The 57,671-nt window shown below is 71.8% G+C and carries 42 protein-coding genes (1 of these 42 running past the window's edge); 22 read left to right on the top strand and 20 right to left on the bottom strand.

The window, feature by feature from the left end:
- The 4 genes from GCN81_RS00785 to fxsA form a co-directional block, all read left to right on the top strand.
- Positions 1-403, top strand: partial view of an Lrp/AsnC family transcriptional regulator gene (locus GCN81_RS00785; protein ID WP_156721432.1) — the 3' portion only. Its footprint begins 38 nt before the window's first position; the window shows 403 of its 441 coding nt (coding positions 39-441); its start codon lies beyond the left edge, outside the window; its stop codon occupies positions 401-403.
- 544 nt (positions 404-947) lie between these two features.
- Positions 948-2,576, top strand: coding sequence for an amidohydrolase (locus GCN81_RS00780; protein WP_156721431.1), 1,629 nt, complete (start codon positions 948-950; stop codon positions 2,574-2,576).
- Between the two features lie 562 nt (positions 2,577-3,138).
- The gene (locus tag GCN81_RS00775) at positions 3,139-3,909 is read left to right on the top strand and encodes a polyprenol monophosphomannose synthase (protein ID WP_156721430.1); all 771 of its coding nucleotides are present in this window, start codon (positions 3,139-3,141) and stop codon (positions 3,907-3,909) included.
- Between the two features lie 44 nt (positions 3,910-3,953).
- Positions 3,954-4,544 carry an FxsA family membrane protein gene (fxsA, locus tag GCN81_RS00770; RefSeq protein ID WP_156721429.1) on the top strand — a complete coding sequence of 197 codons (591 nt, stop codon included), beginning with the start codon at positions 3,954-3,956 and terminating at the stop codon, positions 4,542-4,544.
- 98 nt (positions 4,545-4,642) lie between these two features.
- Here the strand turns inward: fxsA and GCN81_RS00765 are convergent, their stop codons facing one another.
- The 3 genes from GCN81_RS00765 to yczE all read right to left on the bottom strand — a co-directional run bounded on the left by GCN81_RS00765 (position 4,643) and on the right by yczE (position 6,762).
- Positions 4,643-5,020 (bottom strand): RNA polymerase-binding protein RbpA, encoded by a 378-nt coding sequence (locus GCN81_RS00765; RefSeq protein ID WP_156721428.1) that lies wholly within the window; start codon positions 5,018-5,020, stop codon positions 4,643-4,645.
- A 303-nt stretch (positions 5,021-5,323) separates the two neighbouring features.
- The gene (locus tag GCN81_RS00760; RefSeq protein WP_231626289.1) at positions 5,324-6,091 is read right to left on the bottom strand and encodes a glycerophosphodiester phosphodiesterase family protein; all 768 of its coding nucleotides are present in this window, start codon (positions 6,089-6,091) and stop codon (positions 5,324-5,326) included.
- Positions 6,088-6,762 (bottom strand): membrane protein YczE, encoded by a 675-nt coding sequence (gene yczE, locus GCN81_RS00755; RefSeq protein WP_156721427.1) that lies wholly within the window; start codon positions 6,760-6,762, stop codon positions 6,088-6,090. The genes GCN81_RS00760 and yczE overlap by 4 nt, the downstream gene beginning before the upstream one ends.
- A 99-nt stretch (positions 6,763-6,861) precedes the next feature.
- Between yczE and GCN81_RS00750 the strand changes: the two genes are divergently transcribed.
- Entirely contained in the window at positions 6,862-8,358 is a 1,497-nt protein-coding gene (locus GCN81_RS00750) for an SCO1417 family PLP biosynthesis transcription factor (protein ID WP_156721426.1), read from the top strand.
- A gap of 90 nt (positions 8,359-8,448) precedes the next feature.
- Here the strand turns inward: GCN81_RS00750 and GCN81_RS00745 are convergent, their stop codons facing one another.
- Positions 8,449-10,086 carry a type IV secretory system conjugative DNA transfer family protein gene (locus GCN81_RS00745; protein WP_231626288.1) on the bottom strand — a complete coding sequence of 546 codons (1,638 nt, stop codon included), beginning with the start codon at positions 10,084-10,086 and terminating at the stop codon, positions 8,449-8,451.
- A gap of 28 nt (positions 10,087-10,114) precedes the next feature.
- A complete protein-coding gene (locus GCN81_RS00740) occupies positions 10,115-10,309 on the bottom strand; it encodes a hypothetical protein (RefSeq protein WP_156721425.1) in 195 nt (64 codons plus the stop codon).
- A 280-nt stretch (positions 10,310-10,589) separates the two neighbouring features.
- Between GCN81_RS00740 and GCN81_RS00735 the strand changes: the two genes are divergently transcribed.
- The 5 genes from GCN81_RS00735 (at position 10,590) to GCN81_RS00715 (ending at position 20,628) form a co-directional block, all read left to right on the top strand.
- Positions 10,590-10,982, top strand: a complete 393-nt coding sequence (locus GCN81_RS00735) for an ankyrin repeat domain-containing protein (RefSeq protein WP_156721424.1) — start codon at positions 10,590-10,592, stop codon at positions 10,980-10,982.
- Positions 10,983-11,286: 304 nt separating this feature from the next.
- Positions 11,287-12,705 carry a HEAT repeat domain-containing protein gene (locus GCN81_RS00730; RefSeq protein WP_156721423.1) on the top strand — a complete coding sequence of 473 codons (1,419 nt, stop codon included), beginning with the start codon at positions 11,287-11,289 and terminating at the stop codon, positions 12,703-12,705.
- A 453-nt stretch (positions 12,706-13,158) separates the two neighbouring features.
- Complete coding sequence (locus GCN81_RS00725) at positions 13,159-14,682, top strand: hypothetical protein (protein ID WP_231626287.1); 1,524 nt, start codon at positions 13,159-13,161, stop codon at positions 14,680-14,682.
- Between the two features lie 106 nt (positions 14,683-14,788).
- Complete coding sequence (locus GCN81_RS00720; RefSeq protein WP_156721421.1) at positions 14,789-15,691, top strand: hypothetical protein; 903 nt, start codon at positions 14,789-14,791, stop codon at positions 15,689-15,691.
- 101 nt (positions 15,692-15,792) lie between these two features.
- Positions 15,793-20,628: a hypothetical protein gene (locus GCN81_RS00715; protein ID WP_156721420.1), complete on the top strand. Its 4,836-nt coding sequence runs from the start codon at positions 15,793-15,795 to the stop codon at positions 20,626-20,628.
- On the opposite strand, the gene GCN81_RS00710 is transcribed toward GCN81_RS00715, so the two are convergent.
- The 5 genes from GCN81_RS00710 to GCN81_RS00690 form a co-directional block, all read right to left on the bottom strand.
- Positions 20,534-21,811, bottom strand: coding sequence for an aromatic ring-hydroxylating oxygenase subunit alpha (locus GCN81_RS00710; protein WP_156721419.1), 1,278 nt, complete (start codon positions 21,809-21,811; stop codon positions 20,534-20,536). The two genes, GCN81_RS00715 and GCN81_RS00710, sit on opposite strands and share 95 nt — an antisense overlap.
- A gap of 22 nt (positions 21,812-21,833) precedes the next feature.
- Complete coding sequence (solA, locus tag GCN81_RS00705) at positions 21,834-22,988, bottom strand: N-methyl-L-tryptophan oxidase (protein ID WP_156721418.1); 1,155 nt, start codon at positions 22,986-22,988, stop codon at positions 21,834-21,836.
- Between the two features lie 44 nt (positions 22,989-23,032).
- Entirely contained in the window at positions 23,033-25,519 is a 2,487-nt protein-coding gene (locus GCN81_RS00700) for a GcvT family protein (protein ID WP_156721417.1), read from the bottom strand.
- Positions 25,519-26,604, bottom strand: coding sequence for an S-(hydroxymethyl)mycothiol dehydrogenase (locus GCN81_RS00695; protein WP_156721416.1), 1,086 nt, complete (start codon positions 26,602-26,604; stop codon positions 25,519-25,521). The genes GCN81_RS00700 and GCN81_RS00695 overlap by 1 nt, the downstream gene beginning before the upstream one ends.
- A 228-nt stretch (positions 26,605-26,832) precedes the next feature.
- Positions 26,833-27,636: an IclR family transcriptional regulator gene (locus GCN81_RS00690; RefSeq protein ID WP_231626308.1), complete on the bottom strand. Its 804-nt coding sequence runs from the start codon at positions 27,634-27,636 to the stop codon at positions 26,833-26,835.
- Positions 27,637-27,870: 234 nt separating this feature from the next.
- Here GCN81_RS00690 and GCN81_RS00685 point away from each other — a divergent pair, with 234 nt between their 5' ends.
- Both GCN81_RS00685 and GCN81_RS00680 read left to right on the top strand, forming a co-directional pair.
- Positions 27,871-28,209, top strand: a complete 339-nt coding sequence (locus GCN81_RS00685; protein WP_156721415.1) for a bifunctional 3-phenylpropionate/cinnamic acid dioxygenase ferredoxin subunit — start codon at positions 27,871-27,873, stop codon at positions 28,207-28,209.
- The gene (locus tag GCN81_RS00680) at positions 28,206-29,483 is read left to right on the top strand and encodes an NAD(P)/FAD-dependent oxidoreductase (RefSeq protein ID WP_156721414.1); all 1,278 of its coding nucleotides are present in this window, start codon (positions 28,206-28,208) and stop codon (positions 29,481-29,483) included. The genes GCN81_RS00685 and GCN81_RS00680 overlap by 4 nt, the downstream gene beginning before the upstream one ends.
- Here GCN81_RS00680 and GCN81_RS00675 read toward each other — a convergent pair.
- Entirely contained in the window at positions 29,465-29,959 is a 495-nt protein-coding gene (locus tag GCN81_RS00675) for a hypothetical protein (protein ID WP_325065084.1), read from the bottom strand. The two genes, GCN81_RS00680 and GCN81_RS00675, sit on opposite strands and share 19 nt — an antisense overlap.
- Before the next feature lie 350 nt (positions 29,960-30,309).
- Here GCN81_RS00675 and GCN81_RS00665 point away from each other — a divergent pair, with 350 nt between their 5' ends.
- From GCN81_RS00665 to GCN81_RS00645, 5 genes are all read left to right on the top strand, one after another.
- Positions 30,310-33,060 (top strand): sensor histidine kinase, encoded by a 2,751-nt coding sequence (locus GCN81_RS00665; protein WP_156721412.1) that lies wholly within the window; start codon positions 30,310-30,312, stop codon positions 33,058-33,060.
- A complete protein-coding gene (locus tag GCN81_RS00660; protein WP_156721411.1) occupies positions 33,057-33,497 on the top strand; it encodes a roadblock/LC7 domain-containing protein in 441 nt (146 codons plus the stop codon). Before GCN81_RS00665 ends, GCN81_RS00660 begins: the two co-directional genes overlap by 4 nt.
- 9 nt (positions 33,498-33,506) lie before the next feature.
- The gene (locus GCN81_RS00655) at positions 33,507-33,902 is read left to right on the top strand and encodes a DUF742 domain-containing protein (protein WP_156721410.1); all 396 of its coding nucleotides are present in this window, start codon (positions 33,507-33,509) and stop codon (positions 33,900-33,902) included.
- Between the two features lie 46 nt (positions 33,903-33,948).
- Positions 33,949-37,533 (top strand): hydantoinase B/oxoprolinase family protein, encoded by a 3,585-nt coding sequence (locus tag GCN81_RS00650; RefSeq protein ID WP_156721409.1) that lies wholly within the window; start codon positions 33,949-33,951, stop codon positions 37,531-37,533.
- A gap of 122 nt (positions 37,534-37,655) precedes the next feature.
- The gene (locus GCN81_RS00645) at positions 37,656-38,264 is read left to right on the top strand and encodes a GTP-binding protein (protein ID WP_156721408.1); all 609 of its coding nucleotides are present in this window, start codon (positions 37,656-37,658) and stop codon (positions 38,262-38,264) included.
- A gap of 72 nt (positions 38,265-38,336) precedes the next feature.
- Here the strand turns inward: GCN81_RS00645 and glpK are convergent, their stop codons facing one another.
- The 4 genes from glpK to GCN81_RS00625 all read right to left on the bottom strand — a co-directional run bounded on the left by glpK (position 38,337) and on the right by GCN81_RS00625 (position 42,576).
- Positions 38,337-39,848: a glycerol kinase GlpK gene (glpK, locus tag GCN81_RS00640; protein WP_156721407.1), complete on the bottom strand. Its 1,512-nt coding sequence runs from the start codon at positions 39,846-39,848 to the stop codon at positions 38,337-38,339.
- A 32-nt stretch (positions 39,849-39,880) separates the two neighbouring features.
- Positions 39,881-40,621 carry an MIP/aquaporin family protein gene (locus GCN81_RS00635; protein ID WP_156721406.1) on the bottom strand — a complete coding sequence of 247 codons (741 nt, stop codon included), beginning with the start codon at positions 40,619-40,621 and terminating at the stop codon, positions 39,881-39,883.
- A 306-nt stretch (positions 40,622-40,927) separates the two neighbouring features.
- Positions 40,928-42,127, bottom strand: coding sequence for a lipid-transfer protein (locus GCN81_RS00630; protein WP_156721405.1), 1,200 nt, complete (start codon positions 42,125-42,127; stop codon positions 40,928-40,930).
- Entirely contained in the window at positions 42,124-42,576 is a 453-nt protein-coding gene (locus GCN81_RS00625; protein ID WP_197287429.1) for a Zn-ribbon domain-containing OB-fold protein, read from the bottom strand. Before GCN81_RS00625 ends, GCN81_RS00630 begins: the two co-directional genes overlap by 4 nt.
- A gap of 134 nt (positions 42,577-42,710) precedes the next feature.
- Between GCN81_RS00625 and GCN81_RS00620 the strand changes: the two genes are divergently transcribed.
- Positions 42,711-43,556 carry a M15 family metallopeptidase gene (locus GCN81_RS00620; RefSeq protein ID WP_197287428.1) on the top strand — a complete coding sequence of 282 codons (846 nt, stop codon included), beginning with the start codon at positions 42,711-42,713 and terminating at the stop codon, positions 43,554-43,556.
- Between the two features lie 42 nt (positions 43,557-43,598).
- On the opposite strand, the gene GCN81_RS00615 is transcribed toward GCN81_RS00620, so the two are convergent.
- Positions 43,599-45,956 (bottom strand): glycoside hydrolase family 31 protein, encoded by a 2,358-nt coding sequence (locus GCN81_RS00615; RefSeq protein WP_156721404.1) that lies wholly within the window; start codon positions 45,954-45,956, stop codon positions 43,599-43,601.
- A gap of 369 nt (positions 45,957-46,325) precedes the next feature.
- Here GCN81_RS00615 and GCN81_RS00610 point away from each other — a divergent pair, with 369 nt between their 5' ends.
- Both GCN81_RS00610 and GCN81_RS00605 read left to right on the top strand, forming a co-directional pair.
- Positions 46,326-48,308, top strand: a complete 1,983-nt coding sequence (locus GCN81_RS00610) for an acetoacetate--CoA ligase (protein ID WP_156721403.1) — start codon at positions 46,326-46,328, stop codon at positions 48,306-48,308.
- A 74-nt stretch (positions 48,309-48,382) separates the two neighbouring features.
- Positions 48,383-49,306 carry a hypothetical protein gene (locus GCN81_RS00605; protein ID WP_156721402.1) on the top strand — a complete coding sequence of 308 codons (924 nt, stop codon included), beginning with the start codon at positions 48,383-48,385 and terminating at the stop codon, positions 49,304-49,306.
- A 270-nt stretch (positions 49,307-49,576) separates the two neighbouring features.
- Here the strand turns inward: GCN81_RS00605 and GCN81_RS00600 are convergent, their stop codons facing one another.
- Both GCN81_RS00600 and GCN81_RS00595 read right to left on the bottom strand, forming a co-directional pair.
- The gene (locus GCN81_RS00600; protein WP_156721401.1) at positions 49,577-50,452 is read right to left on the bottom strand and encodes a DMT family transporter; all 876 of its coding nucleotides are present in this window, start codon (positions 50,450-50,452) and stop codon (positions 49,577-49,579) included.
- A gap of 4 nt (positions 50,453-50,456) precedes the next feature.
- A complete protein-coding gene (locus tag GCN81_RS00595; RefSeq protein ID WP_231626286.1) occupies positions 50,457-51,782 on the bottom strand; it encodes a glycosyltransferase in 1,326 nt (441 codons plus the stop codon).
- A 211-nt stretch (positions 51,783-51,993) separates the two neighbouring features.
- Here GCN81_RS00595 and GCN81_RS00590 point away from each other — a divergent pair, with 211 nt between their 5' ends.
- Together GCN81_RS00590 and hpnR are read left to right on the top strand one after the other, a co-directional pair.
- On the top strand, positions 51,994-52,809 hold the full coding sequence (locus tag GCN81_RS00590) for an SDR family NAD(P)-dependent oxidoreductase (protein ID WP_156721399.1): 816 nt from the start codon (positions 51,994-51,996) through the stop codon (positions 52,807-52,809).
- A 302-nt stretch (positions 52,810-53,111) separates the two neighbouring features.
- Complete coding sequence (gene hpnR, locus GCN81_RS00585; RefSeq protein ID WP_156721398.1) at positions 53,112-54,626, top strand: hopanoid C-3 methylase HpnR; 1,515 nt, start codon at positions 53,112-53,114, stop codon at positions 54,624-54,626.
- A 261-nt stretch (positions 54,627-54,887) separates the two neighbouring features.
- Here the strand turns inward: hpnR and ptsP are convergent, their stop codons facing one another.
- The gene (gene ptsP, locus GCN81_RS00580) at positions 54,888-56,558 is read right to left on the bottom strand and encodes a phosphoenolpyruvate--protein phosphotransferase (protein ID WP_156721397.1); all 1,671 of its coding nucleotides are present in this window, start codon (positions 56,556-56,558) and stop codon (positions 54,888-54,890) included.
- 83 nt (positions 56,559-56,641) lie between these two features.
- Positions 56,642-57,091 carry a PTS sugar transporter subunit IIA gene (locus GCN81_RS00575; RefSeq protein ID WP_156721396.1) on the bottom strand — a complete coding sequence of 150 codons (450 nt, stop codon included), beginning with the start codon at positions 57,089-57,091 and terminating at the stop codon, positions 56,642-56,644.
- Positions 57,092-57,671 lie beyond the last annotated feature (580 nt).

Raw genomic sequence — 57,671 nt, 5'->3', positions numbered from 1 at the left:
CAAGGACGGGCGGATGAGCTACACCGACCTGGGCAAGGCCACGGGCCTGTCCACGTCAGCGGTGCACCAGCGGGTGCGCCGTCTTGAGCAGCGCGGCGTCATCCGCGGCTATGCGGCGGAGGTCGACCCCGAAGCGGTGGGGCTGCCGTTGACCGCCTTTATCTCGGTGAAACCCTTCGACCCCAGCGCCCCCGACGACATCGCGGAACGCCTGGCGGGCGTCCCCGAGATCGAGGCCTGCCACAGCGTGGCGGGCGAGGAGAACTACATCCTCAAGGTCCGGGTCGGCACCCCGCTGGAACTGGAAGAGCTGCTGGCGCGGCTGCGCGCCCTGGCCGGTGTCTCCACCCGTACGACGGTGGTCCTCTCCACGCCGTACGAGGCCCGGCCGCCACGGGTCTGACCGTGGAGTCGCGGTCGTTCCTGCTGGTGCACAGCCCGGTGGTCGGCCCGGCCACCTGGCAGCCGGTCGCCACGGAGCTGACCGCGGCGGGGCACATCGCGCAAGTGCCGTCGCTGCCCGGCCCCGCGACGCTCGTCGTCCACAGCAACGCCGCGTTGTTCGTACCGGCGCTCGTGGATGAGCCGGAGAAGCCGGAGACCGGAGGGGCTGGGGGAGTGGGTGCTTCGCGTGGTCTTCGCCGACGCCCCGCTGCCGGGCGGGGGCGTCCCGCCCGGGCAGCTTCGGTGGCTGCGGGAACGGGCCGACGACGACGGGATGTTGCCCCCGTGGACCACCTGGTTCGACGAGCGTGAGGTGGCCGCGGAGGCACGCGCGCGTGACTGGCCGGTGACACTGCTGCCCGGTGGCCACCTGTACCAGGTGGTGGCGCCCGACGCCGTGGCCGCGTACCTGACGACCGGTGGGGCGGCGGGTGGGGCGGCCGGGGGGATGAACACCGACCCCCTGGTCGGACCGACCAGGCGCAGGCGCGAGACTGGTGCCCATGACCGAGAGCGCCAACCGCACCGTGCTGCTGCGCGGCGGAGACATCCACAGCCCCGCCGACCCCTTCGCCACCGCGATGGTGGTCGAACGCGGGCATATCGCCTGGGTCGGCTCCGAAGGCGCGGCCGACGCCTTCGCTGAGGGTGTCGAGGAGGTGGTCGACCTGGAGGGGGCGCTGGTCACCCCGGCGTTCACCGACGCCCATGTGCACACCACGGCGACCGGCCTGGCTCTCACCGGCCTCGACCTCTCCGGCGCGCGCACCCTTGAGGAGGCGCTCGGTCTCGTACGGGCGCACGCCGCGGCCAGGCCCGGAGAGCGGGTGCTCATCGGGCACGGCTGGGACGCCGCCCGCTGGCCGGGGCGGCGGCCCCCGTCCCGCGCCGAGCTGGACGAGGCGACTGGCGGCCGGCCGCTGTACCTGACCCGTATCGACGCGCACTCGGCGGTGGTCACGACGGCCCTGCTCGAGCTGGTGCCGGGCATCACCGGGCGCCCCGGATACGAGGCCGAAGGACCGCTCACCAAGGGCGCCCACCACGCGGTGCGGGCCGCCGCTCTCGGCGCCATCACCGGTGCGCAGCGCGCCGAGGCCCAGCGCGCCGCGCGGCGCAGCGCGGCGTCGCTCGGCATCGGCGCGCTGCACGAGTGCGCGGGCCCGGACATCTCCAGCGAGGACGACCTCACCGGGCTGCTGGAACTCGCGGCGAACGAGCCGGGACCGCGAGTCTTCGGCTACTGGGCCGAACAGGTCACCGGTCCCGCTGACGCCGACCGCATCCGCGCCCTCGGCGCGGTCGGCGCCGCCGGTGACCTCTTCGTCGACGGCGCCCTCGGCTCCCACACCGCCTGCCTGCACGAGCCGTACGCCGACGCGGGCCACACCGGTACCGCCTACCTGGACGCCGACGCCGTGGCCGCCCATGTGGCGGCCTGCACCGAGGCGGGACTACAGGCGGGCTTCCACGCCATCGGCGACGCGGCCGTGACCGCCGTCGTCGACGGAGTGCGCGCCGCCGCCGAGAAGGTCGGTCTGGACCGGGTCCGCGCGGCCCGGCACCGCGTGGAGCACGCCGAGATGCTCACCCCGGCGACCCTCGCGGGCTTCGCCGAGCTCGGCCTCACCGCGTCCGTACAGCCCGCCTTCGACGCGCTGTGGGGCGGCCCGGACGGGATGTACGCCGAGCGGCTCGGTGCCGCGCGCGCACTGACCCTCAATCCGTACGCCGCGCTGCTGCGTTCCGGTGTGCCGCTGGCGTTCGGGTCGGACGCTCCGGTCACCCCGCTCGACCCGTGGGGCACGGTGCGGGCCGCCGCCTTCCATCGCACCCCGGAGCACCGGATCTCGGTACGGGCCGCGTTCACGGCGCACACCCGGGGCGGCTGGCGGGCCATCGGCCGGGACGACGCCGGGGTGCTGGTGCCGGGCGCGCCCGCGGACTACGCGGTGTGGCGCACCAGCGACCTCGTGGTGCAGGCGCCGGACGACCGGGTCGCCCGCTGGTCGACCGACCCGCGCTCCGGAACCCCGGGGCTGCCCGATCTCTCACCGGACGCCGAGCTGCCTGTCTGCCTGCGGACCGTGGTGCTCGGCGAGACGGTCTTCGCGGCGCCTGATGCTTCGTAGGGCCTAACGAGTGATCCTCGCCCGGCGAGGTACGGCTGATGGATGTTTCCGGCCTGTCGTGCGACCTGCGCATCCTCGGCGCTGACCTGGCTGTTCATGGAAGCGCCGCAGGTCAAAAGGCTATTGACAGACGGCAGACCAGGCCGGGTAGGTTCTGCCGGGTCCACCACAGGACGTCCGACCGGGAGACCTCCACACAGTCGTCGAACGCCGCTGGGCCAATGGGGGGCGTGCCGCACCGGCTCACCCTCACTGGCAGCCAGGTCCAGCGCCCGCGCCTCGGGGGCATGGGAGGTCCTGCCTGGTAGGAGGGCCCCTGGGAAGGGGCCCTCCCTGCTCGAGCGCAGTCGAGAGCTTGGGGGCGGGTGTGACCCGGGTGGGGCCCGGACGCTCAGTAGACAACGGCACTCGGTCGACCCGCAGCCAGCGGGCCCCAGGTCGGCCCGAAGGGCGCCGGGCCCCGATCCGCAGGCTCGACCGGATCTTGAGTGGCGGGTAGCCGTGGGTCGCCTGGGTCCGCAGACTAAGGTGGGGCTTCTGCGGACGGACTTAAGGGGCAGCAGTGAAGGACGGCGAAGAGCGGCAGTACGGCCCGCTCGGCACAGCCTTGGTGATCATCCCGACCTACAACGAGGCCGAGAACATCAAGTCGATCGTCGAGCGCGTACGGGCCTCGGTGCCCGAGGCGCACGTCCTTGTCGCCGACGACAACAGCCCGGACGGCACCGGCAAACTGGCCGACGAGCTCGCGGCCGACGACGACCACGTCCAGGTGCTGCACCGCAAGGGCAAGGAAGGCCTGGGCGCCGCCTACCTCGCGGGCTTCGCCTGGGGCATCGAGCACGGCTACGGCGTCCTGGTGGAGATGGACGCCGACGGCTCCCACCGCCCCGAGGAACTGCCCCGGCTGCTGACCGCGCTCAGGGGCGCCGACCTGGTGCTCGGCTCGCGCTGGGTGCCCGGCGGGCGGGTCGTCAACTGGCCCGCGTCCCGGAAGTTCCTCTCCCGTGGCGGCAGTACGTACTCGCGCCTGCTCCTCGATGTACCGATCCGCGATGTCACCGGCGGTTTCCGGGCCTTCAGGCGAGAGACCCTCGAAGGGCTCGGCCTGGAGGAGGTCGCCTCGCAGGGCTACTGCTTCCAGGTGGACCTGGCCCGACGCGCCGTCAGAGCCGGCTTCCATGTGGTCGAGGTGCCCATCACCTTCGTGGAACGCGAACTCGGTGACTCCAAGATGAGCCGGGACATCGTCGTCGAGGCGCTGTGGCGGGTCACCGCCTGGGGTGTGAGGGAGCGAGTCGGACGCGTGACGGACCGCCGCAAGCCCCGCTGACCCCGCTTACTCCGTTCGGACGTTTCGCCCGGCACACTGGGAGTATGACGACCGGCACTCCGCCTCCGACCCACCCCGCCCGCCCGCCGCGCTCCCGGCTGCTCAGGCTCCTGCCGCTCGCTGTCGCTGCGTGGCTGGTCCTCGAGATCTGGCTGCTGATCGAGATCGGCAGCGTGGCTGGCGGCCTCACCGTCTTCCTGCTGCTCGTGGCGGGCTTCGTACTGGGCGCCGCGGTGATCAAGCGCGCCGGGCGCCGGGCCTTCCAGAACCTGAGCGAGACGCTCCAGCGGCAACAGCGGGGCGAGCAGCCCATGCCGCCCGAGCAGGGCGGTGGCAACGGCCTGGTCATGCTGGGCGGCCTGCTGCTGATGATGCCGGGCGTGCTCTCCGACGCCCTCGGTCTGCTGTGCCTGCTGCCACCGGTACGCGGTGGGGTGAGCCGGTACGCGCAACGGGCCTTCGAACGGCGGGTCCGGCAGGCACCGCCGGGCAGCTTCGAGGACGCCTACCAGCAGTCCCGCATGCACCGCCCGGACGGCAAGGTCGTCCCCGGTGAGGTCATCAAGAACGACGAGCGCCCGCAGGACGACGCACCACGCCCCGACGACGGCCCGCGCCCACCGCTGACCCCGTAGGAGCGAAGAGCCCCGTGGGCGCACAGGAAAGAGCCGGGGGCGGNNNGGCGCCGCCCCCGGCTCTTGCTGGTTGATGCCGTTAGCTGAAGTACGCGGAGTCAGGCGGACTTACGGCTGCTGTCCCGCGGATGCACGGCGATGTTCATGGCTCCGGAGCGGAGAATGGCCAGGCGCTCGGCCAGGACTTCCTCCAACTCCTCGCGGGTGCGCCGCTCCATGAGCATGTCCCAGTGCGTACGCGCGGGCTTGCCCTTCTTCTCTTCGGGCCCGTCGCCGTCTACCAGGAGTGCTTGGGCCCCGCAGACCTTGCACTCCCACTCCGGCGGGATGTCCGCCTCTACCGAGAACGGCATCTCAAAGCGATGTCCGTTCTCGCATGCGTACTCCACGGCCTGGCGCGGGGCCAGGTCGATGCCGCGGTCGGTCTCGTAGCTGGTCACCACGAGGCGCGTGCCGCGAAGAGCTCGCTCACTCATGAATCGTGCCTCCCGGGCTTGTCGCCCACAGGACAGGTGTCGCTGTCGTCGTCATCCGGTCAACGTCCGGTCGGCGGATAAGATTCCCGTTCCGGGTAAACGCGTCGCCGTCGTAGCCGCCCCTTGTTGTACCCACCGGCGCCCGGTTTGTCACATCTAGCAGCAGATGTCACCCAGCGATTCTCTTTCTTTAGCGCGCAGTAACGGTCCGCCCGGCAAGTCAAAGGCGTACACTACCGGCCTTTGGCTTGAACGGCTAAATCTGCTCGGAATCGATTCGGGAACGATCACTGGCCCACGGGCTCAGGACCAGGCTCCCCGCGCCTTCAGTACCTCGGCCAAGGTGCCGATCTCGTCGGTCACGATGCCGTCCACGCCGAGATCGAGCAAGGCGGTCATCCGCTCCGGGTCGTTCACGGTCCACACATGGACCTGCAGGCCCAGCGCGTGCGCGGCCCGCACGAAGCCGCGGTCCACCACCCGTACCCCCGAAGCCACCTCCGGAACCTGGGCGCACACCGCCGAGCGCCGTGGCGTCGCCGGAGCGCCGTACGCGCGCAGTCGCAGCCCCAGGACGCCGCGGGTGCCCAGTGACGTCGCCAGGCGCGGGCCCGCGAGGCGCTGGGCCCGGGCCACCCGGCCCTCGGAGAACGAGCCGACGCACACCCGGTCCCAGGCTCCGGTGCGCCGCAAGAGGGCGATCAGCGGGGCGAGCGCGGACTCCGCCTTGACGTCCACGTTCCAGCGGGCCTCGGGGAATTCCTCTAGGAGCTCCTCCAGGAGCGGGATCGGCTCACCGCCCGCTACGCGCGCGTGGCGTACGACGCTCCACGGCAGGCGGGCGATCCTGCCGCCGGTGTCCGTCACCCGGTCCAGTGAGGCGTCGTGGAAGGCGACCAGCCGTCCATCGGCCGTGGCGTGGACGTCGGTCTCCAGGTAGCGGTACCCGCAGTCGACCGCGCGCCGGAACGCGGCCGCGGTGTTCTCCAGACCGTCCATCGCCCCGCCCCGGTGGGCGAAGGCGAGCGGTCCCGGCGTGTCGAGGAAGGGGTGCCGTACGCGGATGTTCACCGCGGCAGTATCGCGTGCTCCCGTGGCGAGCTGGCGACCACCGTGCTGCTGGAGCCCGCCGCGGGGATGGCGAACAGGCGCAGGAAGTACTGCGCGAGCGGGCCGATCGCCAGCGCGTAGGCGACGGTGCCGAGCCCCACCGTGCCCCCGAGGGCGAAGCCGGTGGCGACGACCGTGACCTCCACGGCGGTGCGCACCAGGCGGATGGAGAGGCCGGTGACCCGGTGCAGACCGGTCATCAGGCCGTCCCGTGGGCCCGGGCCGAAACGGGCGGAGATGTACAGGCCGGTCGCCGCGCCGTTGAGCACGATCCCGGTGACCAGCGCGGATACGCGTACCGCCAGGCCCTGGGCATCCGGCATGACGGCGAGCGCGGCATCCATGGCGACACCGATCACCAGGACGTTGGAGACCGTGCCGAGGCCCGGACGCTGCCGCAGCGGAATCCACAGCAGCAGCACCGCCGCGCCGAGGATGGTCAGCACGACGCCCATGCTCAGCCCGGTCAGCCGCGCCAGGCCCTGGTGCAGCACGTTCCATGGCTCAAGACCCAGCCCTGAGCGGACCATCAGCGCCGAACTCCCGCCGTACAGCACCAGCCCGACATACAACTGCAGCAGCCTGCGCGGGAGCTGGGTCCGCGGAACCGTGGAGGTGACTGATCCGGACAAGGTGTGCCCCCGGTGGTGATAGTGGCTTGGTTCGTGTCACTCTGTGGCTTGGGATATGAGGCCAACCAGGGCCAATTCAGGGAAGGTGGACTGATCTGTATGGCGCAGTGGACTTCTGCGGTGGGCTCCACTCAGCTCTCCCGGCTCATCCGCTCCCAGCAAGAGCGCCCCGCGGGCGCGGGCACCCGCCGCCCGCCCGCCTACCGGTCGCTCGCGGACGGCATCCGGCTGCTGGTCCTGGAAGGCCGGGTCCCGGTGGCCGCCCGCCTCCCGGCCGAGCGTGAGCTGGCGCTGGCGCTGAACGTCAGCCGCACCACCGTCGCCGCCGCCTACGAGGCGCTCCGCGGCGAGGGCTTCCTGGAGTCCCGCAGAGGAGCGGGCAGCTGGACCGCCGTACCCGCGGGCAATCCGCTGCCCGCGCGCGGTCTGGAGCCGCTGCCGCCCGAGGCGCTCGGCTCCATGATCGACCTCGGATGCGCCGCCCTGCCCGCCCCCGAGCCCTGGCTCACCCGCTCCGTACAGGGCGCCCTGGAGGAGCTTCCGCCGTACGCCCACACCCACGGCGACTACCCGGCGGGGCTGCCCGTGCTGCGCCAGCTGCTCGCCGAGCGCTACACCGCGCGCGGCATCCCGACCATGCCCGAACAGATCATGGTCACCACCGGGGCGATGGGCGCGATCGACGCGATCTGCCATCTGTTCGGCGGGCGTGGTGAGCGCATCGCCGTCGAGTCCCCGTCGTACGCGAACATCCTCCAGTTGATGCGCGAGGCCGGAACGCGGCTGGTGCCGGTCGCCATGGGCGACGGCCTCAGCGGCTGGGACCTGGATCGCTGGCGCCAGGTGCTCCGCGACGCCGCGCCCCGCCTCGCCTATGTGGTCGCCGACTTCCACAACCCGACCGGGGCCCTGCCCGACGACGTCCAGCGGCGCGCTCTGGTGGACGCCGCACGGTCGGCGGGTACGGTCCTGGTCGCCGACGAGACGATGTCGGAGCTGTGCCTCGACGCGGACCGGGCCATGCCGCGCCCGGTGTGCGCCTTCGACCCCGGCGGTTCCACGGTCATCACGGTCGGCTCGGCGAGCAAGGCCTTCTGGGCGGGCATGCGCATCGGCTGGGTGCGGGCCGCGCCCGATGTGATCCGCAGCCTGGTGGCGGCGCGCGCGTACGCCGACCTGGGCACCCCGGTGCTGGAGCAGCTCGCGGTCAGCTGGTTGCTCAGCACCGGCGGCTGGGAGGAGGCCATCGAGGTGCGCCGCACGCAGGCCAGGGAGAACCGTGACGATCTGGTCGCCGCCCTGCGCCGGGAGCTGCCCGACTGGGAGTTCGAGGTGCCCGCGGGTGGGCTGACGCTGTGGGTGCGCGCCGGAGGGCTCTCCGGGTCGCGGCTTGCCGAGGTCGGCGAGCGGGTGGGGGTGCGGGTGCCGTCGGGGCCGCGGTTCGGCGTCGACGGCGCGTTTGAGGGGTACCTACGGCTGCCGTTCACGGTCGGGGGGGCGCTCGCCGACGAGGCGGCGGTACGGCTCGCGGCCGCCGCCGGGCTGGTGCGGACCGGAGCGGGCGGGACGGAGTCGGGGCGGATGTTCGTGGCCTGAAGGCCTGAGCGCCTGAGCGCCTGAGCGCCTGAGCGCCTGAGTGCCTGAGTGCCTGACGGTCTGACGGTCTGTCGTGTTGCGGGGCCCGTGTCAGCCCTCGCCCTCGCCCCCGCCCTCCGCCTTCACCAAGGCCACCGGTCCGGCGGCCTTGGTGAGCACCACCTCCGCGGGGGGCTCGGGCGCGGTGGCCTCGTGGACCTCGGTGCGCGGCGGCAGCAGCTCCAGGACCGCCTGCCGGTGCGCCTCGCTGGTCGCGTCGTCGTACGGGTCTGGCGTGGCGGGTACCTGCAAACGGTGCACGGGACCGGCGCCGAGCCGCGCGTATCCGCGCCCCGGAGGCACGTCGGACGTGGGCGTCGTGGACGGCGGCAGGCCCAGCACGGCCGTCAGCTGCTCCTCAGTAGCGGGGCCGAGCGCCACGCGCGCGCGGGTGTGCTGCCATACGGGATCGCTCAGGGTGTCCAGGCAGTCGAACTGGTCGGCCACGACGACCGTGACGTTCGCCGCCCGGCCGTGCCGGAGCGGCACCTGGAGCAGCGCCTGTGGTTCCCTGCGGCCGTCCGCGGCGGCCAGGTGTCCCAGGACGCTGGGACGGTCCAGCAGCAGCCACAGTGGCCGACGCGTGTCGTCGGGTGGCGGGTGGCCCGCCTGGCGTGCGCGGTTGGCGGCGATCAGCCGCCGTTCCGTCTCGTGGGCCGCCCACTCCAGGGTGGCCAGCGCGCCGGAGAGGCCGCATTCCAGGGCGAGCACGCCCGCGCGGCCGGTGAGGCAGGCGTACTCGCCGGTGCCGCCGCCCTCGATGATCAGGACATCGCCGTGCTGGAGGGCCTGTAGCGCGACGGAACGCATGAAGGTGGTCGTGCCGCTTCCCGGCTGGCCGACGACCAGCAGATGCGGCTCGGTCGAGCGCGCGCCCGTGCGCCAGACGACCGGGGGCACATCCCGCCGCTCGTCGCCGTCGGTCACCGGGAGCGTGCGCCGCACGGTCGTCGCGTCGGTGAAGCCGAGCACCGTCTCGCCCGGGGCCGTGACGAATCGCTGGGCCGCGATATCGGTGGGCAGGGAGGCCAGCACGCTGACCGTGAGCTGGTTGCCCTCCTCGTCCCAGGCGAAGTGGTGCTCGCGGCCGCGCCCCGACTTGGCGTGCAGCAACTGCTCGATCCGGGCCCGTGACGTGGCCTCGCCGTCCGTGAAGTACGCCGGATAGCGCAGCACGAGGCGCTCGAGGCGCCCGCTGTGGTCGAACGCGTGGCTGACGAAGACCTGGCCCCAGTCCCCGCCGTGGGCGTAGAGGGGACTGGGGTCGTCAGCCACCGAGAAGTACGGGACCAGCGCCTCGTAGAGCGCCCGCAGCCGCTGCCGCTGCGCGTCGTCGGGACCTTCCGGGGCCGGTGGGGTGCGGTCCCGGCCGGCCCAGGCGGACGCGGCCATCAGGGAGATCAGGGCGACCACGGGCCCGTACGGCATGAGGGCGACGACCAGGACGCACGCGGCCACCAGGAACAGCAGTGGACCGCGCCGGTCCTTGGGTGTCGCGGTCCACCGTTGCCGACCCGAGGCAGCCAGTCGGCCGAGCCCCTTGGAGAGGGTGATGAGCGGATGGAGAACGTCGGCGGCGCTGTCGGCGACCGTCCTGGCCAGCTCCCGGCCACGGGCGATCGAGGCCTTACCGCGGGCGATCGAGGCCGATCCGCTGGTCAGAATGTGGGGGAGTGGGCGCCTGGCCACGTCTGTCTCCTGAGGTAGTCCGCCGGGGTCAGATCTTCAGCCCACCGAGCAGGCTGGCCAGGCTGGCGCCGCCCGCCTCGATGCTCGGCGCGATCGCCGAACCGGCGAGATAGAAACCGAAGAGGGCGCAGACCAACGCGTGCGAGGCCTTGAGTCCGTCTTTGCGGAAGAAGAGGAAGACGATGACTCCGAGCAGCACGACGCCTGAGATGGACAGGATCATGAGTGTTCTCCTGGTTGATGGGACAGTCACCATGAGTTGTTCCAGGTTCACAGCATGTATCCATACGACAAAAGGTGCGAGTGGGTGAATTGTGGAATGTTTCACCGCGCTGGCGGAACGTGAACTTCCGCCCGGACGCGCCACACGGCCAGACCGGTGACCCTGGAGTGATCTATGCCTCGGGCGCGCGCCGTCATGTGCCCTGGTGGGCAGTACGCTGTCGATTCACTCGTACGGCCCACGGGCGTACCTCCCTATGCAGCGAAAGGCGGTTCCACCCATGACCGAAGCCCCCGATCCGGAGGTCGTGGAGCTCGCCACGAAGATCTTCGATCTGGCGCGACAGGGCGAGGCCGAGGCGCTCGCCGCGTACGTCGACGCGGGTGTGCCGGTGAACCTCACCAACGACCGGGGCGACTCCCTGGTGATGCTCGCCGCCTACCACGGCCACGCGGACGCGGTGCGGGCCCTGCTGGAGCGCGGCGGGGATGCCGACCGCATCAACGACCGCGGACAGACACCCCTGGCCGGAGCCGTCTTCAAGGGGGAGGACGAGGTGGTCCGGGTGCTCCTGGACGGCGGTGCCGATCCGGCCGCCGGGACGCCGTCCGCGCTGGACACCGCCCGGATGTTCGGCAAGAGCGAACTGCTGGAGCTGTTCGGCGCCCAGTGACGGGGCCATGGGGGCGGCCACGGGGGGCGCCCACGGGGGGCGAAGAGGGAAACGGGGGGAACCACAGGAAATCTGGTCGCGTTGGCCGGAACCGCTGAGCCATCATGACGTCGTGATTCACGGACGCGATGGCTGGGCAGACGCTGCACCACGCGGACCGTGAGGCCCGTGCCGGGCCACGACGAGAGGCAGAGGACGATGGTCTACCGCAAGCAAGAGACGACGGGCAGCCGTACGTGTTGTCGCGCGGCCAGGTAGTGCACGATCCCCTGTTGCGTCGACAGCTTGATGTGAGGCTTTTCCCATGTTCGACACGGTCATAGCGCCCAGCGGCACCCTGCTCGGCCTGCTTCAGCGGGGCCGCGGCGACGGCACCCTGCACGCCCTTACGGCGCCCCGCGCCGAGGCACTCGCGGCCCTCAACCACTGCGTGCTGAGCGACCCTCGCCACGACTGGCAGGTGGAGAGCCGCTCGCTCTACTACGCCCGCCTCTACCTGGACCTGCACGGCGGGCTCGACGAGATCGAACGGCATCTGTTCTGCGGCGCCGACGTCGTCGACACCGACGAGTCACGCACCGGCCTCACCCTCGCGGTACTCGGCCACCTCGCCTCGTACGGCAGAGGCGACGCCCTGGCCCTGCTGCGCAGGTACGCCGCGAGCGGCACCAGCTGGGCCTGGGCCCTGGACGAGCTCGCCCTGCGCGACGAGGACGCGGGCCTGCGCGCCCTGGCCGGACCTGTCCTGGCCCGGTTCCCGCACACCCCCGAAGGTGAGGCCGACCTCGCGGCCGCCGTACGGGACGCCTTCGAGCCACGCCCCTGGCGACTCTGGGCCGACGACCCGCGCGAGGCTGTGGCCACCCGGGTCAGGGCCGCCCAGGAGCGCGGTTCGTTCGACCAGTGGCAGCGGCAGATGCGGCCAGCGGGCCCCCGCCCGGGATGGAGCGTGCGCGCCGTCTTCGACTGGGCCGAAGAAGCCATCGAGCGCGGCGCGGGACGCTATGTGCCCGCGGCGCGATGTCTCACCGCGGTCGCCGGACCCGACGACCGCCCGGAGATCCTGGCCACGGCCCGCGCCGGCGGCGACGGGGCGCGCAGCACGGCGCTGCGCTACCTCGCCGACGCCCGGGACCCCGCCGTTCTCGACCTGATCGAGGCCGCCGTGGCCGACGGGACCCGGACCGTCGTGGACGCCGCCGTGGACGCCTTCGAGCGGATGCAGAGCGATACCGCCGTGGACCGCGCCCGCGGCTGGGTACACCGACCCGACGCACTCGGCGCCGCCGCGGGCCGGGTGCTCGCCTGCCGAGGCGGCGCGCAGGACGCGTCCCTGGTGCTGGGCGCGCTGCGCGAGGCCGTACGCGGCGAAGGGCCCGACGCGCAGACCCTGTGGACGCTGGTCGACGGAGCCGGACGGCTCGGCATCTCCTGCGCGGCGCCCGTACTGCGCCACGTCTACCGCGAGACCGCCTCGTCCCAGCTCCGCGGCCGCGCCGCCCGCGCACTGGCCGCTACCGACCGCTCGTTCGCTGCGGGCTTCGCCGTCGAATGTCTGTGGGACTGCGAGGAGTCCACCCGCGAGGTCGCCGCCCGGCACGCCGAGACCGCGGACAACCGCGTGGTCGACCAGCTCAGAAGGCTCGCCGCCGACCCGGCCGAGGAGGACGAGGTGCAGACGGCGGTACGCAGCCGGATCGGACCCGACGCACCCGCCGTGTGACGCGGCGCCGGACGGCGCTCGACGGCCCCAGAGCAGCACACGCCCGCCGCCCGCCTCGACGCGGTGTACGAGCCCGAGCAGCCCCCACCTACCGGCCGGGTGGCGCCCCGGTGCGCTGACCCGCTGCCTTAGCCGCTGATGCTCGCGGCCGATGAACTACGTCACCTGGTCCGCGGCTCCAGCCTGCCGCTCGACCTGCGCACAACGCAGCGGTGCCGCCGTTCTCAGCGCACTGTCGACGGCTGGGCAGCCAAGCGCCGTCGCCTGAACTCTCCCGCGCGCAAGGGCGGTTCACGGCGTGCGGCACGGCTATCAGACAGCCTCGGGCGGCTGCCTGGTGGACACCGAACGCGGCGGAACAGACCATGGCCGCCGCCGCGCGGTCCCCGCGCGCATGCGGGGCCATCTGCGCCGTTTCGGCCGTTGTCAGTGCGACCGCCTAATCTTTCCGTCGTGACTGCACCTGCCCTGGCCAAGAGTGTCCCGTCCCCGGTCCTGGGCCCGGCCGCCGACGAGGGCCTGGCTCGGCGGCTGCGCGCGCTCGCCTGCACGGCCCCGCTGCACGACCTCGACGTACGCAAGGCCAACCTCGCGGGCGAGTACTCGACGTACGCGATGGCGGAGGTGGCGCTCTCCGCCATCGACCTGATCACGCTGAACATGGACTTCGACACCGGCGCCGACCACGAGCAGATCGTGGCCAGGCTCGTCCCGCGCGTGGCCGCCCAGGCGCCCCAGCGGCCCACCGCCGAACACGAGCGGGTGGCCCGCTGGGTCCTGGAGAACCTGATCAACGTCGGCAGCGCGGACCGCGGCTTCCGCGCCGTGTACGGCACCTTCGCCCCCGACGGCTCCTACGTCCGCCGTGACTACGACTTCAAGCTCGTGGAGGAGGTCCCCGGCTACGGCGGCGGGGTCTATCTCCGGACCACGGACGAAGCGGTCAACGTCCTGGTCGGCGCCCTCGACACGGACGTCACCAGCGCCCAGATCGCGGCCGAGGTCAAACTCGAGGTACTGATCAACCGGGGCCGCCTCGCCGACGCCCAGCTCGCCGCCGAACAGGCCCGCTACCGCACCGTCCAGTACTCGGAGTCGCTGCGCCGCGCCCTGGACGCCACCCGGCGCAACGTCCGCGCGGTGGACTGGCTGCGGGCCGTCCCCGACATGATCGCCGAGGCGCTCGACCACGTCGCCGACCGGTACCGCCACGAAAACGCCATCCTGACCAATATCCGCAAGGCCAGAGACGAGGCCGACACCGGCTCCGACCCCAAGACCGCCGAACACAAGCGGCGCGCCGCCGAGCTCGTCGACATCGTCAAGGACTGCATCCGCCGCCACACCCAGCTGCAGTCCCGGCTCCTGGAGGCCGGACCGCTGTTCCGCGCCGAGCAGGACCGGCAGGCCTTCGCGACCCCCACCGCCCGCTCCGGGCTCGACCTGTACGGCCAGCTGGTCGCCCCTCTGCTGCCGCTCCCCGTCGAGCGGGCGACCCGCGTCACGGACGCGTTCTTCGCCCGCGGCACCGGCCTGCGCACCCCGACGTCGGTGCGCGCCCGTGACCTCGTGGAGATGCTCCTGACCCCTCCTGTGGAGCGCGAGCAGCTGGGCGCCGAGATGCCCGAGCCGGATCTGATCGCCACACCGGACGACAGCAGGTTCAGCGAGGAGCAGCTGGCCAGCGCCATGGAACTGCTCGATCTGGAGCATGACGCGCCGCGCCGACTGTCCGGACTGCTCGCTGAAGCCCGGCGCCGTGACCCCGAACTGCCCTATCTCGTCGCGCTGCTGGCCGTGCACGCGGCCAGCCCGCCGGTCGGCACCGCGTACCGGCAGGGGGAGCGGCGACTGCTGTTCGCGGTGGACGACGGAACGGACCTGGACGACCCGGAGTTCGGCGGCGCCGACCTGATCGTCGGCACGGCACTGCTCGACGCGGCGGGCATGGCCGCGGATCGTACGGAGGCGGCGTGATGGGTGCCTTCCCCAGCCTCGGACCCAGCCGAAGCCGAAGCCGGAGCCGTAGCCGTCGCAGCAGCCTGGACGGGCTGATTTCCGAACCTCAGCAAGGAGCGAACCCGTGACCGACCACCACGCAGACACCGCCGCGTGGAGCGAACCGGAGACCCGCCCCACGGCCCCCGCCCCCGTCACTCCCGCCGACGCCGCCGACGCCGCGCGGCTGGTCTCCTTCGGACTCCAGCCCAAACTCCAGCCCGCCCGCGACGCCGAGTACACCGAACTGCTGCGCCGCTACCGCGAGGACGCGCCCTTCGCCCGGCTCGCGGACGCCGTGGCCACCGGGCTCGGACTCGTCGTCCTGGAGGTGTCCCCGCGCGCGGGCATGGCGGTGACCGCCGCCGAGGACTCCGTGTTCGCCGTCCGCATGGGCGACTACGCCCGGCGCGCCTCGTCCGACGCGGCCGACCGCTTCCTGCACGGCCTCGCCCACCTCGCGATCGCCGCCATGGCCTTCCCGCGCCCCGAGGACCTCGCCGACGACGGCTACATCGGACGCGTCACCGTCAACGGCGTCGACGCGTTCGTCCGCCAGGCCTGCCGCCGCCTCGAAGAGCGCGCCGAGGAACAGGGCGAGAACACCGACCCCGCCTCCGATGCCCCCGGGCTTGAGGCGGGCTGGCGGATCTGGGCCCGGCGCAGCGCCACCGGTGCCACCAAGGACGCGCGCCGCCTGGCGGGTTCCACCACCGGCATCGTCGGCAAGGCCGCCGTCTTTCTCACCGACTCCGGGTTCCTGCAGCGCACCGGCGACGATTCCGGGGGGACCTACCGCACCACCGCCCGCTACCAGCTACAGGTCCGCGACCTGGCGGGCAGCGCCGCGATGGCCGAGCTGCTGGAGCTGGGCATCGTCCCGGTGACCGACGGCACCGCGAGCCTCCTGCCCGCCCACGACGGCGAGGACCTGGAGCTGGTCGCCGGCGCCGGACTGCCCTTCCACGCCACAACAGAGCAGCCCTGAGCCCCAGCTCACCACCACAACCTCCCGCTCCCCGCCTCCCCGCCTCCCCGCTTCCCGCCTCCCCGCTTCCCGCCCTCAGACTGACGACGAGAGTCCCCGCCATGTACGAGCTGTCCCGGGTCCGCCTCTACTCCATCGGCCCAGCCGGTGCGCGCTATGCCGACACCGTGCTTGACCTGCGCGGAGTGGGCCCGGCCGTGCCGAACCCCGCGCCCACCCAGGCGGAGTTCTTCGAGGACGAGCCGACCGGCCCGCCGCGCCGCCCGGCCCCGGCCGGGGTGCTCTTCCTGGAGAACGGCGGCGGGAAGTCCGTACTGCTCAAGCTGATCTTCTCGGTGATGCTGCCCGGCCACCGCAACACCCTCGGCGGCGCCAGCTCCGGAGTCCTGCGCAAGTTCCTGCTCGCCGACGACTGCGGGCATGTGGCCCTGGAGTGGCAGCACACCCTGACCGGCGAGTGCGTGGTGGTTGGCAAGGTGAGCGAGTGGCGGGGGCGGCAGGTCTCCAGCGATCCGCGGAAGTTCGCCGAGGCCTGGTACTCGCTGCGTCCCGGCCCCGGAATGAGCCTGGACAACCTGCCGGTGGCCGAGTCCACGGCGGTACGTCCGACGGCCGAGGGCGTGTCCGGGGCCCAGGGGCGCCGCCGCACCATGAAGGGCTTCAGGGACGCGCTCACCGAAGCGGGCAAGGCGTACCCGCATCTCGAGGTCCACTGGGAGGAGATCCACGACCGCTGGAACGAGCACCTCGGCGAGGTGGGCCTTGACCCCGAACTCTTCCGCTACCAGCGGGAGATGAACGCCGACGAGGGCGAGGCGGCCGGGCTCTTCGCGGTCAAGAAGGACTCCGACTTCACCGACCTGCTGCTGCGTGCCGTCACCGACACCCGGGACACCGACGGGCTCGCCGACCTGGTGAGCGGCTTCGGCAACAAACTGGGGCGGCGCGCGGAGCTCATCGCGGAACGCGACTTCACCGCGGGATCGGTGGACCTGCTCGGGCGGATCGTGGAGGCATCCCAGACGCGGACACGCGCGCGTGAGGTGCACGCGGGCGCCGAGCGGCGCACCCGGACGCTGTCCCGCAGGCTCTCCGCGCGCGCCGCCCAGGAGCGGGCCCGCGCCACCGACCTGGCCCAGCGGGTCACCGACGCCGCGCACACCGTCACCGAGGCCGAGCGGACCCGCGGCCAGAGCGCGCTGATCGCCGCCGAACTCGCTTACCGCAACGCGTCCCTGGCCCTGTCCGCCGCGGAGAAGTCGGCCGCCGCGCAGAAGCGCGAACTCGCCGACGCGCGCACCCTGCACGCCGCGTGGCAGGCCGCCGAGGCGGTACTCCGCCACCGCGCCGCCGCCGATCGTGCGGCCCGGGTGGCCGCCGCCATCCGGGAGGCCGAGCGGGACGCGGCGCCCGCGCTTGCCGCCAGGGCGAAGGCCGCCGCCGATCTCGTACGCGCGCTGCACACGGCCGCGGCGGACGGCGAGCGCCTCGCCAACGAGGAGGAGGAGCGGTCCGCCGTACTCCAGGAGGCGGGCGAGGCGGCGCACCGCGACGCCACGGCCGCGGCCACCGAGGCGCAGCGGGCCCGCAGCGAGAGCGGTCATCTGCGCCAGCGCCTGACCGAGGTCGAGCAGGAGACCGCGGAAGCCGTACGCGCGGGCTGGCTGGACGACGTGGCCCCGGACGCCGACCCGGCCCGTGCCGCGCTGGCCGCCAGTGACGCCGAGCAGACCGCGGTCGCCGCGTGGGACGCCGCCCGCGAGGTGTCCCGTACCGCCGCCGAGCGCACCAGGGAGACCGCGGCCGCCGAGGCCCGCGCCGAGCTCACCGCGGCCCGCGCCGCGGACGCCGCGACGGCCGCCGAGCAGGCGTACGACGCGGAGCGCCGCACCGCCGAGGCACTCGCCGCGGAAGAACGCCTCGCCGAACTCCTGAGCCTGCCGTCGTCCGGTCGCGCGTCCGGTCGCGGGGCGGCCCGCTCAGGGGACGAGCACGGCGACGCCCACTCCGCGAGCCCGCACGCCGCGGCCGGGCACGCGAACGCGGACGCCGAAACCGGCCAGGAGCCGTCGGCGCACCGCCGTGGCGACGGCGCCGCACCCGGGCACCGTCCCGCCCGGCCCGGCCCGGACAGTCCCCTCACCGCCGATGAACTGGACCGCTACGCCGACGAACTGGGTGAGCTACTCGAGCAGGGCGTGGCCTCCGCCGAGCGGCAGCTGTTCGAGCTGCGTACGGCCGCCGCCGACGACGCCCGCATCCTCGGCGCGCTGGGTGACGGCGGGCTGCTGCCACCCGGGCCCGATGTGCTGGCCACCGTCGAGTACTTGGGCGAGCACGGCATTCCCGCCCTGCCCGGCTGGCGCTACCTCGCGCAGGCCGTCGACCCGGCCGACCACGCGCGCGTGCTCGCCGCCCGACCCGAACTGGTCGACGGCGTCGTCATCACCGACCCCGCGACCCACGCCCGCGCCCGCGAGGTCCTGGACGAGGCCGCGCTGCTGCCCCGCTCCACGGTGGCCGTCGGCACCGCCGCCGCGCTGCTCGCCCCCACCCCGGGCCCCGGCGCGGGCGACGGGGACGTCTTTCTCGTACCGCCGAACCCAGCGATGCACGACGAGCACGCCGCCGATGAGGAGCGCCACGCCCTGCGGGCCCGGGCCACCCTGCGCGACGAGGAGATCCGGGCGCTCGCCACCCGCCTGGGCAAGGACCGCGAGCTCGCGGCCCGGCTCGCCTCCTGGCGGGCGAGCTGTCCGGCCGGGAGCCTCGCCGAACTCGCCACGGCCGCCGACACGACGCGCGCGTTCGCCCAGGAAGCCGAGGCCGAACTGGTCGAGGCTCGCACCGCACGCGCCGAGGCCGACGAGGCCGCCGCCGACGCCGCGCGCGTACGGGACGAGCGGGGGGACGCCGCCCAGCGCGCCCGCCGGGCCGCCGACGCCCTCGCCGGACTGGCGTTCCGGCTGCGTGAACGCGCCGGATGGCAGGTCAAGCTGCGCGAACTGGCCGATGACGCCGTCGAGTCCGAGGCCAAGGCCCAGTCCTGCCTGGAGCGCGCCAGGGCCGCCGACGAGGACCGCCGCGCCGCCCAGCGCGCCGCGGACGACGCCCGCCGTACCGCCCGCGCGCTCCGCGCCGAGCGCGCCGAGATCGCTGGCGCGCCCGAGGAGATCGCCGAAGAGACCCCCGAAAGGGAAGAGACCGCCGAGAAGGGCGGCGCCCCGCGCACCGCCCTGCCGACCCTGCGCGAGGCCTACCGCGCCGCGTCCCAGCTGTACGAGAAGGTCGGCGTCGGCGCCGACCTGCGCGCCGAACAGGCCCGCGCCGAGAGCGACGAGAGCGCCGCACTCGCCCAGCTCGACCGGCTCAGCAACAAGGTCCGCACCCGCGCCGCCCAGCTCCTCGAGGGCCCGGACGGAGCCGACAGCCCCTCGCGTCAGGGCGCCGCAGCCCGTGCCGAGACCCTGGTGCAGATGCTGGAGACCCGTGCCTCCACCGCGAGCGAGCAGCTCGGCCGACTCCGCGGCGAGGCCGAGCGGCACGCCCCCGAGGACGGCGAGGCGCACACGGAGCTGCCCGACGACCTGGTCCCGGCCGACGCCGAGCACGCCCAGACCCTGCTGCGTACCGCCACCGCCGAACTCGCCACCCGTACCGAGGCCCTCCAGCAGTCGAAGGAGGCACACACCGACCTCCTGACGGCACACCGCGCCGCCGAGGACGCGGCGGGCGGCTTCGACGAGACCGCCGCCCTCCTGCGCGACCTGCTCCGTGACCACACGGACGACGAGCCCGAAGCGCCCGAGCCCTACCCGGGCACCCTGGAGGAGGCCCGCCAGTCCGCCGCCGAGACCCGGCGGTCCCTGCGCGGCTGCGCCGCCGACCTGTCCGCCGCCGAAGCCGCCGTACGCGAGAGCAGCGACGTCCTGGTCCGGTACGCCAACTCCACCCGCTACGAGCAGGTCCGCACCCCGGCCCGCCAGCAGATCCGCGAACTGCCCGCCGCCGCCCTGCCCGAGCACGCACACAAGTGGGCCGAGGCGTTCGCCCCCCGCCTGCGGGTGCTCACCGACGAACTGGAACAGCTGGAGCGCAACCGCGACAGTATCGTCGCCCGGCTGCGCGGCCTGGTGGAGACGGCGCTGGCAACCCTGCGTTCGGCGCAGCGACTGTCTCGCCTCCCCGAAGGCCTGGGCGAGTGGTCAGGCCAGGAGTTCCTGCGCATCCGCTTCGAGGAACCCGACCAGGCGACCCTCACCGAACGCCTCGGCGAGGTCGTCGACGAGGCGACCCGCGCCGCCGTCCGCAAGAACACCGCGGCGGCCTACGGAGAGGGGCGCCGCGACGGGATGTCCCTGCTGCTCAGGGGCGTCCAGGCGGCACTAGAGCCACGGGGCGTATCCGTCGAGATCCTCAAGCCGGACGCCGTGCTGCGCGCCGAACGGGTGCCCGTCGGACAGATGGGCGACGTCTTCTCCGGCGGCCAGTTGCTCACCGCCGCCATCGCCCTGTACTGCACGATGGCCGCCCTGCGCAGCAACGACCGGGGCCGCGACAAGCACCGCCACGCGGGCACGCTGTTCCTGGACAACCCCATCGGCCGGGCCAACGCCACTTACCTGCTGGAGCTCCAGCGCGCGGTGTCCGACGCGCTGGGTGTCCAGCTCCTGTACACCACCGGCCTGTTCGACACCACGGCGCTCGCGGAGTTCCCGCTGGTCATCCGGCTGCGGAACGACGCGGATCTGCGCGCGGGCCTGAAGTACATCAGCGTGGAGGAGCACCTCCGTCCTGGGCTGCCGCAGCAGGACCCGGACGGCGAGACGGTGCACGGCGAGATCACGGCGACGCGGATGTACAAGCGCCCGACGACGGCACAGAGCTCGGCTCAGAGCCCGGCTCAGAGTTCGCCACAGACTTCGGCACAGAGCTGATGTGCTCGCGCACCCACTGGTGGAACGCCCCGATGTGGTGCTCGGACGGCACCAGCACCCCGCCGTCCCGGTAGGCGCGCGAGCTCATCGCGGGCTGCGTGCGCTCACACGCGGCGAAGTCCTGCGCGTTCACCCGGTGGAAGAGCTCCACCGAGCCGGACAGGTCCGCGCCGGACGCGACGACCTCGGGCGCGTACAGCCAGTCACACTCCACGACCGTACGGTCCGGGCCGAGCGGGAACATCCGGTGCAGGATCACCTGGTCGGGCACCAGGTTGACGAAGACCGTCGGCTTCACGGTGAGCGCGTAGTAGCGGCGGTCCAGCTCGGCGCCGATCCCGTCCAGTGGTGCGAAGCCCGCGCTGCCGTCCACGGTGAAGCCCTTGATGTCGTCGCCGAACGCGGCGCCGTGTCCCACGTAGTACTGGGCGGCCAGACCATCCGCGAACTCAGGGAGGACATCGGTGAGTTCCGGGTGGATGGTGGCGCAGTGGTAGCACTCCATGAAGTTCTCGACGATCAGCTTCCAGTTGGCCTGTACGTCGTAGCTGATCCGCCTGCCGAGGGCGAGCCCGGCCACCCCGTACCGGTCGATGACGGCGACGTCCCCGAGCCGCTCCACGGCCGCGCCGATCACCGTCTCCTCGAAGGACGGTGGCTCGTCGGCGAGGCAGAGCCACACATAGCCGAGCCACTCGCGCAGCCGGACCGGCCGCAGCCCGTACTGCGTGCGGTCGACGTCGGTGAGCTGGGCCAGGTTGGGCGCCGCGATCAGCTTCCCGTCCAGGTCGTACGTCCACGCGTGGTACGGGCACTGCAGCGACCGCCGCACCTCGCCCGCCGACTCCAGACAGAGCCGGGCGCCCCGGTGACGGCAGACGTTGAGGAAGGCGCGCGGCTCACCCGCGCGGTTGCGGGTGACGACGACCGACTCACGGCCGATCCGCACGGTACGGAAGGCACCGGGCTTGTCGAGGTCGGCGCCGCGCACCGCGCAGAACCACACGGACTCGAAGATTCGTTCCTGCTCCTGGCGGAAGAGCTCCGGATCGGTGTAGTGACGGCCGGGCAGCGTCGCGATCAGACTCGGCGGACCCGCCGAACCCGCCGAATCCGCCGAATCCGCCGAATCGGGAGGGTGGGGAGAGAGGGGCGTGGTCGGCGTGGTCGGCGTGGTGGTCATGGGGGGCTGCCTCTCGCATCGTTCAGACAGGTGCGGCGGTGAGCCGTGACGGGTGGAACAGCTCGATGGGGTGCTCGGTGGTGCCCCGCAGCGCCAGGTCGGCGAGGATCTCCCCGACGACCGGCACGAACTTGAAGCCATGCCCGGAGAACCCGCACGCCACGGTCACCGCCTCGGGGTGTGCCGGATGCCGGGCGATCACGAAGTGCTCATCGGGTGTGGTGGTGTACATACAGGTCGCCGCATGGAGGAAGTCGCCGGGCAGCGACGGCAGTCGACGCCCCGCCTGCGCCGCCATCGCCGCCACCTCGTCGTCGTGCACGGTCCGGTCGATCGTCTCGGGGGTGCAGAGGGTGCCCTTACGGAAGAAGGCCACCTTGGCGCCGCCGTCCGGCCCGTCGAGCGCTGGGAACCCGTAGACCTGCGTTCCGGCGGCGTCCTCCCAGATGTAGACGGGGTGGCGTTCGGGGGCGTACGGACGCACTCCGCCGGTCGGCTGGAACCAGTACATGACCTGCCGCTCGATGGCGAACGGCACCCCCAGGTCGGCGAGCAGCCCCGGCGCCCAGGCCCCCGGGCAGATCACCAGCTGGCCCGCGGTGTACGTGTCGTCGGGCGTGTGCACCCGTACGCCATCCCGGTACGGCTCCCAGCGGGTGACCGGCTCGTCGAAGTGCAGGTCGGCCCCCGCGCGGGTGGCGAGTTGCAGCTGGGCGGCGACGGTGCTCTCCGGGCGCAGCAGACCGGCCCGCGCCTCGTACAGCGCGACCTCGTCGTCGCCCGGGGCCAGGGTGGGGAAGCGCCGCCGGATCTCCGGAGCGTCCAGAAGCTCGTGCGGCAGCCCCCACTTCTCGGCGGACAGCAGGGAGCCCGCGACCACTCTGCTGTCCGGGCAGCCGAGCATCACCCCGCCGCACAGGGCGGCGATCCGCCGTCCGCTCTCCCGCTCAAGACGCTCGTAGAGCTCGTAGGAGCGCAGCAGCAGCGGCACGTACGCGGGGTCCTCGAAGTACGACTGGCGGGTGATCCGCGAACCGCCGTGGCTGGAGCCCCGGCGGTGCACCGGGCCGAACTTCTCCAGGCCCAGGACGCGGGCACCGCGCGCCGACAGCTGGTGCGCGGCGGCGCTGCCCATGCCGCCGAGGCCGATCACGATCACATCGAAGGTGGGGGACATCAGGGCCTCCCGGGCGAGAGACGGGCAAGGGGGGCGATCAGGAATCAGCGCAGAATGTGGGTCATCTTCGGGTCGAACAGCGGCTCGTCGGCGACGGTCGCGGGCAACCGCTCGCCGAAGTACGCGATATCCACCGCGGCCCCCGTCGGGAGCGGCGGCAGCCAGCCGTACGCCACGCACCGGCCCAGGGTGTAGCCGTACGCGGCGCTGGTGACATAGCCGCACGCGTCCCCGGTGTGCCCTCGCAGGTACACCGGCTCCTGGCCCAGGACGACCGCGGCGGGATCGTCCAGGGTGAGCGCCGTGAGTCTGCGCTCGGGCTCGGCCAGCGGGTCAAGCGCCGTGCGCCCGACGAAGTCGCCCCGGTCGAGCCGTACGGCGAAGCCGACCCCCGCCTCGTACGGCGTGTGCTCGGTGCTCATGTCGTGGCCCCAGGCGCGGTACCCCTTCTCCAGGCGCAGGCTGTTGAAGGCCGAGCGTCCTGCCGCGACCACGCCGAGCGGCTGGCCCGCCGCCCAGAGCGTGTCCCAGAGCCTGAGCCCGAGATCGGCACTGGTGTACAACTCCCAGCCCAGCTCACCGACGTAGCTCAGCCGCATCGCGGTGACCGGCACCTCGCCGACGTAGGTCTGCCGGGCCTTGAAGTAGCCGAACGCCTGGTGCGAGAAGTCGTCGCGGGTGAGCGGCTGGACCAGCTCGCGGGCCAGTGGCCCCCACACCCCGACACAGCAGGTCCCGGCGGTGATGTCCCGTATCCACACATCGTCGGGCGCGTGCCGCAGCAGCCAGTCCAGGTCCGCGGGGGAGTTGGCCCCCACCTGGAAGTGGTGCGCGCCGAGCCGGGCCACCGTGAGGTCGGAACGTATTCCTCCGTTCGTGTCGAGGAGCAGCGTGTACGTCACCGAACCGGGCCGCTTCGCCACGTTGTTGGAGGTCATGTACTGCAGGAAGTCCAGCGCGCCGGGCCCGCTGACCTCCAGGCGCCTGAGCGGCGTCATGTCGTACAGGGCGACTCGCTCCCGTGTCGCCTTGGCCTCGGCCGCGGCGATCGGCGACCAGTAGCGGGCCGACCAGGAGTCCCGCTCGGGGACCGCGAGGCCGTCGGTGAGCGGGGCGTTCACCTCGTACCAGTGCGGGCGCTCCCAGCCGCCGCCTTCCAGGAAGTACGCGCCGAGTTCGCGCTGGCGGGCGTAGAAGGGGCTGACCCGCAGCGGGCGCGGCTGCTCGATCGGCTGGAGGGGGTGGATGACGTCGTACACCTCGACGAACTGCCGGGCACCGCGATCGGCGACATAGCGGGGGGAGCGCTGGGCGTCCTCGAAGCGGGTCAGCTCGCACGCGTGGACGTCGATGCCGGGGTTCCCGGTGGTCATCCACGCGGCGACGGCCCGCGCGACGCCCGCCGAGTGCGTCACCCACACGGCCTCCGCCAGCCAGAAGCCGCGCAGCGCACGGGACTCCCCGATCACCGGCATGCCGTCGGGCGTGAAGGAGAAGACGCCGTTGAAGCCCTCCTCGACCTTGGAGTGGGCGAGTGCCGGGATCAGCCACGCGCAGTCGTCCCAGCTCGGCGCGAAGTCCTCCTCCGTGAAGGGGTACGAGGACGGCATCACCGGCGCGTCGTCATAGCCCGGGACGGTGAACGCGTCGACGGGCAGCGGGCGATGGGCGTACGAGCCGATACCGAGGCGGTCGCCGTGCTCGCGGAAGTACAGGTCGCGGTCCTGGAAGCGCAGGATCGGCCGCGAGGCGTCGGCGCTGGGCGCTGAGCAGGGCGGCGCTGAGCCGGGCGCCGAGCCGGGCTCCGTTCCGGTCGCCGTTCCGGTCGCCGCGGCGAGACCGGGCAGCGGCGCGGTCGTGGCGTATTGGTGGGCGAGTGGCAGCAGCGGTACGTCCACCCCGGCCATCCGCCCGATCACCGGGCCCCAGAACCCGGCCGCGGACACCACATGGTCGGCGGGGAAGGTGCCCCGGTCGGTGACGACGCCGGTGACCCGGCCGTCTTCGCGCTCGATACCCGTGACGGTGTGCCGGTCCAGGAAGCGGGCGCCGCGCCGCTCGGCCCGCTCGCGCTGGGCGCGGCAGGCGGGCACCGCGCGGGCCAGGCCGTCATCGGGGGTGAGGAACCCGCCGAGCACCTTCGTGGCGTCGAGCAGGGGCCACAGCTCCTGGCAGCGTCGCGGCGGGATGAGTTCGCCGCGGACGCCCCAGGCGGCGGCCAGACCCGCCTTGCGGTGTAGATCGGCCCAGCGCTCCGGGGTGGTCGCCAGCTCCAGGCCGCCCACCGGGGTGAAACACGGCTGTCCGTCCACGATCAGCGACCCGAACTTCCGCACGGTGTAGGCGGCGAACTCGGTGAGCGTCCTGCGCGGGCTGGTCTGGAAGACGAGTCCGGGCGCGTGCGAGGTGGAGCCCCCGGGCGCGGGCAGCGGACCCTGCTCCAGTACGGTCACGTCGCGCCAGCCGCGTGCGGTGAGCTCGTCGGCCAGGGAGCAGCCGACGATCCCGGCGCCGATGATGACCGCGCGCATCAGAACACCACCACCGAGCGCAGCACCTCGCCGCGCCGCATCGCGGCGAAGGCCTCCTCGACCCGCTCCAGGGAGATCGTCTCGGTGACGAAGCCGCCCAGATCGAGTCTGCCGCTGAGGTACTGGTCGATGAGGATCGGAAAGTCCCGGGTGGGCAGACAGTCGCCGTACCAGGACGACTTGAGCGAGCCGCCGCGCGAGAAGAGGTCGATCAGCGGCAGCTCGATCGTCACCTCCGGGTCCGGAACGCCGACCTGGACCAGCACGCCCGCGTGGTCACGCATGAAAAAGGCCTGGCGGTACGTCTCCGGGCGGCCCACCGCGTCGATCGCGAGATCCACGCCGAAGCCGCCGGTCAGCTCGCGCACGGCGGCGACCGGGTCCGTGCCGCGCGAGTTGACGGTGTGCGTGGCGCCGAACCGCTCCGCGCCGTTCAGCTTGGCGTCGTCGATGTCGACGGCGATGACCCGGCGGGCCCCGGCCAGTGAGGCACCGGCGATCGCGGCGTTGCCGACGCCGCCGCAGCCGATGACGGCGACGGTGTCGCCGCGCTGTACGCCCCCGGTGTGCACCGCGGCGCCGTACCCGGCCATCACCCCACAGCCGATGAGCCCGGCCGCCTCGGGGCGGGCCGCCGGGTCGACCTTCACCGCCTGCCCGGCCGCGATCAGGGTTTTCTCGGCGAAGGCGCCGATGCCCAGGGCGGGCGAGAGCGGGGTGCCGTCCGGCAGCGTCATCGGCTGGGTGGCGTTCAGGGAGTCGAAGCAGTACCAGGGGCGGCCGCGGCGACAGGAGCGGCAGGCACCGCAGGGCGCACGCCAGGCGATCACCACGTAGTCGCCGGGTACGAGGTCGGTGACATCCGCGCCGACGGCCTCGATGGTGCCCGCCGCCTCATGGCCGAGCAGGAACGGGAAGTCGTCGCTGATCGCGCCTTCCCGGTAGTGCAGATCCGTGTGGCAGACCCCGCAGGCCTGTACGGCGACGAGAACCTCCGAGGGGCCAGGATCCGGCACGACGATCGTCCGGACCTCCACCGGCGCGTCCCTCTTCACGGCGACCACAGCACGGACTTCGTACGGCACGGCCCCCACCTCCCGATGTTGCGCACAGCACGATGCGTTGCGCTATGAGAGACATAGTGAGAACGCCGCATCGTGCCGTCAAGGGGGCGGCGTCAAGCCCGGGGAAATGGTCTGGAGGCGGGGGAGAAACGCGTCGGACACCACAGCGACGCGGGGCCAGCCCCAGCTGGCCCCGCGTCGCTTGTGTCTCCGACTCGTGTGTCCGCTATCCGTCTCGACGGGAGTCGTTCAGAAGCCGTACCCCATCCGGCGGGACAGGTCCGCCGCCACCACGACCGTGCGTTTGGCGAGCTCCTCTAGGCGGTCCTCGGTCAGGCGGTATACGGGCCCGGAGACACTGATCGCGCCGATCACCTTCCCGTCGTGCGCGCGCACCGGCGCCGCCGCCGAGGTCAGTCCCACCTCCAGCTCCTCCATCGCCAGGGCGTACCCCTGCTCCACCACCGCTTCGAGTTCGGCCCGCAGCGCCGCCGTGCCGGTCACCGTGTGGTCGGTGAACCGTGGCAGGGTGCGGGCGAGCAGGCCCTCGCGCAGGGTCGGCGGCAGATAGGCGAGCAGCACCTTGCCGCTGGAGGTGGCGTGCAGCGGGGTGCGGCGGCCCAGCCAGTTCTGTGCCGTGACGGAAGCCGAGCCGCGCGCCTGCATGATGTTGACCGCGGCGTCGTCGTCCAGCACCGCTATGTTGACCGTCTCGCCCAGCTCGTCGGCGAGGTCGCGGCAGACCGGGGCGCCCTCCTGGGAGATGTCCAGGCGCACCGCGGCCGCGCCCGCGAGGCGCAGCACCCCGGCCCCCAGGTAGTACTTGCCGCGGTCCTGGGACTGGGTGACCAGGCCACGGTTCTCGAGCACGCCGAGCAGCCGGAACGCCGTGGACCGGTGCACCTCCAGCGCGTCCGCGATCTCGGACGCGCCTGCCTCGCCGCGCTCGGCGAGGATCTCCAGGACGGTCACGGCACGGTCTACGGACTGCACGGCGCTGGCGGTGGCCTTGCCGTGCTTCTCGGGGCCGCCCGCGGACCTGTCCGGACCCACGGACCGCTTCTCCCGCCTCGGCTGTCCCTCCTGCCTCTGCTCACTCACGTCGTCCTCACTCCGCTTGCCGGCCATAGCTCCGCTCTCACCCCCTGGCGACCTGGTCAGGGCCGCATTGTAGGGAAGCGCTTGACGCGGCTCGCTTCCCACCCGGATTCTGTTGCGTATAACGCTCTCGAGAGCGCTATACGCAACCTGATGTTACCGAACAGTCGTGCATCCACAGGGGGTCCCGTGATACCCGTCTGCCGTCTGCAAGACCTCCCCGAGGGCGCGAGTGTCCGCATCGACACCACGCCTCCGATCGCCGTGTTCCATGCCGACGGCGAGCTGTTCGCCGTCGATGACACCTGCACCCACCAGGACGCGTCGCTGTCCGACGGATGGCTGGAGGGCGCATCGGTCGAATGCCCGCTGCACGCCGCGTCATTCGACCTTCGTACCGGAATGCCGCTCTGCCTGCCCGCCCGCCGCGCGCTGCGCACCCATCAGGTGACCGTGGACGACGGCATGGTCGTCGTGCGGGTGGCGGCCGACGTGTGCCAGGTCGCCGAGGAGGGCAGTGCCGCATGAGGACCGTCACCGTGGTCGGCGCCTCGCTCGCCGGGCTCTACGCGGCGCGCGCTCTGCGCGGCCAGGGGTTCGACGGGCGGCTGGTGGTCGTCGGCGCCGAACCACACCGCCCGTACGACCGTCCGCCGCTGTCCAAGGACTTCCTGACGGGCAAGGCGGACGAGGAACAGCTCGCCCTCTGCGACGAGGAGGAGAGCGCCGAGCTCGACGCCGAATGGCTGCTCGGGATGCCCGCTCAGGGGCTCGACCCCCAGGGGCGCGCCGTGCTCCTGGCGGACGGCAGGACCCTCACCACCGACGGCGTGGTCATCGCCACCGGTGCCGGCCCGCGCATGCTGCCGGGGCCCGCGTACGCCGGTGTCCATGTGCTGCGCACGCTGGGGAACGCCCGCGCCCTCCGCACCGAACTGGCCAACGGGCCACGACAGATCGTCGTCATCGGAGGCGGCTTCATCGGTGCGGAGACCGCGTCCTCCTGTGCCGCGCTCGGCCACGACGTCACGGTCATCGAGGCCGCACCGCTGCCGCTGGTGCCGCAACTCGGCGCGGACATGGCCGCGTTCTGCGCGGGTCTGCATCAACGCGGCGGGGTGCGGCTGATCTGCGGCACCGGCGTCGCGGCCCTCCACGCCGGGCGTACGGTCACGGGCTCAGGCGGGAGCGCGCACGACAGGGCCGTCACCGGAGTCGAGCTCACCGACGGCCGCCTGCTCGCGGCGGACCTGGTGATCGTCGGCATCGGCGCCCACCCACAGACCCGCTGGCTCTCCGGCTCGTCACTCGCCCTCGACGCCATCGACGGCGGGGTGATCTGCGACGACGGGTGCGTCACCGCGCTGCCCCAGGTGGTCGCCGTCGGAGACGTGGCCAAGGTCGGCGGCATCCGGGCCGAACACTGGACCAGCGCCACCGAGCAGCCCGCCGTCGCCGTACGCAACCTGCTGGCCGGACGCACCACGGAGACCCTGCGGACGGTTCCGTACTTCTGGTCCGACCAGTACGGCGCCCGGATCCAGTTCGCGGGCCACCGGCAGGACGGCGACACCGTCGAGATCGCCGAAGGCTCCCTGGCCGAGGGGAGCTTCCTCGCCCGCTACGAGCGCGCGGGTCACACCGTCGCCGTACTCGCCGTCGACCGCCCCCGCCCCTTCCTGCGCGCCCGCCGCGCTCTACGCGACCCCGCCACCGACCATCCCGAACTGTCTGATCCGCGGTCTATCCGAGGTCCATCAGGTGTCCATCCGAGGCCCAGCGGTCATGCCTGCGACAGCTGACCGCTCGCCGATGGCCGCGCCCGTGCCGCCGCCCGCGCCGCACGGCGCGCCCGCCGCCGCTCCTTGTGCAACTGCCGCGCCGAACTGCTCGGCGTCGACACCACGCCGTTCCGCTGGTTCCACACCTGCCGGGTGACCCACACGTCCAGCACGCCCCACGTGGCCACCACCGTGCCGACGACCGTCCCGATCACCATCGGGAAAGCCAGCCAGGACCCGGTCAGCGTGCACAGAACGGCCACCATGGCCTGAATCAGCGTCACCGCCACGAAGAGCACCGCCCGCACAGCCGCGTCCCGTACCGGATCAGGCATCCGCGCCCGCGTTGCTGGTTCCTCCACCCACAGCTGTCCACCCGGCCCCCGTCGTTCTGACATCCCCACGCCCACGTCACTCCCCACTGCCCCGCTGCCGTGCAATCGGCCACCCGACTCCGTGCGGGTCCGACCTCTCACTAACTGCCCGGCTTGCGGCATTTTATGCCACCCTGAGCACTGCCCCAGCCGCACTTGCGGCCTCGCCGCACCGGGTGGCGCAATCTGTACCCAACTCCCGTACGGCAGGACGAATGACAGGTGCCGAAGATTCCCGCGACCGAAGATTTCCGGCCATCCGATACGAAGGAGTGGCCGGGCGGCGCCGGGCCACCGAGCCCCGATGCTGGTCAGCTATCACCTCGTAAAGCCGGATAACTCCCGACGTCCGCCACGCTGTTCGGCTGAAAAGCGACCGGACATGCCTTCGAGTTACTCCTGTCGCAGTAGTAGGCTCGCGCCGTTTGTTGACGCACGTACCCCCGGTCACGGGGGCTGAGCTGGGGGAGGCCATGCGCTTTCGCGGGAAGTCCATCCGCCGGAAGATCGTGGCGTTGCTCTTGGTGCCGCTGGTTTCGCTGACCGCCATCGGAGGCGTGGCGACGGTGGTCACCTGGCGTGAGGCAGACCAGTTGCGCGGCGTCGAGTACATCGTCGACAAGGTCGGTTACCCCATCGAGGACGCGGCCCGAGTCCTCCAGGAAGAGCGCCGACAAGCCCTGGTCTACCTGGCCGACCCGCGGGCATCGGACGCGCTGGCCACCCTGCGCCGCCAGCACGCCGCGACCGACGCCGTGCTCTCCCGTATCAAGTCGAACGCCGAAGACGAGGAAGTCCAGGGCGAACTGGCCAAGAACTCCAAGAGCCGGCTCGCCTCGATCGTCGAGGCCTTCGACGGCATCGAGTCGCTGCGCCACTCCGTCGAGGACGGCCCGTTCACCCGCGCCCAGGCCCTGGACATCTATACCAAACTGATCGCCCCCTGCTACGACTTCCTGCAGACCCTGCACGGCCTGGACGACGTCGAGATGGACAAGCAGGGCCGCGCGCTGGTCGGCGTCACCCGGGCCAGGGAACTCCTCTCCCGGGAAGACGCGTTGCTCGGGTCAGCACTCGTCGCCCAGCGGATCGAGGCACCGGAGCTGCGGCAGATATCCGACCTGATCGCCCAGCGTGAGCTGCTGTACGAGGTCAACCTCTCCCTCCTGCCGCACAGTGAGCGCGAGAGATTCGAGCAGTTCTGGAAGGGCCCGGCCACCGCGCCCCTGCGGGCGGCCGAGAAGACGATCACGGCAGCCCGGCCGGGCGCTCCGCAAGGCCTGACGTCCGCCCGCTGGGACAAGGCGGCGGGCTCCGTGCTGGACGAGCTCAAGGAACGCAACACCGCCGCGGGCGACCGCTACCAGGACCGGGTCGCACCGATCGCCGTAGAGTTCCTGCTCAAGGCGGGTGCCGTGGCCGTACTCGGACTACTGTCCCTGGCCGCCTCGCTGTTCCTGTCCATACGCGTCGGACGTGGCCTGGTCCGGGACCTGTCCCGGCTCAGCCAGGAGGCGCACGAGGCCTCCGGAGTGCGGCTGCCCAGCGTGATGCGCAGGCTCGCCGCGGGCGAACACGTCGACGTCAGTACCGAGGCGCCCCGACTGGTGTACGCCAAGGACGAGCTGGGCCAGGTGGGCCAGGCCCTGAACACCCTGCAGCGGGCCGCAGTCGAAGCCGCCGTCAAACAGGCCGACATGCGACGCGGCGTCTCCGAGGTGTTCGTCAACCTCGCCCGCCGCAGCCAGGTCCTGCTGCACAAGCAGCTCACCCTGCTCGACACCATGGAGCGCAGGACCGAGGACACCGAGGAACTCGCCGACCTGTTCCGCCTCGACCACCTCACCACCCGGATGCGGCGGCACGCGGAGGGCCTGGTGATCCTCTCCGGCGCCGCTCCCTCCCGACAGTGGCGCAGACCCGTCCAGCTGATGGACGTCGTACGGGCCGCGGTGGCCGAGGTCGAGGACTACGAGCGCATCGAGGTACGACGCCTGCCGCGGATCGCCGTGACCGGACCCGCCGTCGCCGACCTCACCCACCTCGCCGCGGAACTCCTGGAGAACGCCACGGTGTTCTCACCCCCGCACACCGCCGTCCAGGTGCACGGCGACCGGGTCGCCAACGGCTTCACGCTGGAGATCCATGACCGTGGCCTCGGGATGACCCAGGAGGCGCTCCTGGACGCCAATCTGCGGCTCGCCGAGACCCCCGAGTTCGAGCTGTCCGACACCGACCGGCTCGGCCTGTTCGTGGTCAGCCGTCTCGCGCAGCGCCAGCACATCCGGGTTTCGCTCCAGCCCTCCCCGTACGGCGGAACCACCGCCGTGATCTTCATCCCCGACGCCCTGCTCACCGAAGCCCAGGACACGGACGGGGCCGGGTTCCGCCTGGACCGCGCCCGCCAGGCCCAGCGACACGGGACGTCGGCCGACCGTACGGTCCAGCTCTCCAAGGTGCCCGTCAGCCGTCCCGGACTGCCGCACTCGGTGGTCGACGGCCCGGTGGAACTCGAAGCCCCCGTCGGCTCGGGGGGACTCGGCATCGACGTCTTGGACGACCTCGGCGACCTAGGCGATCTCGACGACTTCGGCGGCCTGGGGGACATCGGCGACGAGGACAGTGAGCGCGGTGGTCTGTTCCGGCCGCGCCGCCCGGCGCCCGCGAGCCTGGGCGAGCGGCATCGCAGGCCCGGGGACGAGGAACCGGCCGGTGGCGCCAAGGACCGTCACGGCGAGCCGTCGCACGCCACCTCGGGCCCGGTCCCGTTGCCGCGTCGCAGGACCCCCAAGCTGGTGAGCTCGCACGGCCGCCGGGTCACCCAGCCCAGGGACCGCGGCCCCGAGCGCCCCACCGGCCCCGTACGGTCCGTCGCCCCCGAACCGGCCCCCGAGCGCACCGACCCCACCGAACCCACCGGCGACGCCACGCCCACCCCCCAGCCCGGCGGCGCCCTGCCCCGCCGAGTACGACAGGCCAGCATCGCCCCGCAACTGAGGGACAGCCAGCCACGCGAGCCCGCGGCCGACGACCCGCCCCTGGACGACCGCGATCCCGACGAGGTACGCAGCAGGATGGCCTCCCTACAGCGCGGCTGGCAGCGCGGACGCCGGGACAACGCCGCATCCGAGGCACCAGAGGCACCACAGGCACAGACACAGGCACAGACAGCAGCGACACCCGAAGCACCAGACCGCACCACACCGGAGGGGGACGGTCGATGACCGCACCACAGACCGCCGCACAGAGCACCGACCGCCGAGGCTCAGGCGAGCTGAACTGGCTGCTCGACGACCTGGTGACCCGGGTCGCCAGCATCCGCAAGGCACTCGTGCTGTCCGGCGACGGCCTGCCCACCGGCGTCTCCAAGGACCTGACCCGCGAGGACAGCGAGCATCTGGCCGCCGTGGCCTCCGGCTTCCACAGCCTCGCCAAGGGCGTCGGCCGCCACTTCGAGGCGGGCAGAGTCCGCCAGACCGTGGTCGAGCTGGACGACGCCTTCCTGTTCGTCACGGCCGCGGGCGACGGCAGTTGCCTGGCCGTGCTGTCCGACGCGGACTCCGACGTCGGCCAGGTCGCGTACGAGATGACGCTGCTCGTCAAGCGGGTAGGTGTGCATCTGGGCGCCACACCGCGCACCGATCTGCCCGCGGGTGGGTAGTGGGATGACATGAGTGACGACGGTTACGGGGCGCCCCACTGGTTCGACGACGACGCCGGACCGGTGGTGCGTCCGTACGCCATGACGCGCGGCCGCACCACCAGCGCCGCCCAGTACCGCCTCGACCTGATCGCGGTCGTCGTCACCGAACCGCACGCGGACGACGCCGGGGCGGACCAGACCCTGGCGCCCGAGCACATGGACATCGTCGAACTCTGCCGCACGGCACCCCAGTCCATCGCGGAGCTCGCCTCCGAACTGGATCTGCCCATCGGCGTCGTCCGGGTCCTGGTGGGCGACCTGGTGGCCGACGAACTGGTCCATGTGACACGCCCCGTCCCTCCGGCGCAGCTTCCCGACGAGGGTATTCTGCGCGACGTGATCGACGGTCTGCGTGCGCTCTGACACCCTGACACCACCCGTCCGCGTACGCCCTGAACAGGGGAACTCTGTGACTGGCTGGCAGTTCTGGATCGACCGTGGCGGAACGTTCACCGATGTCGTCGCGCGGCGCCCCGACGGCCGACTCCTCACCCACAAACTCCTCTCGGAGAACCCCGCCCGCTACCGCGACTCGGCGGTCGCCGGAATCCGCGCCCTGCTCGACGTCCCCCTCGACGAGGCCCGGATCGACGCCGTACGGATGGGCACGACGGTCGCCACCAACGCCCTCCTGGAACGCAAGGGCGAGCGCACCGCCCTGGTCATCACCCGCGGCTTCCGGGACGCCCTGCGCATCGCCTACCAGAACCGCCCGCAGATCTTCGCCCGTGAGATCGTCCTGCCCGAACTCCTCTACGAGCGCGTCATCGAGGCCGACGAACGGCTCGCCGCGGACGGCACCGTCCTCACGCCACCTGACCTCGACACCCTCGCCGAGCAGCTCAGACAGGTGTACGACGACGGGGTCCGCGCCCTCGCGGTCGTCGGCATGCACAGCCATCTGCACCCGGCACACGAACAGGCCATCGGCGAGCTGGCGGCCCGGATCGGTTTCCCGCAGATCTCGCTGTCCAGCGAGGTCAGCCCGCTGATGAAGCTGGTGCCGCGCGGCGACACGACCGTCGTCGACGCCTATCTCTCACCGGTGCTGCGCCGCTACGTCCAGCAGGTCGCCGACCAGCTTCAGGGCGTCCGGCTGATGTTCATGCAGTCCAACGGCGGCCTGGCCGAGGCCAGCCAGTTCCGTGGCAAGGACGCGATCCTGTCCGGGCCAGCGGGCGGCATCGTCGGCATGGCGCGGATGTCGCAGCGCGCCGGGTTCGACCAGGTCATCGGCTTCGACATGGGCGGCACCTCCACCGACGTCTCGCACTTCGCCGGGGAGTACGAACGGGTCTTCACCACCCAGATCGCCGGAGTCCGGCTGCGCGCCCCGATGCTCGACATCCACACCGTCGCGGCGGGCGGCGGCTCGGTCCTGCACTTCGACGGCAGCCGGTACCGCGTCGGTCCGGACTCGGCCGGAGCCGACCCGGGACCGGCCTGCTACCGAAGCGGCGGCCCGCTCACGGTCACCGACGCCAATGTCATGCTCGGCCGTATCCAGGCGGCCCACTTCCCCAGCGTCTTCGGCCAGGGCGGCGACCAGCCACTCGACGACGCGCTGGTACGCGACCGGTTCACCGTCCTCGCCGCCGACATCAGGGATCAGACAGGCGACGACCGCAGCCCCGAGCAGGTCGCCGAGGGCTACCTGCGGATCGCCGTCGCCAACATCGCGGCCGCGATCAAGCGGATCTCGGTCCAGAAGGGCCACGACGTCACCCGGTACGCGCTCACCACCTTCGGCGGCGCGGGCGGCCAGCACGCCTGCGCCGTGGCCGACTCCCTCGGCATCCGTACCGTGCTGGTGCCCCCCATGGCCGGGGTGCTCTCCGCACTCGGCATCGGCCTCGCCGACACGACCGCCATGCGCGAGCAGTCCATCGAGGCCTCCCTGGACCCCGCGTCGATGCCCCGCGTACGACGCACCGCCGACGCTCTCGAGGACGCGGCCCGCGCCGAACTCCTCGCCGAGGACGTCCCCGCCGACCGCATCCGGATCGCCCGCCGCGCCCAACTGCGCTACGACGGCACCGACACCACCCTCACGGTGGACCTCACCGACCCGGAGGCCATGGCCGAGGCCTTCGAGGAGCGGCACCGCGCCACCTACTCCTTCGCCCTGGACCGCCCGATCGTCGTCGAAGCCCTCTCGGTAGAGGCCACCGGACTCACCGACCCGCCCGACCTGTCGGGCCTCGCCGAGCCACGCGCGCGCAGCGGCGCGTCCCCGGAGCCCGCCACCGTACGCCTGCACACCTCCGGTGCCCCGCGCGACGTACCGCTGTACCACCGAGAGGACCTGACTCCAGGCCAGCGGGTGACCGGGCCAGCGATCATCGCCGAGGCCAACTCCACCACCGTCGTGGACGACGGCTGGCAGGCGGCCATGAACGACGACGGCCATCTGGTGATGGAGCGGGTGTCCGCGCCCCAGGGGCTGACGGCGGACACCGCCGCGGATCCCGTCCTGCTGGAGGTCTTCAACAACCTCTTCATGTCGATCGCGGAACAGATGGGCGCCCGCCTGGAGTCCACCGCCCAGTCCGTGAACATCAAGGAGCGGCTCGACTTCTCCTGCGCGCTCTTCGACCCGGATGGCAACCTCGTCGCCAACGCCCCCCACATCCCCGTACACCTGGGCTCCATGGGCACCGCCGTCAAGGAGGTCATCCGACGCCGCGGCGACGCCATGCGTCCAGGCGACGCCTACGCCGTCAACGACCCCTACCACGGCGGCACCCACCTCCCCGACGTCACGGTCATCACGCCCGTGTTCAACGCCGACGGAAGGGAGATCCTCTTCTACGTCGCCTCCCGTGGCCACCACGCCGAGATCGGCGGGATCGCGCCCGGCTCGATGCCCGCCGACAGTCAGCGCATCGAGGAGGAGGGCATCCTCTTCGACAACTGGCTGCTGGCCGAGAACGGCCGCTTCCGTGAGGCGGAGACCCTGAGCCTGCTCACCGACGCGCCGTACCCGTCCCGCAACCCGGCCACCAACCTCGCCGACTTCCGCGCGCAGATCGCCGCCAACGCCAAGGGCGTCGAAGAGGTCGGCAAGATGATCGACCACTTCGGCCTCGACGTCGTCCAGGCCTATATGCGGCACGTCCAGGACAACGCCGAGGACGCCGTACGGCGCGTCATCGACACCCTCGACGACGGCACGTACGCCTATGAGACCGACCTCGGCGCCACGATCCGCGTCCGCGTCACTGTCGACCGGGCCGAGCGCGGCGCCACCATCGACTTCACCGGCACCTCCGCCCAACTGCCCGGCAACTTCAACGCCCCCTACGCCGTGGTGAACGCCGCCGTGCTGTATGTCTTCCGCACCCTGGTCGCCGCCGACATCCCGCTGAACGACGGCTGTCTGCGGCCGCTGCGCATCATCGTCCCCGACGGCTCCATGCTGGCCCCCCGGCCGCCCGCGGCCGTCGTCGCCGGGAACGTGGAAACCTCACAGGCCCTCACCGGGACGCTCTACGCGGCCCTCGGCGTCCAGGCCGAAGGCTCCGGGACGATGAACAACGTCACCTTCGGCAACGACCACCACCAGTACTACGAGACCGTGGGCTCCGGCTCCGGAGCGGGTGACGGCTTCGCCGGAGCGCCCGTGGTCCAGACCCATATGACCAACTCCCGGCTCACCGACCCGGAAATCCTGGAGTGGCGCCTGCCGGTGCTGCTCGAGGAGTTCGCCGTACGCGAGGGAAGCGGGGGAGCGGGCCGCTGGCGCGGCGGCGACGGAGCCGTGCGCCGCCTGCGGTTCCGTGAGGCGGTGACGGTGTCCACGCTCTCCGGACACCGCAGAGTCCCGCCGTACGGCATGGCGGGCGGGGCACCCGGCGCCCTCGGCGCGAACCGGGTGGAACGCGTGGACGGCACCGTGGAGGAGCTCCAGGGCAGCGACTCGGCCCAGTTGGCACCCGGCGACGTCCTGGTGGTCGAGACACCCGGCGGTGGCGGATACGGGCACCCGGAGTGAACCGGGCCCCACGCGCCGCTAGAGTCTGCGAGGGAACTGCCGTATGTCACCGGGCAGTTCCGGACCGTCGCACAGCGGTCGCGCGGGGACAAGCCCGCGGACCCCGGTAGGAGTGGAAGTCAATGATCCTCGGGCGCTCTGCTGGACGCCGCAAGCCCCCCGTCGAGCCGGTCACGCTCAAGATCCTGGTGGCGGGCGGCTTCGGGGTCGGCAAAACCACGCTGGTCGGCGCGGTCAGCGAGATCAAACCGCTGCGCACCGAGGAGCGGCTTACCGAGGCGGGACGCCCGGTCGACGACACCCGCGGCGTCGAGGGCAAGAACACCACCACGGTCGCCATGGACTTCGGGCGGATCACCCTGCGCGAGGACCTGGTGCTCTATCTCTTCGGCACTCCTGGGCAGGACCGCTTCTGGTTCCTGTGGGACGAGCTGGCCCAGGGAGCGCTCGGCGCGGTGGTGCTCGCCGACACCCGCCGCCTGGAGGACTGCTTCGCCGCCATCGACTACTTCGAACGGCGCGGCATACCCTTCACGGTCGGCGTGAACTGCTTTGAGGGCGCCGCACGGTACCCGGTGGAGACCGTGCGCCAGGCCCTCGACCTGGACGACGAGGTCCCCGTGATCCTGACCGACGCACGCGAGCGGGAGTCGGTGAAGGAGGTCCTGATCAACGTGGTGGAACACGCCATGACCCGCGCGGCCCAGGCCCGCCAGCCCGCGACGCTCTGAAGCGCGCGACGCTCTGACGAAGGACGGCCCGTACCCCCGCCGACCGGGGTACGGGCCGCGGTGTGGCGAGGGTCAGCCCTCGCCGTCCTCATGCCAGCCGAAGCTGCGTTCGACCGCCTTGTGCCAGTTGCCGTACTCGCGCTCCCGGACCTCGTCCGGCATCCGCGGAGTCCACTCGGCGTCCCGCTGCCAGTGCGCCTTCAGCTCGTCGAGGTCGTTCCACACGCCGGTCGCCAGCCCGGCCGCGTACGCCGCGCCCAGACAGGTCGTCTCGGAGACCTTCGGCCGGACCACCGGCACGCCCAGCACATCCGCCTGATGCTGCATCAGCAGATTGTTCTTGGTCATGCCGCCGTCGACCTTCAGGGTGGTGATCCGCACACCGGAGTCCTGGTACATGGCGTCCACGACCTCACGTGTCTGCCAGCTGGTCGACTCCAGCACGGCGCGGGCCAGATGCGCCTTGGTGACGAACCCGGTCAGGCCGGTGATCACGCCACGGGCGTCGGAGCGCCAGTACGGCGCGAACAGTCCGGAGAACGCGGGCACGATGTACGCCCCGCCGTTGTCCTCGACGCTCGCCGCGAGCGGCTCGATCTCGTCCGCGCTGCGGATGATGCCCAGCTGGTCACGGAACCACTGCACCAGCGCCCCGGTGATCGCGATGGACCCCTCCAGGCAGTACACCGGCGCTTCACCGCCGATCTGGTAGCCCATCGTGGTGAGCAGCCCGCTCTTCGACACCACCGGCCGGTTACCGGTGTTGAGCAGCAGGAAGCTACCGGTGCCGTACGTGTTCTTGGCCGTCCCCGTGTCGTAGCAGGCCTGCCCGAACACGGCGGCCTGCTGGTCGCCGAGCGCCGAGGCGACCGGCACGCCCTGGAGCTGGCCGACGGCGGTGCCGTACACCTCGGCCGATGACCGGATCTCCGGCAGGATCGCCTCTGGAATGTTCATCGCCGACAGGATCGAGGAGTCCCACTGCAGCGTCTGGAGGTTCATCAGCATGGTGCGCCCGGCGTTGGTCACGTCGGTGACGTGCACCCCGCCCTGCGTACCGCCCGTGAGGTTCCAGATGAGCCAGGAGTCGATGGTGCCGAAGGCTATCTCGCCGCGCTCGGCACGAGCCCTGAGCCCGGGCACGTTGTCCAGCAGCCAGGCGGCCTTGGGCCCGGAGAAGTAGCTGGCGAGCGGGAGCCCGGTCTGCTCCCGGAAGCGGTCCTGGCCGTCCTTGCCGCCGAGTTCGGCGCAGAGCGCGGAGGTACGGGTGTCCTGCCACACGATGGCGTTGTGCACGGGCTTTCCGGTGGCGCGGTCCCACAGCACGGTGGTCTCGCGCTGGTTGGTGATGCCCAGCGCGCTGAGCTGGTCGGGCCTGAGCCCGGCCTTGGCGATGGCGCCCGCCACGACGGCCTGCACCTTGGACCAGATCTCGGTCGCGTCGTGCTCCACCCAGCCCGGCTTCGGGAAGATCTGGCGGTGCTCGCGCTGGTCGACGGCGACGATGGCACCGTCCTGGTTGAAGATGATGCAGCGGCTTGACGTAGTGCCCTGGTCGATGGCGGCGACGAACATGTCTGTCATGGCTACCTCTTCGTCAGAAGGCTGCGTTTTCGTCAGAAGGCTGCGTTGTAGATCAGTGCCCCGATCGCACCGCCGATCAGCGGTCCGGCCACGGGAACCCACGCGTAGCGCCAGTCCGATGTTCCCTTGGACGGAATCGGGAGCAGCGCGTGGGCGATCCGCGGCCCGAGGTCACGGGCCGGGTTGATGGCGTATCCGGTCGGCCCGCCGAGCGAGAGGCCGATCCCGACGACGAGCAGGGCGATCAGCAGCGTGGCGATGCCCGCGTCCCCGATGCCCGCGACGTGCCTCCTGCCGCCGACGAGCGCCAGGATGGGCAGCACCAGGCCGATGGTGGCGATGATCTCCGTAGTGAGGTTCTGGACCGGGTTGTTGATCTCGGGCCGGGTCGAGAAGATCCCCAGCGTCTCCATCCGGAGCTTGTCGTCGCGGTTGAGCGCGAACTGCCCGTAGTAGACCAGCCAGGCGAGTACGGCGCCGAGGAACGCGCCGACCAGTTGCCCGGCCACGTACACCGGCACCTCGGACCATTCGGTGGTGCCCTCGATGGCGAAGCCCAGGGTGACCGCCGGGTTGATGTGTCCGCCGGACAGCGGCGCGGCCGTGTAGGCACCGGCGAGGACGCCGAAGCCCCAGCCGAAGGCGATCACGATCCACCCGGCGTCTTTTGACTTGGATCTGTTGAGCAGCACACCAGCCACTACGCCGGCGCCGAACAGAATCAGGATCGCGGTACCGATGATCTCGCCGACGAAAATGTCTCCGTTGCTCATGGCGGCTCCTAGGCCCTCGGCCGGGGTGTCGTGCCCCGGTCCTCCGTGCGGGGTGCGTTCCCATACCTACAGCACCGAAGGCGGGGGAGAACCGCGCCCCGCCCGGCGTCCGTGACGAGCGTGCCGTGGCAGCCGTATCGCCCGTGGGGGATGACCCTTTACGCAGGCGGGGACCCTGAGCGGCGTACTTCCGCATGAAGCAAGGTGCGGCGATGCCGACTGACACCCGGAAGTGTTCACCGGCGCTGTGGGAGCGTCAAGGTCGCGGACCGAGGCGGTTGACGGACGCCCGGGGGAGAGCCTGAGTCAGCGTACGGCGATCACCGAGGAGCCGTGCCCGAACAGCCCCTGGTTCGCGGTGATGCCCACCCGCGCGCCAGGTATCTGCCGCTGCCCCGCATCGCCCCGCAACTGCCAGGTCAGCTCACAGACCTGCGCGATCGCCTGGGCCGGTACCGCCTCGCCGAAGGAGGCGAGGCCACCACTGGCGTTGACCGGGACGCGTCCGCCCGCCGAGGTCGCCCCCTCGCGCAGCAGCTTGGCGCCCTCGCCCTCGGCGCACAGCCCCAGTTCCTCGTACCACTGGAGTTCCAGCGCCGTCGACAGGTCGTATACCTCGGCGAGCGACAGGTCCTCGGGGCCGATCCCCGCCTCCTCGTAGGCGGCCCGCGCGATCGAGGCACGGAAGGTCTCGGGCGGTGGCCGCACGGCGGCGGCCGAGTCCGTCGCGATGTCCGGCAGGTCCAGTACGGTCTGGGGAAAGCGCGGCGTGACGGTGGAGACGGCCCGCACCCTGACCGGCTCCGGCACCCCGTGCCGCCGGGCGAAGTCCATGCTGGACAGCACCAGCGCGGCGGCGCCGTCCGAGGTGGCGCAGATGTCCAGCAGCCGCAGCGGGTCGGCGACGACGGCGGACGCGGCGACCTCGTCGGCGCTCACCCGCTTCTGGTAGCGGGCGTTCGGATTGAGCGCCCCCCAGGCCGAGTTTTTGACCTTCACCTGGGCGAAATCGTTCAGCGTGTCTCCGTACAGCGCCATCCGGCGGCGTGCGTAGAGCCCGAAGTACGCGGGATTGGTCGCCCCCAGCACCCGGTAGCGCAGCCAGTCCGGGTCATCGGGACGGTCGCCGCCCGCGGGCCGGAAGAAGCCCTTGGGGGCCGCGTCCGCGCCCACCACGAGGACGACGTCCGCCAGGCCCGAGAGGATCTGCGTACGGGCCGCGTTGACGGCCTGCGCCCCGGACGCGCACGCCGCGTACACGCTGGTCACCCGCGCGCCCTGCCAGCCGAGCGCCTTGGCGAAGGTCGCCCCGGCGACATAGCCGGGGTAGCCGCCGCGTACGGTGTCGGCGCCGACGACGGCCTGGACGTCCCGCCACTCCACGCCCGCGTCGGCGAGCGCGGCACGGGCCGCCAGCACCCCGTACGCGACGAAACTCCGCCCCCACTTGCCCCATGGATGCATCCCGGCACCCAGCACCGCGACGTCGTGCCGCTGCCCGCTCACGACGCCTCCTCCTCCACCACCGGCCGGAAGTGCCAGGTCATCCAGGTCGTCTCGGCGTCCTCGTTGAGCACCCCGGACGTGACCTCGACCTCCATGCCGACCGCCAGCTCCGCGGGCGTCACCCCGTGCGCCGCCTGCCCGAGCACCACCATCCGCTCGGCCGCCAGCTCCACGGCGACCAGCGTGTACGGCTCCCACGCGCGCTCGGGGTCGGAGACGTACGGCGCGGGCGGCCGGTAACGCCCGTCGGTGTACGACCAGACCCGCCCCCGCCGGGACAGCGGAACCTCGGCGAGGTCCTGGCCCCCGCAGCCGGGGTTGCGGCAGGCCGTGTCCTCTCGGGGGAAGAAGACGGACCCACAGTCCGCACACCGCGTCCCCAGCAGCCGGAAGCCGTCCCCCTCCCCGGTGAACCAACCAGCCACCACCGGCACCCGCGTACGCGACATGACCCCTCCCGGCACTCTCCGACACGGGACCGCCAAGTGAACCTGACGGACCGTCAGAAGTGTGCCACGGCTCCACCGATCTCGCGAGAGCAGGGACGCGTGAACACAGCCGCTCCCTGGTACAAGAGCAAGGTATGAGGACATCCCCCGCCAGACCGCGCGGCCTGGCCGTCGCCGCCCTTGCCGCCCTGCTCACCCTCACCGCGACCGCCGCCACCGCCGCGACCGCCGCGCCAGCACCGGCAGCCACCCCCACACCCGAACGCGAGAAGCCCGGACACGAGGCGCCGCCCCACGCGTTCGTGGCCCTGCGGTCCGTGGACAGGACCATCATCGAAGAGATGCGCTATTTCACGCCGCACAACTTCGTCGGAGAACGCATCGACGGCTATCGGCAGCCCCTGTGCATCCTGACCCGCCAGAGCGCCGAAGCGCTGCGCCGGGCGCAGCGGAAACTGCTGCGCCAGGGCTACTCACTGAAGGTGTACGACTGCTACCGGCCGCAGCGCGCGGTCAACCACTTCGTCCGCTGGGCCAAGGACCTAAACGACCAACGCATGAAGCGGGAGTTTTATCCACAAGTCGACAAGTCGCGTCTCTTCGAGGACGGATACATCGCGGAGAAGTCCGGCCACAGCCGCGGCTCGACCGTCGACCTGACACTCGTGAAGCTCCCGGCGAAACCGACCCGCCCCTATCTGCCAGGCGAACCGCTGGTCCCGTGCCACGCACCCCAGGACGAGCGCTTCCCGGACAATGCCGTCGACACCGGAACCGGCTTCGACTGCTTCGACACCCTCTCCCACACGGACGACCCACGCATCACCGCCGAACAGCGGGCCCACCGCGACCTGCTGCGCAACACCCTGGCCACGGTCGGCTTCGGCAACCTCCCGGAGGAATGGTGGCACTTCACCCACCACAACGAGCCGTTCCCCAACACCTACTTCGACTTCCCCGTCACCCGCCGCTCGCTCTAGGTCTGGTCTCGGGAAGACAGGACCTAGCCGCGAGCGCCACCCCTACGCGCCCCGAACGCGCACCGCCCCCTCGATCCGCACCGGCCCGCCCTCGTCCTCCCGCTCGACCACCACCCGCCCACGCTCCCAACGCGTGGTGTACCGCTCGATGCCGGGCCGCTCCCAGCCGTCCCCGCCCTCGCGCACCACAAGACCGCCACCCGTACGCCCCCGGGCCGGAGCCCACACCTCCAGCTCCAGCTCACCGCCACCGCCCCGGACGGGCACCACCGACCCCGCCCTGGCCAGCACCGGAATGCGGGACAGCGGGGCATCGAGCAGCACCTGCCCCGGCCCCTCGTACGCCTGCCCCGTCACCGTGTCGTACCAGCGCCCCCGAGGCAGCCGCACCGCACGCCGGTCGGCCCCGTGCTCAAGCACCGGAGCCACCAACAAAGCGTCCCCCAGCAGAAACGCGTCCCCACAGTCCCGCAGCGCCCGGTCCTCCGGCGCGAACCACCACACCGGCCGCACATAGGGGGCGCCGGTGCGCTGCGCCAGATGCGACAGCGTCACCAGATACGGGTGCAGCCGACGCCGCTCATCGAGCGCCACGCGCGCGTGCTCCACCACCTCAGGACCGAACTCCCACGGCTCCCTACGCCCCGCCCGCAGCGCCGCATGCGTACGGAACAGCGGCAGATACGCGCCCAGCTGGAACCACCGCAGATACAACTCCGGCGACGGACTGCCGTCGAAGCCGCCCACATCGGGCCCCGAATACGGCACCCCACACAGCCCAAGCCCCAGCACCAGCGACAACGACGCCCGCAGCCCCGGCCAGCCAGTCGCCACATCCCCCGACCAGGTGCCCCCGTACCGCTGCATCCCCACCCACCCGGCACGCGAGAACAGGAACGGCCGCTCATCCGGCCGCAGCGCCCGCAGCCCCTCATAGCCAGCCCGCGCCATACACAGCCCGTACACGTTGTGCGCCTCGCGATGGTCGCCGCCGCGCCCCTCCAGCGCGTGCCGCGCCGAGCGCGGCAACGACGCGTCACCGAACGCGGCGAACGACACCGGCTCGTTCATGTCGTGCCAGAACCCGGCGAAGCCCTGCTCGAGCCGCTCCGCGTACAGCCCGCCCCACCAGACACGCACCTCAGGCGACGTGAAATCCGGAAAGACGGACTCACCAGCCCACACCACGCCCCGCACCAACCGCCCCCGCGCGTCCCGTACGAACGCGTCCACCGCGCTCCCGGAGTCGTAGACCGCGTTGCCCGGCTCACACTTCACCGCCGGATCGACGATGGACACCAGCCGAACGCCGTCCTGGCCCAGCTCATCGGCCAGCTTCGGCAGCTCCGCAAACCGCTCACCGTCCACCGTGAACACCTGATGCGCGTCATAGTGGTCGATGTCCAAGTGCAGCGCGTCCAACGCGAGCCCGCGCTCCCGGTACCCCGCGACGACCCGCCGGACCTCCCGCTCGTCGCCGAAGCCCCACCGCGCGTGCTGCGCACCAAGCGCCCAGGACGGCGGCACCGCGGGCGCACCGGTCAGCGCGGTCCACGCCTGCAGCACCCGCGCGGGCGTCCCCACCACCACCCAGCACCTCAGCGGCCCGCCCTCCATCCGCAGCTCACAGCCGCCCGCCCGGTCATGGCCCGAGCCCGCCCCCTCCTCGCCCTCCCGCAGCGTCACCGTCCCGTCCCACGGATTGTCGTGGAAGACCAGGTGCGTACCGCCGTCCGCCACCACCAGCTGCACCGGCATGGTGATCGACAGCGGGTCGTCCCCTGGTCCGAAGGACCCCCCGGGATCGGTGTTCCACAGCCGGTACGTCCCATCCGGCAGCCGAGGCCCGCACGCCCGCCCGCCAAGCCCGAAGAAACGGGCGTCGGCGGCCACCTCCGTACGCTGCGACCAGCGCGCGGTACCCCCGCCCACCGGCTCCCACCACCGCGGCGGCAGATCCCGGCGCAACACCACACCGCCGGGCGTACGCACCTCGACGGCGCCATGCCGGGAGATCACGACGGTCACCCGCTCGGACACGACCCGCCAGCCACCGTCCTTGTCCGGCTCGAGCAGCGCCCGCGGATCAGGCTCAGGACACCCGCCCACCAGCGCGTACGACGGCTCAGGTCCCGCGCCGTCCCAGCCCCAGAAGACCGCCCCGCCGCCCGTGACCGACACCCGCAGCTCGGAGCGCGCGAAGCGCACCACACCGCCGCCAGGCCCCGGCTCGACACTGGTCACCGCCCCGGGAACCCGAGCGCGCTCCGCACCCCTGGACGCCAGCGCCGCCGCGTCCAGGCGCCGCCTGCGCCACGCCGACCGCACCGCCCGCAACCCCTGCCCCGGACCCACCATGCCGACCGTCTTCACCGAACGCACCAGGCCATGACCGTCCATAGGCTTCACCCTGCCACCACGCGCGCGTAGCGCGCAGTCCGTTCAGCCGCCGTTCACCCGCCAGGGCCGACGACCGGCGACCCACCCTGGTGCACGAGTCGATCACATGGCATCGTCCTGCTAGGGCCTGTCGTCAAACTCCCGCCTGCCCCGCGACGCCATGCACGCACTCTCGCCGCACCGGGCACAAGTCCACGTACATCCAGTACGAGGACTTGCACCCGGCACGCCGAGAGCACGCACCTGACGCCGCGGGGCCGCCCTCCGGGCGACGACGGGAGTTTGACGACAGGCCCTGGCCGTGTCACGCGCACACCCCGCCCGTGCGCATGCCGAACGCACACACCGCGTACAGCTTGGAGCCGCCCCGTGTCCACCGCCACACCGCAGCCGCGCCCCCTCTGGCAGCCCGACCAGGAACGCATCGACGAGGCCGCGATCACCCGCTTCCAGTCCTGGGCGGCTGAGCGGTACGGCGCGCCCGCCACCGGCGGCTACGAGGCCCTGCACCGCTGGTCCGTGGCTGAGCTCGAGACCTTCTGGCAGGCCATCGCCGACTGGTTCGACGTCCGCTTCTCCACCCCGTACGAGCGCGTCCTGGCCGACCGCTCCATGCCCGGCGCCCAGTGGTTCCCCGGAGCCACCCTCAACTACGCCGAGCACGCCCTGCGCGCCGCCGCCGACCGCCCCGACGCCCCGGCCCTGCTGTACGCGGACGAGACCCACGCCCCCCAGCCCGTCACCTGGTCCGAACTGCGCCGCCAGGTCGGCTCCCTCGCGGCCGAACTGCGCGCACTCGGCGTACGCCCCGGAGACCGCGTCAGCGGCTACGTCCCCAACATCCCGCAAGCCATCACCGCCTTCCTCGCCACCGCCGCCGTAGGCGCTGTCTGGACCTCCTGCGCCCCCGACTTCGGCGCCCGCAGCGTCCTGGACCGCTTCCAGCAGGTCGAGCCCGTCGTCCTCTTCACCGTCGACGGCTACCGCTACGGCGGCAAGGAGCACGACCGCCGCGACACCGTCGCCGAACTCCGCCGCGAACTGCCCACCCTGCGAGCCGTGGTGCACATTCCCCTCCTCGGCACCGAGGCACCGGACGGCGCCCTCGACTGGTCGGCCCTCACCTCAGCGGACACCACCCCCGTCTTCGAGGAGCTCCCTTTCGACCACCCGCTGTGGGTGCTCTACTCCTCCGGTACGACCGGCCTGCCCAAGGCGATCGTCCAGTCCCAGGGCGGCATCCTCCTGGAGCACTTCAAGCAGATTGGCCTGCACTGCGACCTCGGCCCCGACGACCGGTTCTTCTGGTACACCTCCACCGGCTGGATGATGTGGAACTTCCTCGTCTCCGGCCTGCTCACCGGCACCACGGTGATCCTGTACGACGGCAGCCCGGGCCATCCGGACACCGGCGCCCAGTGGCGCATCGCCGAACTCACCGGCGCCACCCTCTTCGGCACCTCAGCGGCGTACGTCATGGCCTGCCGTAAGGCGGAGATCCACCCGGCCCGCGACTACGACCTCTCCCGCGTCCAATGCGTCGCCACCACCGGCTCCCCCCTCCCGCCCGACGGCTTCCGCTGGCTCCACGACGAGTTCGCCGACGCCGCCCACGACCTGTGGATCGCCTCCGTCAGCGGCGGCACCGACGTCTGCTCCTGCTTCGCGGGAGCCGTCCCCACCCTCCCGGTCCACATCGGCGAACTCCAGGCGCCCTGCCTCGGCACAGACCTCCAGGCCTGGGACCCCCAGGGCAAGCCGCTCGTGGACGAGGTCGGCGAGCTCGTCGTCACCAACCCCATGCCGTCCATGCCCATCCACTTCTGGAACGACCCCGACGGCACCCGCTACCACGACAGCTACTTCGACACCTACCCCGGCGTCTGGCGGCACGGCGACTGGATCACCCTCACCTCCCGCGGCTCCGTCGTCATCCACGGCCGCTCCGACTCCACCCTCAACCGCCAGGGCGTCCGCATGGGCTCCGCCGACATCTACGAAGCCGTCGAACGCCTCCCCGAAATCCGCGAATCCCTCGTCATCGGCGTCGAAGAGCCCGAGGGCGGCTACTGGATGCCCCTCTTCGTCCACCTCGCACCCGGCGCCGAACTCGATGACGCACTCCGCACACGCATCAAACAGACCATCCGTGGCCAACTCTCCCCACGCCACGTCCCCGACGAGATCATCGAAGTCCCCGGCGTCCCCCACACCCTCACCGGCAAGCGCATCGAGGTCCCGGTCAAGCGCCTGCTCCAGGGAACCCCGCTGGAGAAGGCCGTGAACCCCGGCTCGGTCAACAACCTCGAACTGCTGCGCTTCTACGCGAACCTCGCCCGCGACCGCGGCTGACCCGCGCGACCCCTGACTGTCAGTGCCCACGGTTACGGTGAGTGAGCACTGATCGACAGCGCTCAGGGGGAACCATGGCACGCACCAAGCAGAACACCACCCAGCACCACCCCAAGCACCCCAAGCACCCCACCATGCGACGCACCCTGCGCCGCGAAGTCGCCGGGACCTTCGGCCTACTGGCCGACGAGGCGGACTTCGCGGCCATGCGCCGCTACCGCACCTTCACCTTCGACGACCACACCACCTACCTACGTGAGGCCGAGCAGCTCCTCAAATCCCTCGCCTCACAGGGCCGCCACACCACCGTCGCGCTCTTCGACCCAGTGGAGTACGACGCGTTCTGCGCGGAAAGCGGCATCGACCCCGACACCTCCGCCGCCCGAAGCCGCTACACCGCCCGCCTCGCCGCCGACGGCGCCACCCTCCCGTACGACGGCAGACCGCTCAGCGACCTGGTCCCCGACCTCATCGCCGAAGCCCTCCGCCAGTCCACCCGCGCGTACGCCGAGTCACTGCTCGCCGACATCGGCGCCTGCGCCGACTGCGGCGAGGACATCGGACAGGCCGCCTACGCACGAGCCGTGCACCTGCTGACCCGGGTGCTCCACAGGGTGGCCGGTGGCCGCCACCACCTCGTCTGCAGCGTCTCGCCCGACAGCGAGCCACTCCTGGCGGTACTGCGCGCACAGACCACGGACTCCGGCACGGTCCTGGTCGACGAGGCAGCGGCCACGGACTTCACCATGCTCCTCGCGGCCGGCATCGCCACCAGCAGCCACGGCGGCATCGTCCTGCGCACCAGCAACCCCGGAGAGGCCGACCAGGTCTGCGGCTGGCGCCTCAGGAACCAACGCCTCCTCCCGCTCACCGCCGCCGAGGTCTTCGACGCCTACTGCACCGACAGCCACACCGGAGAACCCGTCCCACCCGAATCCGGAGTCGACTACGCCGCCCCACCCGACCTGGGCCCCGACGAGGAGCCCCATCCACACTGAACCACCGCGCACACCGCGCACACCGCGCACAGAGGTGCTCCGTGATCTCGCTGGGAGCGCGACCTTCTCCCCAGCGTTCGAGGAGCCTGGCAGGCTCCTCGAACGCTGCCCGGTTCACTGGCCCGCGTTGGCGGCCAGTCCGGGTGCGAGACGTGCACACCGAGCGGCGTACTCCTGGAGGTGATGGGCCTCGAACTGCTGCGCGTCCCAGTCTCCTTCGCGGACGGACACCGCAGTCTGGCCAGACAGAGGCGAGGCCGCGTCCGCCGACTAGCTTCCTTCGGCGGTCTCCGGCTGCTCCAGCTTCTCCAGGAGGGGCGAGGTGTCCAGGAGGAGGATGCCGTAGAGCAGGAGGGCGATGCCGCCGACGGTCAGGGAAGTCGGCAGCCAGCCCGTGTGGATGGTTTCGCCGAAGACGGCGACACCGACCGTGACCGCGACCGCCGGTTCCGTGGCGTCGATGACCGGCATGCCGGCGGCCAGCGGTCCGGCCTGGAAGGCGCTCTGGATGAGGACGAGGCCGCCGATGCTCGCGCCCACGAGCAGGTACGTCTGCCAGGAGACGAGCACGGCGACGGCCCCCTCGGACATCCGGTCCACGGTCGCGGCGAGTAGCACCGACTGCGTACCCATGACAAGTCCGGCGGCGAGGCCGAGCAGCGACGCCCTGGGCGGGCCGCTCGCACGGCGGCTGCCTGCCAGCGTCACGGCGACGAGCGCGCCGACGGCGCTCAGGAGGAGCAGCCAGTGGCCGAGGGCGACATCCGGGTCGCCGCCGCGCGGGCGGGCGGAGCCGAGCGCGGTCGCCAGCCCCGCGGTCACCGCGAGAGTGCCCAGCCACTCCCGGGCCCGCAGGGACCGGTGGCGTAACCACGCGGACAGCGGGATGGCGAAGAGCAGCTCACTGATGATCAGCGGTTGTACGAGGCTGAGCGGGCCGAACGCGAGGGCGACGGACTGAAAACCGTAGGCCACGACGGCGAGAGCGATCCCGGTCAGCCACATCGGCTCCCGCGCGAGCCGCCGGACGAGCCGGAAGGAGAGCGCGTCCCCGTCGGGCCGCCGGACGGCGGCCCGCTGCTGGAGTACGCCGGCGACGCCGAAGCACACACCGGCCGCCAGCGCGGCGAGAACGGTGACGAGCACTCCGTCAGCCCCCGGCCCCGGACCAGGCCCGGGCCTGGTCCGCGGCCACGCTCCGCCACACGGGCAGAAGATCGTCCGTCAGCACCTGGCCCCACCCGCGGTGCCGGGCGAGGGAGGTCGCCAGCGCGCGTCGCCCCATGGCGGCGCGCGCCGCCGGGGCGTCGACGAGGCCGGCGAGTGCCGTGGCCCACGCCCCCGGGGTATCGCCGTCGACGAGCAGACCGTCCTCGCCCGGAGAGGAGAGCCACTGGTTGGTGCGCGTGCCGTTCGGCAGGACCACCGGAACTCCGCACGCCATGGCCTCGCCGACGACGTTGCCGATGGTCTCCGTCAGGGACGGGAAGGCGAAGATGTCACACCCGGCGCACACGCGCGCCAGCTGTTCCTGGGGCAGCGCGCCCAGCAACGTCACGTCGGGGCCGAGAAGCGCGGAGACCGCCGCCGCGTCCGGGCCGGTCCCGGCGACGACCAGGTGGACGGGACTTCCCTCGTCCCGCAGTCGCCGGACGGCCTCGGCGAGGAGCAGGACCCGCTTGGAGGCGTCGACCCGCCCGGCGAACAGAACGGTGGTGCGGTGCCGGGGGACGCCGTGTCCGGAGAGTTCGGCTCTCGCCGAGGCGTCGGGCCGGAACCGGTGCCGGTCGATGCCCCTGCCCAGGTGGCGGAGCCGCTCGGGTCCGACGACCGCGGCCAGCTCCCGCTGCTGCGACGGTGTGGCGACCATGATCCGGTCGCAGGCGTTCAGGATGCGGTCGCGGCGACGGCGTACGAGTGCCGCGCAGCGGGCGGCGGCGTCGAACGAGTCCAGGACGGGGACGCGGCGGAGCCGCCGGTCCACCACGGCCCGGACGAAGGCTTCGGTGACCGCCGGGACGTCGGTGTGGATCGAGCCCACCATCCCCGCGGACCCCGCGGAGCGCTCGCGGGCGCCGCGCCGCTGCCGTCGGCTGAGGCGGACCGCGGTCGACGCGAAGGCCAGGGTGTGCGTCACGTGCCACACCTCGTGGCGGGGCAGCAGCCGTGCGAGTTCCGCGTGGTGGGGAGCGATGTCGGAGACGTCCACACCCCCCTTGCGGCTGATCGACGCCGTGCTGATCACGGGGCGGAGCGAGACGAACCGCACGTGGGGCGAGAGGGATTCGACGCGGTGGCGGTCGCCGAGGACGTACAAGGTCAAGTCGACACCCAGTTCGGCGGGGCTCACCTCGGCGGCCGCCTCGGCGAAACGCTCCCAGCATTTGACCTGGCCGCCGGACGACGGTGACCTGACCAGTTCGATGAGCACCGCCACGGACAGCGGTCCGCCGGATGGCTTTCCCTTCGCCGTCACAGATCCCTCCTCGCGCACAGTCCGTGTCGGCTCTCCCCTCCCTTCACGTTCTCCGGTACTGCCGCCGACACACGCCGCCGTACGGGTGCGTCGTGATGGCGAGGGGAACGCCGAGCGGGTAAGGCTGACACCCGGAACAGGACTCGCTGTACACCTAGTGAGCGTACGTACACGTCATGAAGCGCGCGAACAGGGAGATGCCGGACAGCGCATGAACGTTTTCACGAATGCGAAAAGCCACGCACGGGAGCGCCCGGTCCAGGGACTCTCGCCGAGCGTGCCGTGCCCGAGCGTTCTCATCACGGGTGGGTCGTCGGGAGTCGGAGCGGCGGTAGCCGCCCGCTTCGCCGCCGAGGGGGCCTGGGATGTACTGCTGAGCGGCCGGGACCGGGGCCGCCTGGGCCGCGTGGCGGACGCGTGCGGCGCCGTGGCGCTGCCGGAGGATCTCCGCGACCGGACCAGCCATCAGCGGCTGGTCAGCACCGCCCTCACCCATGTGCGGCACCTGGACGTCCTGGTGGCCTCCGCGGGCGTCGGCTGGGCCGGCCCGTTCGACCACATGCCGGCCGACAAGATCGACGAGATCCTGGCCGTGGACCTCGCGGCGGTGGTCCACCTGACGCGTCTCGTCCTTCCGCACATGCTGCGCCGGGACCGCGGCCACCTGGCGTTCATCGGGTCCATCGCCGGTTCCGTGGGCGTACGGGACGAGGCGGTGTACGCGGCCTCAAAAGCGGCGCTGGAGACCTTCGCCACCAGCCTGCGGTACGAGCTGCGGGGGACGCGGGTCGGGATTTCCATGATCATCCCCGGGGCTGTCGACACTCCGTTCTTCACCCGGAGGGGCCGGCCGTACCACCGCTCCCGCCCTCACCCCGTTTCTCCTGTCCGCGTCGCCGAGGCCGTGCACGACGCGGTGGTCCACCGGCGCGCCGAGGTCTACCTGCCGGCCTGGCTGCGGCTGCCGGCCCGGTTCCAGGGGGTCGCACCCGGTCTCTTCCACCGCTTGGCCACTCGCCTGGGCTGAAGCGCGGCGAACCGCTCCGCCACGGCGGAGCCTGCGCCATCGGGGCGATTCGCGCGTCGGCGGCGTGTCGGCGCCTCGCCCCATCCACGCGGTGCCGCACGGTTAACGGGTGCGTGACGGCTCCTTCGATGTCCGGCGGTCATGGCGCGTACGCCCCGCGGTCTCGTCGTCTCCCCTGGCGCGGCAGTGGTGGCCGACTGTCCTCGTTCGTCCCGGGGGTCGAGGAGAAGTCAGGCTGTCGCCCTCCCTGGTCCCACTCGCGGGCCGGCCCACGTCACCCTCGCCGCTCTGGAGGTCCGCCGATGCGTCTGCTCCTGATCCATCCGAGTGCTCTGATGTACTCGGAGATCTTTCTCCGTCTGGAACCCCTGGGACTGGAGCGCGTGGCCGGCGCCGCACGCGATGCGGGACACCAGGTGCGTGTGATCGACCTCCAGACGGAGTCGCACACGGCGCTCGACCGGGAACTGGAGACGTTCCGGCCGGAGGCGATCGGTGTGTCGCTGAACTACCTGGCCAACATTCCCGAGGCGATCGAGATCGCCCAGCTCGCCAAGCGGAGGCTGCCCGGCGTCTTCGTCTTCTTCGGCGGCCACAGCGTCTCCTTCGTCGCCGACGACGTGCTGCGGCAGGCCGACGGCGCGGTCGACGCGGTCGCGCGCGGTGAGGGCGAATCCGTCGTCGCCCCCCTGCTGACGGCGTCGCGGGACGGCGGCGTCTCCTCCGTACCGGGCGTGGTGAGCGTCGACGGCCGGGGCCCCGCCCCCCAGATGCTGCACAGCATCGACTCCCCACGGCCCGCCAGGGATCTGCTCCGCCACAGACGCCGCTACTTCATCGGTGAACTCGACCCCTGCGCCTCCATCGAGTTCACCCGGGGCTGCCCGTGGGACTGCTCCTTCTGCTCCGCGTGGACCTTCTACGGGCGCAGCTACCGCAAGGCGTCCCCGGAGGCCGCGGCGGAGGAAATGGCGAGCATCCGTGAGCGCAACGTGTTCATCGTCGATGACGTGGCGTTCATCCGGCCCGAACACGGGGACGCCATCGCCGCTGAACTGGAGCGTCGGCGGATCCGCAAGAGGTACTACCTGGAGACCCGCGCGGATGTGCTGCTGCGCAACACCGAGATCTTCGAACGCTGGGGGAGACTGGGTCTGAAGTACATGTTCCTCGGCATGGAGGCGATCGACGCCGAGGGCCTTGACCTCTATCGCAAGCGCATCAGTCCGGACGAGAACTTCCGGGCCCTCGAAGTCGCCCGGAAGCTGGGCATCACCGTGGCCATCAACCTGATCGTCGACCCGGCGTGGGACAAGGAGCGGTTCCGCATCGTGCGGGAGTTCGCCCTGGCCGTTCCGGAGATCGTGCATCTGACGGTCATGACGCCCTACCCGGGCACGGAGATCTGGCACACCGAGGCCCGCAAGCTCACCACCCGCGACTACCGGCTCTTCGACATCCAGCATGCCGTGGTGCCCACCACGCTGCCCCTGGAGGAGTTCTACGCGGAGTTGGTCCGTACCCAGTCGGTGATCAACCGCAAACACCTCGGTCTGCGGACCGCGGTCGGCGCCGCGCGGATCCTCGCGGCAAACCTCGCGCGGGGCCAGACGAATTTCGCCCGCATGCTGTGGCGCTTCAACAGCGTCTACAACCCCCAGCGGCAGATGGCCGACCACGCCAGGCCCGTACGGTACGAGCTGCCGCTCCCCCGGCACCTCGCGGTCGAGGACCGCCGGGAGCTGTACGTCCACACCAGGCCCGCCACACACACCGGCCGGAACCCGGCGGCCCCGGCCGGGGAACCCACCGAGTAATCGCCTGCTACCGCGGCAACTCGGGGCAGCGGATGCACGACGTGGGCGGCAAGCGGCCCCAACGCGCGCCTGGGACGCCACCAGTGAGCGCGGCGGAACTCCGGCGGCGGGTCCGAGGCGTCGAAGCGCTCCAGGCCAAAACGCGACAGAGAGCCGTGGCGACCCTGCTGTCACCTCGCGATGCCGCGACAAAGGCGGGCCCCCAAAAAGGGGCGCCCCACCACACAGGTGGGACGCCCCTCGGAACCGGTCAGCGCCTGATCACTCGCCAGACAACACAGCCTGCGCCGCCGCGCGAGCCTCGTCCGCGCTGTCAGCGGCACGCGCCGCGGCAGCGGCACGCTCACACTGCGCGAGAGTGTGCTTGGCCAGCGTCGCCCGGACGTACGGAATCGACGCGGCCCCCATCGACAGCGAGGTGACCCCAAGCCCCGTCAGCACACACGCCAGCAGCGGGTCCGACGCCGCCTCACCGCACACGCCACAGCTCTTGCCCTCAGCCCTGGCGGCATCGGCCGAAGCCGCCACCAGGTCGAGCAGCGCGGGCTGCCACGGGTCCTGCAGCCGCGACACCGCACCGACCTGCCGGTCAGCCGCGAAGGTGTACTGCGCCAGGTCGTTGGTGCCCAGCGACAGGAACTCGACCTCCTGCAGAATCGAGCGAGCCCGCAGCGCGGCGGACGGAATCTCCACCATCGCACCGAACTTCGCCTGCAGCCCGGCCGCACGGCACGCGTCAGCGAACGCCTTGGCGTCAATCCGGTCGGCCACCATCGGCGCCATGACCTCGAGATACACCGGCAGCCCCTCGGCGGCCTTGGCCAGCGCGGTCAGCTGCGTCCGCAGCACCTCCGGGTGCTCAAGCAGCGAGCGCAGCCCCCGCACACCCAGCGCCGGGTTCGGCTCATCGGCCGGAGTCAGGAAGTCCAGCGGCTTGTCCGCACCCGCGTCCAGGGCACGCACCACGACCCGGCCCTCGGGAAAGGCCTCCAGCACCTTGCGGTACGCCTCGACCTGCTTCTCCTCGGACGGAGCCTTCGTGCTGTCGTCCAGGAACAGGAACTCGGTACGGAACAGGCCAACGCCCTCCGCACCCGCCTCCACCGCCGCGGGCACATCGGCGGGACCGCCGACATTGGCCAGCAGCGGCACCTTGTGACCGTCGGACGTGGCACCCGGCCCACTCGACGACGCGAGCGCGGCCTTGCGCTCCTCAGCGGCCCGAGTCAGCTCGGCCCGCTTCTCCGGGCTCGGGTTCACGAAGATGTCCCCGGTGCTCCCGTCCACGGCGATCACCGCGCCCTCGGCCAGCTCGCCCGCGCCCGGCAGCGCCACCACCGCGGGCACTCCGAGCGCCCGCGCGAGAATCGCGGAGTGACTGGTCGGCCCGCCCTCCTCGGTGACGAACCCGAGCACCAGCGTTGGGTCGAGCAGCGCGGTGTCGGCCGGAGCAAGGTCCCGCGCGATCAGCACATACGGCTCGTCGCTGTCCGGCACACCCGGCATCGGCACACCCAGCAGCCGGGCCACGATCCGGTTCCGCACGTCATCCAGGTCGGCCACCCGCCCGGCCATGTACTCACCGGCACCGGCGAGCAGTTCCCGGTAGTGCGAGAACGCGTCATACACCGCACGCTCCGCCGTGCTGCCGACGGTGATCCGACGGTCGACGTCGGCCATGAGCTCGGGGTCCTGGGCGATCATCGCCTGAGCCTCGAGCACATGCTGCGCCTCGCCACCAGCCAGATTGCCGCGCGCGATGAGGTCGGCCGCCACAGCCTCGACCGCCTGCCGAGCGCGCCCCTGTTCGCGCTCAGCCTCCTCCGCGGGAATCTGCTTGGCCGGCGGCTCGAGAACCGCGGTTCCCATGTGCCGAACCTCGCCGATCGCCACACCGTGGCTCACACCGACGCCTCGCAGCGTTGTCTCCATTTCACCGTCTCCGATAGATGCGACGGACCCAACCGTCGCGATGGATGTCGTACCTGCCGCCACCGCGTTCCGCGGCGCGGGCGTCAGCTCCAGCTGAAGAGCTCGTCTCCAGCCTTCACATCGCTGTCCTCTACGACGTTGGAGAGGGATTCAGCCGTGGCCTCGAGCGCCACGACCGGGCATACCGGCGACTTCCCGGCCGCTTCGACAGCGGCGGGGTCCCAGCGCACCACGGCCTGGCCGCGCTGCACGGTGTCACCCTTGTTGACGAGCAGCTCGAAGCCCTCGCCGTTGAGCTGGACGGTGTCGATGCCGAGGTGCGTGAGCACCCCGTGACCCGCGGCGTCGACGACGACGAACGCGTGGGGATGCAGCGAGACAACGACGCCGTCAACGGGGGCGACGGCCTCCGAAGCCTCGCGCGCGGGATCAATCGCCATACCGGGGCCGACCATCGCACCGGCGAACACCGGGTCGGGTACCTCAGCGAGCCCGATGGCGCGTCCACGAAGGGGTGACGTCACAGTTGTCATAGGGGAGCCTCCCAGGGGGTGGAGAGTCATACACGCCGTCACTACCTGTCCTGGACGGCGCACTGTTCAGAAGGGTAAGTCATGGGAAGTCCCGGTTCCCCATGACTGCTCCCCGTTGACAGACGTACCAACGCACCGGAAGCGATTTGCGTCGCCCGTGGAGGGCGCTGTACTGTCGTACTCCTGCTTGACGCCGCACCGCGCAAACAAGCGCGAGGCTCCGGCAGCACCTATCTGCTCGATCCTATCCCTGGATTCGGCTTCTGCATGCTCGCAGACACCGTGGTCAGGAAGCGGAAAAAGTCCTGGTAGAGTTTGGAACACCGAAGGGAAGCGCCCGGAGGAAAGCCCAGGGAAACCGGGGTGAGTACAAAGGAAGCGTCCGTTCCTTGAGAACTCAACAGCGTGCCAAAAGTCAACGCCAGATATGTTGATACCCCGTTACCAGCCATCACGGCTGGGACGAGGTTCCTTTGAAAAAGTCCTACCGGCCAGTGGCGGGTAGGCAACACAGCGAGGACGCTGTGAACGGTTGGACCTATTCCGTCTGACCGTTCCGCTCTCGTGGTGTCACCCGATT

Source organism: Streptomyces apocyni, from assembly GCF_009739465.1.
Classification (GTDB): domain Bacteria; phylum Actinomycetota; class Actinomycetes; order Streptomycetales; family Streptomycetaceae; genus Streptomyces; species Streptomyces apocyni.
Note: the sequence above shows the minus strand (reverse complement) of the source record. Positions and strands in the feature narration are given on the sequence as shown.

Excerpts from the sequence above, each read along its gene's own strand:
- GCN81_RS00780 (WP_156721431.1), top strand. The coding sequence starts at position 948 with ATGACCGAGAGCGCCAACCGCACCGTGCTGCTGCGCGGCGGAGACATC.
- fxsA (WP_156721429.1), top strand. The coding sequence starts at position 3,954 with ATGACGACCGGCACTCCGCCTCCGACCCACCCCGCCCGCCCGCCGCGC.
- GCN81_RS00765 (WP_156721428.1), bottom strand. The coding sequence starts at position 5,020 with ATGAGTGAGCGAGCTCTTCGCGGCACGCGCCTCGTGGTGACCAGCTAC.
- GCN81_RS00750 (WP_156721426.1), top strand. The coding sequence starts at position 6,862 with ATGGCGCAGTGGACTTCTGCGGTGGGCTCCACTCAGCTCTCCCGGCTC.
- GCN81_RS00740 (WP_156721425.1), bottom strand. The coding sequence starts at position 10,309 with ATGATCCTGTCCATCTCAGGCGTCGTGCTGCTCGGAGTCATCGTCTTC.
- GCN81_RS00735 (WP_156721424.1), top strand. The coding sequence starts at position 10,590 with ATGACCGAAGCCCCCGATCCGGAGGTCGTGGAGCTCGCCACGAAGATC.
- GCN81_RS00730 (WP_156721423.1), top strand. The coding sequence starts at position 11,287 with ATGTTCGACACGGTCATAGCGCCCAGCGGCACCCTGCTCGGCCTGCTT.
- GCN81_RS00715 (WP_156721420.1), top strand. The coding sequence starts at position 15,793 with ATGTACGAGCTGTCCCGGGTCCGCCTCTACTCCATCGGCCCAGCCGGT.
- GCN81_RS00710 (WP_156721419.1), bottom strand. The coding sequence starts at position 21,811 with ATGACCACCACGCCGACCACGCCGACCACGCCCCTCTCTCCCCACCCT.
- solA (WP_156721418.1), bottom strand. The coding sequence starts at position 22,988 with ATGTCCCCCACCTTCGATGTGATCGTGATCGGCCTCGGCGGCATGGGC.
- GCN81_RS00700 (WP_156721417.1), bottom strand. The coding sequence starts at position 25,519 with ATGCGCGCGGTCATCATCGGCGCCGGGATCGTCGGCTGCTCCCTGGCC.
- GCN81_RS00680 (WP_156721414.1), top strand. The coding sequence starts at position 28,206 with ATGAGGACCGTCACCGTGGTCGGCGCCTCGCTCGCCGGGCTCTACGCG.
- GCN81_RS00675 (WP_325065084.1), bottom strand. The coding sequence starts at position 29,959 with ATGCCGCAAGCCGGGCAGTTAGTGAGAGGTCGGACCCGCACGGAGTCG.
- GCN81_RS00665 (WP_156721412.1), top strand. The coding sequence starts at position 30,310 with ATGCGCTTTCGCGGGAAGTCCATCCGCCGGAAGATCGTGGCGTTGCTC.
- GCN81_RS00660 (WP_156721411.1), top strand. The coding sequence starts at position 33,057 with ATGACCGCACCACAGACCGCCGCACAGAGCACCGACCGCCGAGGCTCA.
- GCN81_RS00655 (WP_156721410.1), top strand. The coding sequence starts at position 33,507 with ATGAGTGACGACGGTTACGGGGCGCCCCACTGGTTCGACGACGACGCC.
- GCN81_RS00645 (WP_156721408.1), top strand. The coding sequence starts at position 37,656 with ATGATCCTCGGGCGCTCTGCTGGACGCCGCAAGCCCCCCGTCGAGCCG.
- glpK (WP_156721407.1), bottom strand. The coding sequence starts at position 39,848 with ATGACAGACATGTTCGTCGCCGCCATCGACCAGGGCACTACGTCAAGC.
- GCN81_RS00635 (WP_156721406.1), bottom strand. The coding sequence starts at position 40,621 with ATGAGCAACGGAGACATTTTCGTCGGCGAGATCATCGGTACCGCGATC.
- GCN81_RS00625 (WP_197287429.1), bottom strand. The coding sequence starts at position 42,576 with ATGTCGCGTACGCGGGTGCCGGTGGTGGCTGGTTGGTTCACCGGGGAG.
- GCN81_RS00620 (WP_197287428.1), top strand. The coding sequence starts at position 42,711 with ATGAGGACATCCCCCGCCAGACCGCGCGGCCTGGCCGTCGCCGCCCTT.
- GCN81_RS00615 (WP_156721404.1), bottom strand. The coding sequence starts at position 45,956 with ATGGACGGTCATGGCCTGGTGCGTTCGGTGAAGACGGTCGGCATGGTG.
- GCN81_RS00605 (WP_156721402.1), top strand. The coding sequence starts at position 48,383 with ATGGCACGCACCAAGCAGAACACCACCCAGCACCACCCCAAGCACCCC.
- GCN81_RS00590 (WP_156721399.1), top strand. The coding sequence starts at position 51,994 with ATGAACGTTTTCACGAATGCGAAAAGCCACGCACGGGAGCGCCCGGTC.
- hpnR (WP_156721398.1), top strand. The coding sequence starts at position 53,112 with ATGCGTCTGCTCCTGATCCATCCGAGTGCTCTGATGTACTCGGAGATC.
- ptsP (WP_156721397.1), bottom strand. The coding sequence starts at position 56,558 with ATGGAGACAACGCTGCGAGGCGTCGGTGTGAGCCACGGTGTGGCGATC.
- GCN81_RS00575 (WP_156721396.1), bottom strand. The coding sequence starts at position 57,091 with ATGACAACTGTGACGTCACCCCTTCGTGGACGCGCCATCGGGCTCGCT.